Source organism: Candidatus Microthrix parvicella Bio17-1, assembly GCF_000299415.1.
GTDB lineage: Bacteria > Actinomycetota > Acidimicrobiia > Acidimicrobiales > Microtrichaceae > Microthrix > Microthrix parvicella.
Genome location: NZ_AMPG01000002.1, coordinates 1 through 57,524, shown reverse-complemented (window position 1 = coordinate 57,524; position 57,524 = coordinate 1). Strand labels below are relative to the sequence as shown.

The following is a 57,524-nucleotide window of genomic DNA, read 5'->3' as shown; positions in this document are numbered from 1 at the left end:
CATCGAGCGGCCATCAGTCCAGGGGCGGGCGAGAAGGACCTCCACATGAACGAGTCCGAGACCACCGGCGCCAACACGGGGGAACGGCCCGAATCACTGCCCGACCCCACGTCGGAGCCAATGGCGAAGACCTCTCCAGCCCCCGAGACGGAACGCGTGTTAATCGGCACCGGGGTCTTCTGGGGGCTCGTCGTCGGTCTGTTGTTGGCGGCCGTCTTGATCATTCTTGCCGCCCAAAACACCGACAAGGTGACGATCAACTTCCTGGCCTGGGAGTATTCGACGCCCCTGATCGCGGTCATCCTGGTGGTGCTGCTGGCCGGCGTGGTCCTCGACGAACTCGCTGGATTGGTCTACCGGGCACGACGGCGCCACACGCTGACCGATCGCAGAGAACTCAAGCGACTTCAGAAGAAGCGCAACTCCTGACCGAGGCCGCGCATGCCTTGCAGGGTGCCAAACAAGGGCGCTCCTGTCTTCGCTTGGGTCATTTGGTGGGGGTTCTGCCAGGGATGAGTATCTCCAGTCTGGAGCGGGGTCCTTGCTGCGGCGGGCGCTGACCTTTGCTCAGCCCATCGCGGACCCCGAGAAGCCGGTCAGCCGGTGAACGCCGGGGCAAGTGGTGTGGCGACAGGTGCGGCATCGTTGCAGACGACGAGTCGCCAAGGTTGCTTGCTGGTCGTCGGGAGTTGGCAACTGCACTGGCGCAGCGACGCGCCCCCACAATTTCGACGACGTCACCCCTGACCGCTACTACGACACCCCCGTCGCCTGGCTCACAGGGCAATTCTTCATCAGCGGCACCGGACCGGGCACCTACTCGCCCAACAGGTCGATCACCCGAAACGAGACAGCCGTGTTGCTGTGGCTAGTCGAGGGCCACCCCACGCCGTAGGAACCCGGGAGCCCAAAGGTGGACAACGGGCGGCAACGAGAACACACCCTGGTCCGAACGGCATTTGCGGTCAGCCCAGCTGTTTCTGGGTTCGCCCAGTGTTGATGTCGGCGCTTTGACCGCCGGCACACGGCCGCGGTGGTGGGCGATCCGGCTTAACGCGGTGCGCATGTTCGCCAAACACCGGCAGGCGACCGACCCTGCCACGGAGGTCCCTCCCGCCGATCAGTTCCCGGGGTCGTCGCGGCGGGTCGAACCGTTCATCTACACCGATACCCAGATCAGAGCGTTGGTCGCTGCCGCCAGGCGGATTCCCACACCGTACAGCGCCCAGGACGCATGCCTGAAGGACGGTGCGTACATGCTCTGCTTCCTTGTTCCACGATCCGCAAACGCCGCTCTTGACAGGCGCAGAAGGATTGGCCCTGCGCGTGACATGGTGGGTGTGGCAGAACGTCTGTGTAGTTGGCGGGACCTGATGGTTCGGTTGAGGATCGGCGCAAATGACGCTGTGTTCTCATAGACGATCCGCTATAGGCTTGCACTATGCTATGTCGAGCAGACGCGGTAATTCGGGAGGCAAGGCGTCGCTCTGGTCTGTCGCAGGCTGAGTTGGCTCGGCGTGCGCATGTGTCGCAGCCAGTGATCAGCGCCTATGAGAGCGGTCGCCGCGAGCCCGGCCTGTCGATGCTGACCAGGCTGGTCGAGGCATCGGGACACTCGGTGAGTCTCGACCTCGTCTCCGACCCCGACAGGCCCCGTGGACTACCGGATACACCTACCGGTCGAAAGCTGCGTCGCCGACGTCGGGCGATCATCGAGGCTGCCGAACGATGCGGAGCGACGAACATCTGCGTGTTCGGCAGCGTCGCCAGAGGCACCGACACCGAGTCGAGCGATGTCGACCTTCTTGTTGACCTCTCACCGGCTGTCGGCATCCTCGGCCTGATCGGACTCGAGCGAAAAATCGCGGAGATCCTCGGGCGCGAGGTCGACGTGGTTCCTGCAGCGAGCTTGAAGCCCGGCATCGCGTCTCAGGCACTCGCCGAGGCGATCCCGCTGTGAGAGCCGATACGCAACGGCTGGATGACGTGCTGGCGGCCTCAGCAGCGATCGAGTCGCACCTCACACGCGGGACTTTGGCGGACGGTCTCGTCTTCGATGCTGTTCGGGTGCGACTCAGCGAGATCGGCGAAGCGGTCAAGGACATCGATCCCACACTTCTGGCAAACGAGCCCGATATCCCCTGGATCGACGTCGCCCGGATGCGGGACCACTTGGCGCACCGCTACTTCGACACCGACCATGCGATTGTGTCGGCAACGGTGGAGTACGACCTGCCTCCGCTGATCGCAGCGGTCCAACGCCTGAAGACGAGCGGGCAGAACTGAGTTCGACAGCCGGTGCTGTGGTGATGCAGGCGGGGTCACAGCCGGCCGCAGCCGACGGTCCACCGCAAATGCTCGACCCGCTCGCCTACGGACTGAACGCTCAAGAGAACCAGGCCCCGGTCGCCGAGTTTGCATGGTCGTAGCCGCCCGGTTCTACGACCGATGTGAGCTTTTTCAACTCGTCCTACGACCCGGAGGGGGATCCGGTGACGTACTACTGGCACTTCGTTGACCCCGACAAGACGTCGACAGCCAAGAATCCGTTCCATCGCTTTCAGGGCCCAGGCGCTTATCAGGTCTCGCTGGTCGTGACCGACCAGCAGGGACGGACCGGCGCCACGACCAAGACCGTCGAGGTGCACAACGTCCAGTTGGTGGTGAACTCCACCGGCGACGGCAGGACCCGATCTCCGGAAGAGGGTTGCGATACCGGGCGCGCCATTGGCGACCCGGCCGTACCGGAATGCACGTTGCGGGCGGCCATCGAGGTAGCCAACGTCCAGCATGGGGGTGACGGTGACATCTCGTTCGCGATCGACATCGAGGTTCAGGGTTGATTATTCGCCCGGAACACCCGTCTTGGCGTGCAAAGCGACGTCGATCGTGGTCTGTGGGGACACCTCAGGTCCGGGAATGAGCGGAGACGCTTGTTGTGACCGGTGGCCCCAGGGCATGGCGCTCTGCGCTCCATGCTGGCGAGTAGAGTACGTGCAACCGAGTTGGACCCCTCCGGCAACACCGTTGTGCTCAGCGTGTTGTGCCGGTCTCGACCCCCGAGGTACAAGAGAGTGACCAGGACGAGCGTTGAGGAGAGCCCATCCCAGCTGGGACGATCCGATAACCGCCCCCTGCTTGCAATCAAAGTGGCGCTTGTCGGCGTCATCGTGGTGACGCTGAGCGCCGCGGGATGGCGGGGCGTCACTCAGTCGGACACTCGCACTGAAGTGGCCAGCGGTCCGGAGCCGGTGCTGACCTCCTTGGCGTCGGTGACGTCTCCGGCGGTGCTCGGCGAGCTCCCCGAAGCGACGTCGCAGGCCCTCGTCGGCGGCCCGGTTGCACAAGCGCTCGTCCTTCGGGCCGAGAAGCTGGCACGGGAGGCCGAGGAAAAACGTTTGGCTGAGGAGAAGAAGCGGGCGATCGAGGCGGCCATCCTGCCGGAACGTGGCATCTGGAACGGAACGGCCCCGCTGCCCGGTTCCGAGGTACATGACCTTATGACGATGCCGATGCTCCAAGCGGAGCAGGCTCCGGTGGTGGCCCTGACGTTCGACGACGGGCCCTCGAAGTACACCGCCGAGATCCTGGCGATCCTGAAAAAGGAGCAGGTACCTGCCACCTTCTTCTTCCTGGGAATGAACGTCCAAGAGCGTCCCGCCGATGCCCGGATGGTCGCCGATGCCGGCTTCCCGATCGGCAGTCACACGATGGACCACAAAGACTTGAAGACGTTGACTCCCGCTGCGGCGGAGGCACAGCTGGCCAACTCGACCAAGGTGATCGACGATCTGCTTGGTGCAGGCACGGTGCAGTGCGCCAGGGCGCCGTACGGCTCGTTCAATGACGACACGCTGCGGGCGGCCAAGAAGCAGGGCCTTGGCCTGGTGGGGTGGGACGTCGACACCGAGGACTGGAAGGTTCGCGACAGCGGCAGGATCCTTGCCAGGGCAACCGTACCTGGGAAGCGGCAGCTGATTCTTGCCCATGACGGGGGTGGGGAGCGCAGAGCGACCGTCGAGGCGCTTCCCGCAATCATCGCCCACTACAAGGCACAGGGTGCCCGCTTCGTGGAGCTGTGTACCGGGAAAGCTCCTGGGAAGAGCTGAGCCACCTGGGTCCACCCGGCGCCGCGGCGCCGTGGGACCTTGACCGGATTGTTCAGCGCCGGTCCTGGACGTCGAACCAACGGCTGACGAGCGGCAGGTAGGCATGACGCCACGACGACAGGGGCACGTTGCGGTGTTTCAGTTCGGCCAGCGCCGGCGGCGGGGCCTGGCCGGTCAGCACCTCGCCCAGCCGGTGACCAAGCCAGGTGTTCATCGCCACGCCGCTTCCGTTGCAGCCGGTGGCGTACCAGGCTCCGTCAATACGTCCGACGTGGGGGAGCCGGTCCAGCGTGATCGCCACGTTGCCGCCCCACGCGTACTCCACCGCTGTGCCCGCAAGCTGCGGGTGGATTCGGAGCATCGCGTCGTAGAGGAAGTCACGGGCCTCGGGTACGTCCACGGGATCGAGGCTGCGACGTCCGCCGAAGGCCAGGCGCCGATCCGGTGTGAGGCGCCAGTAAAACAGGAAATTCTTGGTGTCCACCATCATCCTCCCGGTGGGGCTGATGCTGTGGGCCAGTTCTTCGGGGAGCACCTCGGTGGCGATGATGTAGCTGCCCACGGGTAGCACTTTGCGCTTCAGGGCGGGCGTGGCGCCGTCGGCGTAGGCGTTGGTGGCCACGATCACGTCGGCGGCCTCGACGGTGCCACGGGTGGTCTCCACCCGGTGGCTGACCCCGCGCCGTGAAAGGCCGGTGACACCGGTGCGGTCGATCACCTGGGCGCCGGCCGTCATGGCCCGGGAGGCCAACCCGGCGTGGAACCTGGCTGGATGGAGGCCGCCGGTCCGCTCGAACACGACGCCGCCGAAGAACGCCTCACTGCCGATCTCCTCCGAGAGTCGACTGGCGGGCACGAACCGAACGGGCTCGCCCAGTGCCGCATGCTCAGCAGCCTGCTCGCGCAATTCGCCAACGTGGGAGCGAGTATGGGCCAGGTACAACTGGCCACTGCGCTGATAGTTGCACTCGATGCCCCCTCGACCGTCGTCGCCGGCGATGGTCGCCTCGATGAAGTCGAAGGCGTCGTTGGCCTCGGCATACATGCGCTGCGCCAGCTCGCCATAGTGCTGCTCAAGCGATGCCGGACCTGCCTTGAGTTCGGGGATCACCATGCCGCCGTTGCGGCTGGAAGCACCCCAGCAAAGCGGCTCGCGGTCGAAGACCACCACCGATCGCCCGGCAACCGCCAGCGTGTCGGCGGCCGCCAGGCCGCACAGCCCGGCGCCGACGATGGCCACGTCCACCTTGGTGGGAAGCGCCTCACGGGAACCTGGGGGCGGCGTCATCTGGGCCTGCCACAATCCGGTTTCGGAGTAGGTCGGCGCAAGCAGGGCGGGCACGCAGCGAAATCTAGTGCTGCAACTCTCCGAAACGAAGGAAAAACGGCTTCGGCCCGGGCGCGGCAAACGAACTGCGTGGCAGGATGACTGATACATCAGAACCATCGATGGGGGACAAGATCGTGAGTGAAACCAACCAACCCGCCGGCGATACCACCGGTGACGTGGCGCTTCCGGTGATCGACCATTGGTTGGGCGACACACGGTGGCCCGGTACCGGCGAACGATGTGGCGACGTGTTCGACCCCGCACGCGGTGTCGTGGCGGCACGGGTTCGGCTGGCCTCGACGGCGGACGTCGACACGGCGGTGGCGTCCGCTCGGCGGGCGCATGGTGCCTGGAGTCGAACTTCGTTGTCCAAGCGCAGCACCGTCCTGTTTGCGTTTCGCGAGGCACTGAAGCGCAGGGCCGACGACCTGGCGATGGTCATCAGCGACCAGCACGGCAAGGTTCGCTCCGACGCGGCGGGGGAACTGCAGCGGGGCATCGAAGTTGTGGAGTTTGCATGTGGCATCCCGTCGATGTTGGCGGGCGCCCACACCGAGGGGGCATCCACCGACATCGACGTCACCACCATCCGACAAAGCGTTGGGGTGACCGTCGGAATAACGCCCTTTAATTTTCCGGCGATGGTTCCGCTGTGGATGTGCCCGGTGGCCATTGCCTGCGGCAACGCGTTCATCCTCAAGCCATCGGAGCGCGACCCCGGGGCGTCGATGATCCTGGCGGAATGCTGGGCGGAGGCCGGGCTGCCCGAGGGCGTCTTCACCGTGTTGCACGGCGCTGCCGACGTGGTCAACGCGCTGCTTCACCATCCGGGGGTGGACGCAGTCTCGTTCGTGGGTTCCACCCCGATTGCCCGACACGTGTACGAGACCGCTTCGGTGACCGGCATGCGGGTGCAGGCCCTGGGCGGTGCGAAGAACCACATGATCGTGTTGCCTGACGCAGACATGGATGCGGCCGCTGACGCAGCGGTCAACGCCGGCTACGGCTCGGCCGGCGAGCGTTGCATGGCCATCTCGGTGGTGGTGGCTGTCGATCCGGTTGGCGACGACCTGGTGGAGGCGATCGCCGAACGCACGCGCGGCATCGTCATCGGGCCTGGCTCGGACGAGGCCTCCGAGATGGGTCCGTTGGTCACCGCCATGCATCGCGACCGGGTTCGGGGCTACATCGATGCGGCGGAGGCCGATGGGGCGACGCTGGTGGTCGACGGTCGGAGCTGCGAGGTGTCGGGCAGTCCCGACGGCTACTGGCTGGGCCCGACGCTGATCGACGACGTGGCCGCCCATATGTCGGTGTACACCGACGAGGTGTTTGGTCCGGTGCTGTGCATCGTGCGGGCACCCAGCTACGAGGCGGCCATCGAGTTGGTGAACACCAACCGCTATGGCAACGGAGTGGCCATCTTCACCCGCGATGGCGGGGCCGCCCGCCGCTTCACCGCCGAGGTGGAGGCCGGCATGGTCGGCGTGAACGTGGCCATCCCCGTGCCGGTGGCCTATCACTCCTTCGGTGGTTGGGGGGAGTCGCTGTTTGGTGACACCCACATCTATGGGCCTGAAGGGGTGGCCTTCTATACCCGCAACAAGGTGGTCACCACCCGCTGGGCCGACCCCTCCACCCGAGGTACCGACCTGGGCTTCCCAACCAACAGCTGAGCGGGCCATCGTCGACGCGGCTCGACTCGATCCACTTCGGCGGGTAGACCAGGTTCGAGATCGGGTATCACCAACTCACCATCACAGACCGACAATCGCCCGGATTCGACGAGAGCAACCTTCCGTCAGCCGGTAGAGGGAGCACACCATGAGCACCAACGTGACACCGATGAGGATCGACGGCGCCGCCGTGGAAGCCGATGATCACACCTCGGTCTTCTCTCCCTACGACGGGCGAGAGTTGGGACGGGTACCCAAAGGCACGGAGGCCGACGTCAACAACGCCGTGGCCGTGGCGCTTGATCGGCACCGGGGCGGCGCTCCTGCGGCGCATGAACGGGCCGAGATCCTCGACCGGGCGGCAGTTGCGCTGACCGAGCGGCACGAAGAGTTTGCGCAGTCGATCAGTGCTGAGGCGGCCAAGCCCATCGCAACCGCACGCGTGGAGGCCGCCCGGGCTGTGGACACATTTCGCTTCTCGGCGGCCGCCGCCCGCGGCCTCACCGGCGAGATGGTGCCGATGGATGCATCGTCGGCGGGCCTCGGCAAGCTGGGCTTTACGCTACGGATGCCCGTCGGTGTGGTCGGTGCGATCTCACCGTTCAACTTCCCGCTCAACCTGGTGTGTCACAAGGTGGCACCGGCGATCGCCGCCGGCTGCCCGGTGGTGCTCAAGCCGGCGTCGTCCACGCCGTTGACCGCGCTGTTGCTGGCGTCCATGCTCGAGGATGACGCCGGGCTGCCGCCGGGGTGGCTCAACGTGGTGACCGTGCCGGGCCGTGTCGCCAACGCCTTGGTGACACACGATGATGTGGCGGCCATCACCTTCACCGGTTCACCAGAGGTCGGCTGGGGCATTCGGGCCGATGCGCCCCGCAAGCGGGTTGGGCTTGAGCTGGGCAACAACGCCCCGGTCATCGTGCACCGGGACGCGGACGTGGCGCTGGCCGCGAAGCGGATCACCGCGGGTGGCTACGGCTACTCCGGCCAGACCTGCATCTCGGTGCAACGGGTCTACGTCCACCAGGACGTCGCCGACGAGTTTCTGGATGCATTCCAAGCGCAGGTGTCCGAGCTGGTGGTGGGCGACCCGGCAGACGATGCCACCAACGTGAGTGCCCTGATCGACAGCGATGAGACCAACCGCGTGGCCGGTGCGGTCACCGAAGCGATCGCAGAAGGTGCCACAGCGGTCATCGGCGGCGACGATGTTTCGGACGGCCTGCTGAAGCCCACCGTGCTCACGGATGTCAACGTGGAGATGGCGGTCAGCCGCACCGAGGTGTTTGGTCCGGTGGTGGGTGTGGCCCGCTACAGCGACGTGAACGACGCGTTCGCCTGGGCCAATGACACCCGGTATGGGCTGCAGGCGGGCATTTTCACCAACGACCTGTCGCTCGGCATCGAGGCCGCCCACCGCTTGGACTACGGGGGGGTGTGCGTCAACGAAGTGCCCACCTATCGCACCGACCAAATGCCCTACGGCGGCGTCCGCGACTCCGGCAACACCAAAGAGGGTCCTGCCTGGGCGGTCCGGGAAATGACCGAGGAACGCATGGTGGTCATCGCCAGGTAGCCCCCACCCTGAGTGGAGCCCGCCGGCTCGCTCGGCCGGCTACTCGCCGCCAAGCTCCTGGCGGATCAGGTTGAGTGCCGACCCGGCCTTGAACCAGGCGATGTGCTCGGGAGACATCGTCTGATTGGTGAGGAACTCCTCGGTTGAGCCATCCGGGTGGTTGAGCACGCAACGCACCTTGCTGCCGGGCGTCAGGTCGGCCAGACCGGTGATCGAGATCGTGTCGTCCTCGCCGATGGCGTCGTAGGTGGCAGGGTCGTCGAAGGTGAGCGCCAACACACCCTGCTTCTTCAGGTTGGTCTCGTGGATGCGTGCGAAGCTGCGCACCAGGATGGCGGCGGCACCCCGAAATCGAGGCTCCATGGCGGCGTGCTCGCGCGACGAGCCCTCGCCCCAGTTCTCATCGCCGACGGCTACCCAGCGCACCCCGGACTCGCCCAGGTGCTTGGCGATGTCGGGGTAGGTCTTGGTCTCGCCGTCAAGCGGATCCTTGCCGGTGCCCGCCTCGCCGGTGAAGGCGTTGATGATGCCGTTGAACAGGTTGCCGGAGATGTTCTCAAGGTGTCCCCGGTACTTCAGCCATTTGCCCGCCATGGAAATGTGGTCGGTGGTGGCCTTTCCCTGAGCCTTCAGCAGCACGGGCAGCTTGGCGAAGTCCTGGCCGTCCCACGGTTCGAAAGGCGTCAGCAACTGCAGGCGGTCGGAGTCGGGGCTGACAACGATCTCGATGTCGGATGCGTTCTCGGGAGGTGCGATGAAACCGGCCTCGCCGGGGTCGAACCCCCGGGCCGGCAGTTCCTCGCCGACAGGCACGGCCAGCGTGATCTCCTCACCCTGGTCGTTGGTGAGGGTGTCGGTCAACGGGTTGAAGTCCAACGTGCCGGCAAGAGCCAGCGCCACGGTGGTCTCGGGGCTGGTGACGAATGCATGGGTGGTGGAGATGCCGTCGTTACGCTTCGGGAAGTTGCGGTTGTAACTGTTGACGATGGTGTTCTTCTCGCCTTCGGACACCGCGGTTCGGTTCCACTGACCGATGCAGGGGCCGCACGCGTTGGCCAACACGGTGGCTCCGGCGGCCTCGAAGGTCTCAAGCAGGCCGTCGCGTTCGATCGTGGCACGCACCTGCTCGGAGCCCGGCGTGATCATCAGTTCGGTCTTGACCCTCAAGCCGTTTTCAGCAGCGTGCCGCAGGATCGACGCCGCCCGGGTGATGTCCTCGTACGAGGAGTTGGTGCACGAGCCAACCAAGGCGGAGGAAACCTCGAGTGGCCAACCGTTTTCGCGCGCCTCGGCGCCCAACTCGCCCACCTCGCGGGCCAGGTCGGGGGTGAAGGGCCCGTTGATGTGGGGCTGCAACGTGCTGAGGTCGATCTCGACCACCTCGTCAAAGTGATCGGCAGGGTTGGCGAGCACCTCGTCGTCGGAGCGCAGGTGATGCGCGACGGCGTTGGCGGCATCGGCGATGGCCTCGCGTCCGGTGGCCTTCAGGTAACGGGCCATGGCGTCGTCGTAGCCGAACAAGGAGGTGGTGGCGCCAATCTCTGCGCCCATGTTGCAGATCGTGCCCTTGCCGGTGGCGGAGATGCTGGCGGCGCCAGGACCGAAATACTCCACGATGGCGCCGGTGCCGCCCTTGACGGTGAGGATGTCTGCCACCTTCAAGATGATGTCCTTGGGGGAGGCCCAGCCGTTGAGCTCTCCGGTGAGGTGCACACCGATCAGGCGGGGCCAGCGCACGTTGAAGGGGAAGCCGGTCATGACGTCCACGGCGTCGGCGCCGCCGACGCCGATGGCCACCATGCCCAGGCCGCCGGCGTTGGGAGTGTGGCTGTCGGTGCCGATCATCATGCCGCCGGGAAAGGCGTAGTTCTCGAGCACCACCTGGTGGATGATGCCGGCGCCCGGCTTCCAAAAGCCCAGGCCGTACTTGGCGGACACCGACTCGAGGAAGTCGTAGACCTCGGCGTTGGTCTCCTCAGCGGCGAGCAGGTCGACGTGGGCGTTCTCCTTGGCCTGGATCAGGTGGTCACAGTGCACGGTGGAGGGCACTGCCACCTGGGGGAGGCCCGCGGTGACGAACTGGAGGAGCGCCATCTGGGCGGTGGCGTCCTGCATCGCCACCCGGTCGGGATTCAGGTCGTTGTAGGTGCCCCCGCGTTCGATCTCCGCGTCGGGGTCTGCCAGGTGCGCGATCAGGATCTTCTCGGCCAGTGTCAGCGGGTGGCCGAGCCGGGTGCGGGCGGCATCGATCCGCTCGTCGAAACGGGCGTAGGCGGCGTTGACAAGTTCGATCGGCGTGCTGGCGGTGACGGCCATGTGATCCCCTCAGGTGAAGTGTTTCGGCAGGTGCGTCGCACGGGGGCGACGGGATCATCCTACGCCGTCGAGCCGAATGGCAGCTCCCAGGTGGTGGGGCGCCCGGGCCGCTGTTGGTCTGCAACAACCCGCTGCTGGTGGAACCCATGGCACGACGACGCACCTGGTGCCCGTGGAGCTGCGGGTAGAGGCGTCATTGCTGAGTTTGCTAATTCAACGTCACGATGCCCAACCGCATGGCGGCGAGCACGGCCTGCGTGCGATCCCGGGCGCCAAGCTTCTGGTAGATGGAGGCGAGGTGGTTCTTCACCGTCTTTTGAGAGATGTACATCTTGGCGGCCACCTCGGGGGTGGAGCCTCCATCTGTGATCAATTGGAGCACCTCCTCCTCACGCTCGCTGACGATGCGCTCCTCGGAAACCGGGTGTTGGGGCTCGTTCAGCCTGCGAACCTCGGCCAAGAGCGACTCTGCCAGCTGCGGAGACAACACGGTGTCGCCGTTGGCGGCCAGACGCACGGCTTCGGCGACCTCATCGGTGGTGCAGTCCTTGACGAGATATCCAACGGCTCCGGCGCGCAGCGCGGCGCTGAGCGTCTCCGGATCCGTGTGCATCGTCAGCATGACCACGCGGGTGTTGGGCACGATCGAGCGCATCTGCCGGCATGCCTCCACCCCGTCGGTTGTCGACATCGACACGTCCATCAACACCACATCGGGCGCATAACGTTCCGCCAGGCGAACCGCTTCGGCCCCATCGCCGGCCTGGGCGACGACATCGAAACCTGCGTCGACCATCGAATGGGTCAGTCCTTCTCGAAGCATTCGATGGTCGTCCGCCAGTATGAGTCGGATGGTCATGTGGGCCTACCTTTTGGTGTTGGTGCCCCCGAGCCCGTCTCGGGGGATAGGACCGGCAACGAGCACCGCACCAGGGTTCCCTGGCCCGATCCTTGCTCGACTGAAAGCGTTGCTCCGATGACTGAAGCGCGTTCCCTCATGCCGAGCAGGCCGTACGTGTTCCTTCGGCCGGATTGCCCGGGAGTGAAGCCCCGGCCGTCATCGAGCACGCGTAGTTCCGCACAACCGTCCCGCTTCACCCACGAAACCTTCACGGAGGTGGCTCGAGCGTGGCGCTCCACATTGGTCATGGCCTCCTGGGCGATGCGACACACCTCGCGTTCCTGCTGGGCAGGCAGGCGTAGCCGGGCATCCAGTTCGAGGTCGAAGCGCAGGCCTGTCCGTTCGGTCATCCGTTCGGCATACTGGGCCACGGCCGCGGCCGGTCCATCCCCGGCGGAGGTTTCGGCTCGCGCGTCGTGCAAGATGTTGCGCAGTTCCTGCACCACCTCGCGCTGGCGGCCGCGCAACCGTCTGAGGTCGTCAGCAAGTGTGCCAGGCGCATCGCTGTCTGGTGACGCCTGAGCCAGCACGAGGTCCATCTCGAAGCCCAGCAGTGCCAGTGCCTCGCCCATGCGGTCGTGCAGGTCTCGGGCGATGCGGCTGCGCTCTTCGTCAGCGCCCTCGTTTCGCAGCAGCCTGCAGAGGCGTGCGTTGTCGATCTCCCCTGCAGCTGAGACTAGGGGGTTGGAGCGCAGGCGGACGTTGGCGGGCTCAGGCAAGACTGCGGCTTGGCGCTCCAGCGAATTGAGCGCTGCCAGCACCAGATGATCAGGTACCGCCACGGGGCACTCCTGGTAAGGCGGTTCGGGGTCGGCTGTGGACCAGTTGGTTCCCATGGGCCTCGTTTGGGAGATGCCGTCGACCACGACGGAGGTGGCGAGATGCAGGCCGGACAACCTGCCCGGGAGTCCATCGGCAGGGGAGCGCCACATCTGAGGTCAACAGTGGTGTGGCTGCTACCGTCGCCCGCCATGTTGTTGGTTGGATTGACGGGCGGAATCGGGTCGGGCAAGTCGACGGTGGCGGGGCTGCTGGTGGAGCGGGGGGCGGTGCTGGTCGATGCTGACGCTGTGGTGCACGAGTTGCAGGCCCCAGGGCAGCCGGTACTGGTTGCCATGGTGGAGCGCTTCGGTGAGGAGATCCTCAACGAGGACGGCAGCCTCGACCGTGCGGCGGTGGCCAACGAGGTGTTCGGTGATGAGGCGGCGCTTGCCGACCTGAACGCCATCGTCCATCCTGCCGTGCGCACCGAACTGGCAAACCGCGTGCTGGCGCAGGCCGAAACCGACCACGTGGTGATCATGGACGTGCCGCTGCTCACCGAGTCGGGCCTCGCCGGTTTGGCCGGGGTTGTCGTGGTGGACGTCGACCCCGAGGCGGCCGTCGATCGTCTGGTTCGTCATCGCGACTTTGACGAGACCGACGCTCGCAAACGCGTCGCGGCTCAGGCCTCCCGCGAGGAGCGGCGCAAGCTGGCCGACTGGGTGATCGACAACTCGGGGGATCACTCGGCGCTCGTCGAGGCCGTCGACGAACTTTGGGCCGACCTCAAGGCTCGGCGCGACGGTGGCGAGCGTTCCGACGCCACCTTGCGCTACGGCTCGAAGTAGCTGCGGCGGACTTCGTTCGTCCGGTCAGTCGGTGGCCTCGTGGCTTGGCGGTCGATCGAGTTCGAGGCGTGGAAGGAGCCGGTCGAGCCACTTGGGCAACCACCAGTTGGCGTCGCCCACCAGCGTCATCGTGGCAGGCACGAGCACCATGCGAACGATCGTGGCGTCGACCGCAACGGCGGTTGCGAGCCCGACGCCCATCATCTTGACCACCGGATCGTCGCCGGCGACGAACCCGAGGAACACGCTGATCATGATCAAGGCGGCGGCGCTGATCACCTTGGCAGTGGCGCCGAGGCCCTCGACCACGCTGTCGATGTTGCTGTGCCCCCCGTGGTACTCCTCCCGGATGCGGGACAGGATGAAGACCTCGTAGTCCATCGACAGCCCGAACAGGATGGCGAACATCATCATCGGCACGAACGAGGCGATCGGCACCGCCTCATCCAACCCGATCAGCGACCTGCCCCAGCCCCACTGGAACACGGCGACCACCACGCCGTAGGCGGCGCCGATTGACAGCAGGTTCAGCAGCGCCGCCTTCAACGGCACCAACACCGACCTGAACACCGCCATCAGCAGCAGAAACGACAGCGAGACGACGGCGAGGATGAACCAAGGGAGCCGTGCCGAGATCTTGTCGGACTGGTCGATGAAACCTGCGGTCGGACCCCCGACCAGGGCCTTGGCGTCGGTGCCGGCGGTCGCCGTGGGCAACGTGGTGCGCCGGAGGCGGTGCACCAGGCCGCTGGTTGCCTGATCCTGGGGTTTGGTCGTGGGGATGGCGGTGATCAGGGCTGTGTCGCCTGCTTCGTTGACCGATGCCGGCGAGGCCACCCGAACGCCGGAATCGTTTCTGATGGCGGTGGCGATGCGGTCGAGCACCAACGCGTCGGCCGACGCGTCGGCCGAGGTGCCGAGGTCGACCACCACCAAGAGCGGTCCGTTGAACCCGGCGCCGAATCCGTTGGCGAGCAGATCGTACGCCCGCCGGTGCGTGGTGCTGACAGGATCGGTGCCGGCGTCGGCCTGGCCGAGCCGCATATCGAGCATCGGCACCGCCAGGAGCAGTAACACGAAGGTGGCGGTGATCGCCGATCGCCAGGGGTGATAGGCCACCCAGTGGGCCCATCGCACCCAACCGCTGTGTGTTCCGTCGGTCCCGGTCGTGTCGACCGGCTTGGTGCCGACGGGCCGACGAACCTCGACCTGGCGGTGCGACCTTGGCAGCACCCGCCGGCCGACCACGCCGAGCACTGCCGGCAGCAACGTAATGGCCACCGCCACGGCTACGGCCACCACCAGGGACGCCGAGTAGCCGAGTGCAGCCACAAAGGGGATTCCGGCGAGCTGCAGTCCGAGAATGGCCACCACGACGGTGCCTCCTGCCACGACGACCGCCTCGCCGGCGGTGGCGTTGGTCTGCCCAATCGATTCCGAATTGGAAAGGCCGGCGTCAAGGTTGTCGCGATGGCGGCTCAGGATGAACAACGCGTAGTCGATCCCGACCCCGAGGCCGATCATCGTGCCCAGCCGCGGCGCCACCGATGGAATATTGATCCAGGCGCCGAGCAATCCGACCAGCGACAACCCGACGACCAGGCCTGCGACGGCTGCACCGAGGGGCATGACCGAGGCAATGACGCTGCGGAAGGTCACAAACAGAATGATCAGGGCGGCGATCATGCCGATCATCTCGGCAGGTCCGGTCGTCCGCTCCTTCAGCACCGTCGGCAGTTCGCCTCCAAACTCCACCTGGACTCCGGCCGTTGTGGCCGGAGTGGCGGTCTTGGTCAGCGCCTCCACGGCCGGATGACCCAAGTCGGCGGTCGAGCGGTCGTATTGGACCGCCGCAAACGCGGTGGCGCCGTCGGGCGACTTCGACATCGGTCCGGCCAGCGGATCGGTCGCTGTCAGCACGTGGTCCAGGGAGCGAACCTCGGCCATGGTCTGCTCGATCCCGGCAGCATTCTTCGGGTCGGTGACCACCCCGTCGGATACATGAAACACCAACATGGCGGTGGCCCCGGCCCGCTCGGGGAAACGCGCCTTCAGCAGGTCGATCGCCGCCTGGGATTCGACGCCCGGAACCTCGAAGTTGTCGACGGTTCCGCCGCCTCCGACCCGATTGATGCCCACTGCGGTCACGGCGAGGATCAGCCACGCACCGATGACCCAGAACCTCCGCCGATCAGCGAACCGCCCAATTCGGTACAGCCAGGTTGACATGGTGACTCCTCTTGAAGTGGCGAGCGAGCGAGCGAGCGTCAATAAAAGTGCAGTGACTGCAGTATTGCGGGAGCTGCGTCGAAATGTCAAGATCGGAGGGTGCAAGGTGAACTGGGATTGCGAGAACGCAAGAAGCGGGAACGGCGACAACGCATCGAGGCGGTGGCAATCGACCGATTCGAAGCCAACGGGTTTGATGCCACCACCATCGACGACATCGCCGCTGCGGCCGACATTGCGCCGCGCACGTTCTTTGCCTATTTCCCGACCAAGGAGGACGTGGTGCTGGCCGATTACGCCGATCGGCTTGAACGCACCACGAACGAACTCGCCCGCCGCCCGCCGGCCGAACCTCCCTGGCTGGCGCTGAGCACCTCGTTCGCAACGGTCGCCGCCGATTACGAGGCCGAACGCGTTCAGCTCATCCGCCGCTTCGCGATTATGGCCGTCAACCCGTCGGTCCAGGCCCGCAGCCTCCAACTTCAAGCAGGGTGGGAAAGCGCCGTGGCCGATGTCCTGTCCCGACGAAGCGGCGCCGGCGCCGACGACGTCACGCCCCGGCTCATGGCCGCGACCGCGTTGGCCTGCATGCGATCGTCAATCAGCCACTGGATCCTGACCGGCCACCAGGAACCGCTGCCCGATCTGGTCAAAGCCTCCTTCGACCGTCTGGCAGGCGGACTTGCAGCGGTACCGTTTACACCAACAGCTGGATGATGTCGTAGGTGAAAGGGGGGCCAGCACGATGATGGAGATGCTTCCGCCTGTGGGTTCGGCTGACGTCGCCACCAAGCGGGATCTTGATCAACTTCGCGAGCTGCTGGAGCACAAGATCGAGAATTCCGGCCTTCGAGTCCGGGCTGATTTCGAGTCGGCCATGCGGCGACCGCTCGCCGTGCTGCTCAGCGCCCTGTTCTCGGTGGCAGGCATCCTGATCGCGCTGTCGATCTTCGGTCCTCACTAACGGGCCGCTGCCGTTGGATCCAGGCGCCTGACACGCCGGCCACGCTCCCGGCGGGTGATCACCCGGTACACGGTGGCGAACACCACCGCCACCACCGCAGCGATCGTGGTGGCGAGGAACAACGGGTTGGCGGCGTCGGTGCCGGCCAGTACGCCGTGCAGGCTCGTCAACATGAACGCGGCGTAGCTGAACAGGTGGACGGCGTGCCACGCCCGACGGGGCAGGTGCTTCTTGGCCAGCGATGTCAGCTCGACGATGAGCAGAAGCCACATGGCGAGGATGCCGAGCGCCACCGCCCACGTCCGGTACTCGGACTGGCCGGGCACCAACAGCCCGGTGAGGCTGAAGTGCAGGTAGCTGTCGGCGACCAGCGATCCCAGGTGGACTGCGAGAAACCCGATGGTGAGGCCGGCCATCCAGCGGTGGAGGTCCAGGATCCAGGCCGGACGCTGCTTGGGAAACATCTTTGCGGGCAGCAGGATGCCCCACAGCACGGTTGCGGTCAGCAGCACCCAGGCGACCATTCCCGACGCCCGGGTGACGAACCACCACACCTGACTGTTCATGACCGAACCTTCTCGCGCAACGATGGGATGGGACGGCTCAGGGTCGGACGGGTCAGGGTGGGCTCAAGACCGTCGGTGGTCAATACCCGGCCCTCCACATCGACGGCCAGTGCTTCCAGGCGGTGCTCCCTGGCGTACTCCAGCACCTGGCCGCGCCCGCCGAGCAACGCACCGGTGGCGTGGGCCTCGGCCAGCCAGGCCCGGGGCGCAACGACGGTGACCGCAACCAGGTCGGTGGTCGAGGCGACGCCGGTGCGAGGGTCGATCACATGGTGGGTGATCGTGCCGTCCACGCACCAGCGTCGGCTGATCGTGGACGAGGTGGCCACGCCGCCGGCGGGCACTGCCAGGTGCGCCAGCGCATCGACGGGCCTGTGGGGATCCTCCACCTCCACCTCCCATCCGTGCCCCTGGGGTGACTCGCCGGCGACCGCCAGGTCCCCGCCGATGCTGACGAGTGCCCCGGCCGCTCCGTCGAGCACCAGTTGCTCGGCGACCAGGTCGGCGGCGAGGCCCTTCCCGATGCCTCCGGGGTCGATGGCCACGTCCGGTGGAAGCGTCACCGTGCTCGCATCGCCATCGATGTGCACCTCGCTCATCCCGACGCAGCTTCGATGGGGCCCCGACGGCAGCGTGGTGATGCGGTCGGCGTCGTCGATGCTGGCCCGGTAGCCGGCCTCGAGCAGCGCAGGCAGCACCGTGGGGTCGTAGCGGCCTCCCGTCGCGTTGGCCGCCGCAACCATCGTCTGCAGCAACGTGATCGTCGAGCGGCTGACCGGAACTGGTGAGCCCGCCGCCGTGTTGAGCCGGTCGATGTCGCTGCCCGGAGCGAAGCGGCTCCAGAGCGCCTCCAACTCGATTAGCCGGAGGCGAGCGTCCCGGCCCGCCGATGCCGGACCGTCGAGCGTGATGATCACGACCGAGCTGGCCATGGCACGGAACGTGGTCTCAGTTGCTGCCACTGGTCCGGACCGGTGCTGGAGCGGGACGTGGCATGGCAGCACCAACAGGGGTGGGCCTGTAGGAGCTTGGGTCGTACGCAGACGACGAGCTCGAGGGGCTGAGCGTTCCGGCGTCCCCGGCCGGCGGGACGGTCACCCGGATGGGGGGAGCGGTGACCACCGTGGCGTTTGCCAGCTCGGCGTCGATGGCGGCCTCGGCCGACCGGTCGGTGAGCGTCGCCGCGGCATTGCCGGCCGGCACCGTCGCAGCCTGGGCGCTTGGCGTGCCGGTGGTGGCGACCGTCTGGCTGTTGGCATCGACGCCCAGCTTGGCCACGATGCCAAACATTGCGGTGGTGCTCAGGCCGAGCACTGCGATGCGGCTGGCACGGGCGGGGTGGCGTCGCTTGGCCTTCGGCCGTCGGGCCTGTAGCTCGGCAAGGCGTCGCTGTTGAGCTGTCGGGTTTCCGGGGTCAGTCATCGTCGTCTTTCCCGTCGTGGTCGTCGTTCTTGCTGTCGTGGCCGGACTTGTCGTGGTCACTCTTGGAATGATCGTCGTCGTGGTCGGCCTGGTCGTGGTCGGAGTCGGCGTGATCGTCATCGTGGCCTTGGGCCGTCGGGGCTGCGGTGGCCTGGGGGATTGGCTCGGATGTTTGCCCCGGGCGCTTCGCCGCGCCGGTGATGGTGCCATCGCCGGCCAACGTGGCGGTGAACACCAGCTGGTCGGCCCCCGAGGTGAAGGTCACGTCGACCGAGTTGGAGGTGACGGTCCCGGGCCGGGCCTGCCATCCAGCCGACGGCACCACCTCGCCCAGCGTCAGCTTGGACCCGTTGCGCAGCACCTCGACCTGCCCGGCGTTTTCTACCGCAAATCGCTGCGGGGCGTCGGCCGACGTGGCGGTGGAGGTGCTGGGCGGTGACGTAGGCGCCACACCGGCCATGTCGGCCTGAGCGGACAGGGTGCCGATCGGGGTGTCGTCGGCGGCGCTGAGGATGCCGACGTTGGCGGCGACCGCTGCGCCGCCTGCGAGGACGATGGCGGCGATCGATAACGAGGTGACGACGGTGCGCTTCTTCAACACAGCAGGTCCTTTCGGGAGCCACAACCGGAGCGGCGGTCGTGCCGTCCCGGGTTCGGGCATCAACGTAGAGATCGGATCGACAGCGTCGGCCCAGGCGAAGGTAAAGGTTTGACAAAGATCGCCAGGGCGGCCGCCGTGCGTGGCAGGGTGACGGGGTGAACCTGCTGGTCGTCGAGGACGACCCTGCCATCGGCGAGCCGCTGCGGTCCGGCTTGGAGCGCGAGGGCTTCGACGTGCGCCTGGTGACCAACGGCGCCGACGCCCTGGCTGCTCCCGCCGCCGACCTGGTGCTGTTGGACCTGGGGTTGCCCGACCTGGATGGGCGGGAGGTTTGTCGTCGCCTTCGGGCCGAGTCGGCCGTGCCGATCATCGTGGTGTCGGCCCGCGGTGAGGAGATCGACCGGGTGCTGCTTCTGGAGCTCGGCGCCGACGACTACGTGGTCAAGCCGTTCGGCTTTCGCGAGCTGGTGGCCCGTATTCGCGCGGTGCTTCGCCGCACCGGCGGCGAGGCGGAGGTACGGACCGACAGTCGGGTGCTGCTGGGCCCCCTGACGCTCGATCAGCGCACCCGGGAGGTCACCTATGGAGGCGCCAACGTGTCGCTCACCCCCAAGGAGTACGAACTGCTGGTCGAATTGGCCTCCGACCCCGGGGCGGTGCTCACCCGCGAACACCTCATCGACTCGGTGTGGGACGAGCACTGGTGGGGTTCGACCAAAACCCTGGACGTGCACATGGCGTCGCTGCGCAAAAAGTTGGCGCCGGAGCTGATCGAGACGGTCCGGGGCGTGGGGTTTCGGTTGGTCGACCTGGGCGACGACCGTTGACCCGCCGGTTGCTGCTGGGCTATCTCGCCGTGACGGTGGTGGTGCTGTTGGCGTTGGAGCTTCCGCTCGCGTTCTTCTATTCCCAACGTGAGGAGGATCGCTTCACCGCCGCTGCCGAGGGCGACGCCGTCGTGCTCGCCTCGTACTACGAGGACGTTCTGGACGGCGGCGCACCCATCGACCCCTCCCAGGCCGAGCGGTTCGCCGAGCGCACCGGGGCACGGGTGGTGGTCACCGACAGCAACGGCATTTCGGTGTTGGACACCGCCGCGGCGGTCGATCGCGACTTCTCCACCCGCCCGGAGGTCGCACAGGCGCTGCGCGGCGAGCGGGCCTCGGGCATCCGACACTCCAAGACGCTCAACACCGACCTGCTCTACGTGGCGGTGCCCATCGCTTCGGGCGGCAGCGTGCACGGCATGCTGCGCCTGACGTTGGATGCCCACGAGGTGGCCGAGCGCGTCCACCGGTTCTGGCTGTCGTTGGCGGCGGTTGCCGCCGTGGTGCTGGGCGCGGTGGGGGTGATCGGTTGGGCGGTGGCCCGCTCGGTCACCAGGCCGCTTCGTGAGCTGCAGGCCTCGGCCCGCCGGTTCGCCGATGGCGATCTGAGCGTGGAGCCCATTCCCGCCGATTCACCGGAGGAGATCGTTGCGCTGGCCGACGCGATGGGGGTGATGGCCACCCGTCTCGACGAACTGCTGAGCGCCCAGCGGGCCTTCGTCGGCGATGCGTCCCACCAGCTGCGCAGCCCGTTGACAGCGCTACGGCTGCGGTTGGAGAACCTGGCCGCCGAGCTGGGGGAGAGCGGCCAGGGCGCCGAGGTGGAGGCGGCGATCGACGAGACCCGGCGCCTCTCCGACCTGGTGAGCGATCTGCTGAAGCTGGCCCGTGCCGATCAGCCGCCTCCCGCCGAACGCACCGACGTGGGCGTCATCGCCACCGACCGCATCGACACCTGGTCGGCGATGGCCGACGGCGCCGATGTGGCGTTGCGCCTCGATCGCCCCGATGGGGCCGTGTGGGCCTCGGCGGTGCCCGGTTCGGTCGAGCAGATCCTCGACAACTTGTTGGACAATGCGCTGGCGGTCAGCCCGGCCGGCGGCGAGGTGACCGTGACGTTGGGGCGGGCCGAGGGTCGGGTTCGGTTGACGGTGGCCGACCGGGGCCCCGGCCTGGACGACGAACACAAGGTTCGGGCCCTCGAACGGTTCTGGCGGGGTGGCCAGGCCACGCCGGGCACCGGCCTGGGACTGCCGATTGCGCTCGGGTTGGCCGAGGCCTCTGGTGGCGGACTCAGCCTGGCCGACCGACCCGGCGGCGGGCTGCTGGTGGAGGTCTACCTTCCCCGTATCAACCAAAGCGTCACTCTGACCGGTCAAGCGGCGAGTCGAACGAAGTGACAAGGCGATGGACAAAACAGGGGGCAGGTTGGGTAGGGCGGGTTGATGCCGAGGCCCTATGAGCAGTCCCATCCGTGGCTTACCTTCAACTTGAAACAGATCAACGACATGGGCCCGAGGTCCTGGCTACTGATGGGGGAGGCGAGGTCCAAGTGCCAGCACCTCGCTGGAGTACCGCTCCAACCAGCTCTGGCTGAAGAGCTCAACCGTGTGACGCTGATCAGGGGGGCCCAGGCCACTACGGCAATCGAGGGGGCGATCGATGCTGAGGTGCAGGGAGGGAAGTACCCGAGGCTCACCGTCGACCTGATCCGCGACTACAACAGCAAGGTTCTGCACGGCCTCGACGACCAGCTCAATGACGGTGCCGTGCCCGGCGAACTCCGCGAGCATTCCGTTGTCGTCGGGCCGTACCGGGGTGCACCGGCGGACGACTGCGAGTTTCTCCTCCAACGGCTCTGCGAGTGGCTGGAAGGCCCGGACTTCAAGAACGAGGACGCATCGATCGACTTCTCGCTGATGTTGGTGCGGGCGATGATGGCCCACCCCTACCTGGCGTGGATTCACCCGTTCGGCGACGGCAACGGCCGCACCGCCCGCCTGGTTGAGTTCCTGATCCTCGCCAGGTCGGGCAAAGTGCCGCTGCCCGCAGCCCACCTGCTTTCCAATCACTACAACCTGACTTGCGACCAGTACTACCGAGAACTCGATCGGGCCAGTAAGACCAGCAGCATCGTCGACTTCGTGGCCTACGCAACCGAGGGGTTTGTCGACGGAATCCGTGATGAGATCGACACTGTTCGCCAACAGCAGTTGGGTGTTGCCTGGATCAACTACGTCAACGAGGTGATGAGCCGCTATCCGTCAGGCAAGGCTGCCGACCGTCAACGGGAGGTGGTGCTTGCGATGACCACCCTGGGATGGCTGACCCAGGACGAGATCAAGCTGATCACGCCCGCGGTGGCCCAAACATACGCTCGGGCGGGGGATCGGATGGTGCCGCGGGACCTCAACCGGCTGATCGAGGCAGGCCTCGTCCGGAAGCGGCGCGGTGCGAAAGCGACCCACCAGGCATGTGTGGACCGGATGGCTGCGTTTATGGCAACGATGCATCGGCCTCAGAATCGGATGGCGACCGATGACGCCTCTCCAATACGACGACCATGATCGAAAAGGCCAGGGAGCACCTCCATCAGTAACTCGATGGAGCCGTGGGCGAGAAGGGGTCACCGTCATGATGGAACTGCTGCGATGGTGCTACTCGCTGGTCTGGCGAACGGCTTGTCGGTCTTCGGCGCGGGCTGGCGCACCACCCGCTCTCCTTGGATGTCACAGCCCCGGCGTACGTTGGGAAACGTGAGACGCGGACCGCCCGCTGATGGATGGTCGCTCGGTCAGAGGACCCGACGTCCTCCTTGTTCGGATGCCACCTCGATCAAGGAGCCATGTCATGACCGTCACCGAAGAATCCCGATATCATCTCCACCAGCAACTCGACGATGCCGTTGGCGAGAAGGGGGCCACCACCATGATGGAGCTACTCCCTCCCGTGGGCTGGGCCGATGTCGCCACCAAGCGGGACCTCGACCATCAGACGGAGAAGCTCGAGTTCATGGTGCGCGCCGAGGTCGCTGAGGTGAGCGCCAAGGTCGATCGAGTCAGAGGCGAACTTGAGAAGGCCATGCGGCACCAACTCACCGTTTTGCTCAGCGCGATGGTGTCGATCGCGGGCCTGATGATTGCCTTGTCGGTCTACGGGCCGAGCTGACGCGTACCTCGGGTCTCGCGATCTGTCGTTGCTTCAGAGGCCTGAACCCGATCCGGCTCGGTTCGGGTCGACCTCGTAGGGTTGCCATCGATGGTTCCCGCCGAACTGGACGACTACATCGCCCCCGAGAACAAGGCACGCGCCCGCATCGACGAGATGCTGCAGCGCGCCGGCTGGGTGGTGCAGGACTACAAGAGCGTCAACCTGTACGCAGGCGTCGGGGTGGCGGTACGGGAACTGGTCACCAACGCCGGCCCAGCCGACTACGTGTTGTTCATCAATCGCCAGGCCGTGGGCGTGATCGAGGCCAAGAAGCAGGGCACGACACTGGCTGGCGTCGAGTGGCAGACGGTCAAGTATCAGTCGAGCATCCCCGAGGAGTTGCAGACGCACCTGATCAACGGGCACCTCCCGTTCGGATATGAGTCGACGGGCGACGAGACGTGGTTCACCTGTCGCTTCGATCCTGAACCCACCGCACGCCGGGTGTTCTGGTTCCATCGGCCCGAATCGCTCGACGACATGGTCGAGAACGACCGTTACCACCGCCACGGATCGTTGCGTGCAGGTGTGCACGACATCGAGCCGCTGCCTCCCAAGGAGCAGACCCCGTGGCTGCGCGATGCCCAGCACGAGGCGATCACCAACCTCGAGACCTCGCTCCAGAACAACCGCCCGCGGGCTCTCATCCAGATGGCAACCGGTTCTGGCAAGACGTTCGCTGCGGCCAACATCGCCGAGCGGTTGATCACCCAGGGCGGAGCGAAGCGCATCCTGTTCCTGGTCGACCGCGGCAACCTGGGCAAGCAGACGCTCAAGGAGTTCCACGGCTTCGACGTCCCCGGCACGGGTCGCAAGTTCAACGAGCTCTACAACGTGCAACATCTGACGTCGAACGTCGTCGACCCGGTGTCGAAGGTGTGCATCAGCACCATCCAGCGGGTGTATTCGATCCTGCGCGGCGACGACACCTTCGACGAGGACCTCGACGAACACTCCACCTTCGACCACGAGCCCCAGCGCACCGTGGAGGTCGACTACAACGAGCATCTCCCGATCGAAGCCTTCGATGTGATCATCGTCGACGAGTGCCATCGCTCGATCTACGGCGTGTGGCGCCAGGTGCTCGAGTACTTCGACGCCTTCCTCATCGGCCTCACCGCCACCCCCGGCAAGCAGACATTCGGGTTCTTCAATCAGAACCTGGTGATGGAGTACGGATTTCCCCAGGCTGTCGCCGACGGGGTCAACGTCGACTTCGACGTGTTTCGGCTGTCGACGGCGATCACCGAGAGCGGGTCGACCATCGAAGGTGGCCAGGGGTACGTCACGTCCTTCCGCAACCGGGAGACCCGTCAGGAGAGGTTGGAGGCGGTCGACGAGGATCTCACCTACGACCAGCGGGCACTCGATCGCAAGGTGGTCTCGAAGGATCAGATCCGCACCGTCGTGAAGGCGTTCCGGGACAACCTGCCGGCGATGTTCCCTAACCGGGACATCGACGACCACGGTCGCCTCGCCAACATCCCCAAGACGCTGATCTTCGCCAAGGACGACTCCCACGCCGAAGACATCGTGCGCATCGCCCGGGAGGAGTTCGGCAAGGGCAACGACGTGATCGCCAAGATCACCTACAAGTCGTCCGACGGCAACAAGCCCGAAGACTTACTCCAGTCGTTCCGCACCAGCTACAACCCGCGCATCGCTGTCACGGTCGACATGATCGCCACCGGCACCGATGTGAAGCCGATCGAGGCCGTGCTGTTTATGCGCATGGTGCGGTCACGCAACTTCTTCGAGCAGATGAAAGGGCGCGGGGTCCGGACGATCGATCCCGATGCACTCCAGGCGGTCACCCCCGACGCGGTCACGAAGGACCGGTTCGTCCTGATCGATGCCGTCGGCGTCACCGAAACGAAGCTCAGCGACTCGACGCCGTTGGAACGCAAGCGGGGTGTACCTCTGGCCAAGCTTCTGCATCAGGCTCGTCTGGGGCATGTCAGCGAAGACCTCGTGTCTTCGCTGGCCTCACGCTTGGCCCGGCTGGACGGCCGAATCGCCGCCGATGATCGGGAGCGCCTGGAAGTGATTGCAGAGACATCGCTCAGCGATCTGGCTCACCAGATGGTCGACGCTATCGATCCCGACCGCCAACTGGCAGCGGCGCAGATGGACAGCGGCGATACCGAACCGGACGAGGCGGCGGTGGAAGCCACCAAGAACAGGATGTTCGAGCAGGCGCTTCTGCCGATCGCCTCCAACCCGGAACTGTGCGAAGAGCTGGAGAATGTTCAGCGCAGCGTCGAGCAGCTGATTGACGAAATCAGCAAGGACACGATCGTCCGAGCCGATTTCGTCGTCGATGCCGAGTCTCGGGCAAAGGAGACCGTCGAGTCGTTTCGCCAGTACCTCGAGGACAATCAGGATGAGATCACCGGGTTCCAGGCGTACTTCTCGAAGCCCTACACCCAACGGCCCACCTACGCCGATATCAAGGCGTTGGCGGACGCCATCGGCAAGCCGCCTCGTCGCTGGACCCCCGAAAAGTTGTGGGAGGCCTACGGGACGCTCGACGAGTCGAAAGTCCGTGGGTCCGCCGGCACCGTGCTGACCAACCTGGTGTCGTTGGTCAGGTTTGCTCTCGGAGTCGATGACCAACTAGAGCCGTGGCCCCAGCGGGTACGCGAGCGGTTCGATGGGTGGATGGCCCAACAGCAGCAGGCTGGGCGCACCTTCACTGCCGACCAAGCCGAATGGCTCGCCCTCATCCGTGACCACTTGGCCGCCAGCCTCAGTATCGAGTTGGTCGAATTGCAGGACCCGCCGTTCAGCCAACACGGCGGCCTCTTCAAGGCCAGAGAGCTGTTCGGCCACGACCTCGACGACATCCTCGCCGACCTCACCGAAACCCTCGCCGCATGAGCGACGTACCTCACGGCTGGGTCGTGGCGCCCCTCGACGCCCTGCTGGCTCCGCAGGCAGATGGACGTACCATCCACCAAGGGTGGAGCCCGCAGTGCGAGAAGTCTCCGGCCGGCGATTCAGAGTGGGGAGCGCTCAAGACCACAGCGATACAGCCTGGGCACTTCCTTCCGGAGCACAACAAGCGCCTACCGGTCGACAAGCAGCCGAAGCCAGGTCTTGAGGTGAAGCCCGACGACGTCTTGCTCACTTGTGCCGGGCCTCGGTCCAGGTGCGGCGTCGCCTGCCTCGTAAGCGAAACGCGACCAAAGTTGATGATCTCGGGGAAGATGTACCGATTTCGTTTCGATAATCGGTACCTCGAACCGCAGTTCATGGAGTACTACCTGCTGAGCGGCGAGGCATGGTCAGCCATTGATGAGATGAAGACGGGTGTGAGCGATAGCGGTCTCAATTTGACACAGGGCAGGATACGAACTCTCCCGATCCCTGTCCCGCCGCTCCCCGAACAACAACGGATCGTGGCAGCGATCGAAGAGCACTTCTCCCGCCTCGACGCCGCCGAGGCCTGTTTGGGGAGTGCGGCGAAAAGGGCTGCGCGTCTCCCGGACGCTGCATGCTCAGCGCTGACCAACGACGGGTCCTGGCGGGTCGTTGAGCTGACCGACCTACTGACCTCATTGAGGAATGGTGCTTTCGTCTCTCGACCCTCAGCTGACCCACCTGGCATGCCAATTCTCCGAATTAGTGCGGTGCGACAGCGAAGGCTCGATCAGACGGACGTTCGGTACGCAACACCGGCGCCAGCTGGAGCAGATCGTTACCAGGTGGACCCCGGTGATCTGCTGTTCACTAGGTACAGCGGCAATCCAAAGTACGTGGGTGCATGTGCAGTTGTTCCGCCCGACGCTGCCGGACTGTTGCACCCCGACAAGCTGATCAGGGGTGTCGTGGACGAAGCGCAGGCCGACCCCCGCTGGATCAGTTCCTATGTCTCGGTGGGAGCGGGTAGGGCTTCGATTGAATCGCGCCTCAAGACGACAGCTGGCCAGGTTGGCATCTCCGGCCGTCAACTCAAGTCGGTAGAAATCGCGGTGCCACCTATCGAGGAGCAGATTCGACGGTGCAATGAGATCGATCGTTTTTCGGATCTAGCGGACAGCGTCGGCGCTGCGATTGATGTAGCAGCGAGGCGTTCATCTGGTCTTCGCCGGGCGGTTCTTGCCGCCGCGTTCTCAGGGCAGCTTGTCCCGCAGGACCCTGCTGACGAACCGGCGTCGGTGCTGCTCGAACGGATCGCTGCGGAACGAGCGGCGGCCAAACCACCTCGTCGCAAGCGGGTGACAGCGTGATCATGGCCGAGGGCCCTGTAGCTGTTGGCAGATTTGTGCCATGGCGGCGACACATGAGCACCTCGGCCAGATTGTCACTGGTCCTCCATACCATCGAGTTCCAGCCCGGAATCGGCTGATGGCCCCGAGGAGCGCTGATGAGGGCGTGGAAGTCGCATTCGTACGAGAAGCTCTCGATCCTGACGGACTACCTGGAGGTGTTCGCCAAGGCAAGCAGCAGCGCCGCGAACCGCGTGTACCTCGACGCGTTCGCAGGCGAGACGCTCAACCGGATAGCGGGCACGGATCGCACGTTCCCTGGTTCGGCGGAGACGGCGCTGGAGGTCAAGCCGCCGTTCACCCATGTTCGGCTCTTCGAGTTGGCCCGGAAGCGGGTGGGGGAGCTGTCGGAATTGGTGGCCGACCGACCGAATGCTCGCGTCGTGCATGGAGACTGCAACGTAACGATTCCGGCAGCTTTGACGTCCCTTCCCATGAAGGCCCCAACGTTTGCGTTCCTCGATCCCGACGGGATGGAGTTGGACTGGGCGACGGTCAGGGCGCTGGCGGACCACAAGCGTGCCTATGCCGAAGAATTCGACAAGTCCAAGGTAGAGATGTGGATCTTGTTCTCCACCTCGGGCATGGTCCGAATGCTTGGCAAGAACCGTGAAGCCGTCGGTGAGAATCGGCTGCTCGACAAGGCGGCCCGACTCTACGGCGCGAGCGGGCCGTTGGAGCGCGTGTGGGAGGCCAAACTCGCAGGCGAGATCACCGGAGGCGAGGCTCAGAAGGCCTACCTCTTTCTCTACATGGACCGTTTGGCCGACCTCGGCTACCAGCATTTACTCGTGCGCCCTATCCACGGTTCGCGAGGCGAGCTGTACGCCATGGTGTTCGCATCGGACCACCCGGCCGGAGCCAACATCATGCAGTGGGCACAGGAACGGGACCGCGTGCGCCCACGAGCCGACACGCTTTTCGATGTTCCCGAACCGCGGCCAGCCTATGAAGATCTGCACACTGGGTGGCGGAACGAGTTTCCAATCGAACTGCCAACTTGGACCGAGTTGGCATGACGCGGGGAAGGGCTGATGGCTGAATCAACTATCGAATGGACTGATGCAACATGGAACCCGACGACCGGGTGCGACCAAACCTCACCGGGTTGCGACAACTGCTATGCGCTCACCATGGCGGCGCGCCTCAAAGCAATGGGGCAGGAGAAGTACCAAGCTGATGGCGACCCTCGCACCAGCGGGCCCGGGTTCGCTCTGACCGTCCATCCCTACACGCTGTCGATCCCTCGCCGATGGTCCAAACCGAGAATGATCTTTGTGAACTCGATGAGCGACCTCTTCCACCACGACGTGCCTGTCGAGTTCATCCGAGACGTCTTCGCAGTCATGGCGGATACGCCTCGCCACACGTACCAGCTCCTGACCAAGCGGTCGAAGCGTCTGAGTCGTCTTGCCGAGGTCCTCGACTGGCCGCCAAACCTGTGGGTCGGCGTGTCTGTCGAGACCCAGACCTACGGATTTCGAGTCGACCACCTTCGGACCGTGCCGTCCTCGGTGCGCTTCCTGTCGATCGAACCGCTGCTCGGTCCTGTATCCGTAGATCTCGACGGCATCGATTGGGTGATCGTGGGTGGCGAGAGCGGTCCTTCGTGTCGGCCCGTCGACCCAGTGCACGTTCGGCACATCCGAGATGCCTGCGTAGAGAGCGGTACGCCGTTCTTCTTCAAGCAGTGGGGTGGGCGGACGCCCAAGACGCATGGCCGTTTGCTTGATGGGCGCACGTGGGATGAGTACCCGGCCGCCACCGTCGGTGCTGGCGTATGACGACGAAGTGGGAGACGACGTGACCGACTCGAAGGCACTGGTCGACAAGCTGTGGAACTACTGCAACGTCCTGCGCGACGACGGCTTGTCCTACGGCGACTACGTCGAGCAGCTCACCTACCTGCTTTTCCTCAAGATGTCCGAGGAGCAGCGCGAGCTCGGGCTGCCCGACATCGTCCCGGACGGGTTGGACTGGCCGTCACTGCTGAAGCTCTCCGGCGAAAAACTGGAAGCGCACTACATCAACATCCTCAGCCAGCTCGGTACCACCGACGACATGCTCGGAGTCGTCTTCCGCAAAGCGCAGAATCGCATCCAAGACCCGGCCAAGCTTCAGCGGCTGATTCACGACCTGATCAACGGCGAGACATGGATGGGCCTGGACGTCGACGTGAAGGGCGACGCCTACGAAGGCCTGCTGGAGCGGAACGCAGCCGACACCAAGTCGGGCGCAGGCCAGTACTTCACGCCGAGGCCACTGATCTCGGCGATGGTCGACGTGATGCAGCCGACGCCGGACATGCGTATTTGCGATCCGGCGTGTGGGACCGGGGGATTCTTCCTGGCTGCCTACGACTACATCGTCAAGCACAACCCGCACCTGGACCGCGCCCAGAAGCAGCACCTGCGATCCGGGGCCTTCACGGGGTGGGAGATCGTCGAGAACACCGCCCGTTTGTGCGCCATGAACATGTTGCTGCACGGCATCGAGACACCGGAGAGCGATAGTCCGGTCCACCTCGATGACGCGTTGCGGGCGGACCCGGGTCAGCGGTTCGACCTGGTGCTCGCCAACCCGCCGTTTGGAAAGAAGTCGTCGGTGACCATCGTCAACGCCGAAGGCAAGATCGACAAGCAGGACATGACGGTGGTGCGCGAGGACTTCTGGGCCTCGACATCGAACAAGCAGCTCAACTTTGTGCAGCACATGCGCACGCTGTTGAAGATCGGCGGCAATTGCGCCGTCGTGGTGCCGGACAACGTGTTGTTCGAGGGCGGCGCCGGGGAGACGGTGCGCCGCAAGCTGCTGCACGAGTGCAACGTGCACACCCTGCTGCGCCTGCCCACCGGCATCTTCTACGCCCAAGGGGTGAAGGCCAATGTGTTGTTCTTCGAGCGGAAGCCAGGCTCGGAGACCCCGTGGACCAAAGATCTCTGGATTTACGACCTGCGCACGAACCAGCACTTCACTCTGAAGCAGAACCCGCTTGCGAGGGCCGACCTCGACGACTTCGTTGAGAGCTACCGGCCCGGCGAACTCGGTAAGCGGGAGGAGAGCGACCGGTTCAAGCGCTTCTCCTACGACGACTTGGTGGCCCGGGACAAGGCCAGCCTGGACATTTTCTGGCTACGTGACGAGAGCCTTGAGGACACCGACAACCTCCCGCCGCCGGGCATTATCGCCGCCGAGATCGTGGAGGATCTCCAGTCGGCGCTGGAGGAGTTCAGGGCGCTGGCCGAGAGCCTCGAAGGAATCGGAATCAACATCGAGGACACCGAATGAAGGTGGGAAGTGTGCCTATGACACCCAAGCCCCTTGGCACGTCGATCCGGATCTTCCTGGCCGACGGAGGCGCAGACGGCGTCTGGGTCGTAGAGAAGAGCAACTGGACTGGCAAGGCCTTAATGGCGCCTCGCACCCGGTTTGGTGACCTACGAGCCCGGTCTGACCTCGATGGGCCGGGGGTCTACTTGCTGATCGGCCCGACAGAGTCAGGACTGCTGGCCAATCGGGTGTATATCGGCGAAACGGACGATCTTCCCGGCCGACTCGATAGCCACAACAAGAACAAGGAGTTCTGGAATCGGGCAATCGTCTTCACCAGCAAGGACGCCAACCTCAACAAAGCCCACATTAGATATCTAGAAGCAAGGCTGATCGGTCTGGCGACTGTGGCCAAACGCGCCGAGTTGGACAACGGGAACCTCGGTTCGTCGCCGCCATTGTCCGAGCCTGACACTGCGGAAGCGGAGGCGTTCCTTGCGGAGATGCTCCTGATCTACCCGGTCCTTGGGGTGCAGGTGTTCCAGAAGGCCGAGGAGCAACCCTCCAGTTCCGAGCGCCTCAAGCTGGTTGGGAGGGACACGAAGGCCGAGGGCACGGAGACCGCTGACGGGTTTGTCGTTCACGCAGGTTCGCTTGCACGCCCCATCGAGGTTCCCTCCATCCACGCATATGGGACACAACTCCGAGCTGCGCTTCGGGATAAAGGGCTGCTGGTCGAAGACGGAAAGTACCTACGACTGACCGAGGACTATGTCTTCAGCTCCCCGTCAACCGCGGCGATGGTGATGCTGGGCCGGACGTCCAACGGCCGGGTTGAGTGGAAGGCGGCAGGGGGCAAGACCCTGAAGGATCTCCAGGATGCCCAGTCCGGAGGACAGTCGAATGGCCGGCCAGGGAGCGAACAGTGATCCACGAACGCGAGACCGAGTTTCGTCGACGAAAGTTCGCCCAGATACGCGAGGCGATGGTTGCTGCCGCACCGGTCAGTCAAGCTGACGGCGCCGCTGCGCCGCATCGGCAGGCCCTCGTTGACGCGCTGGACGAGTTTCGTTCCACCCTCGACCTCGAAGCGTTCCGACAGAAGTTGGATGCGAACTCGCGAGGGGCTGGCTTCAGCGAGTTATTCTACGGATTCAACTTCGGCGTAGCGATGTTCCTCAACTCGCTGGTCAAGAAGTCGGGCGAGCCGTCCGACCTGGCTGCGCTGTTGATCGAGACCATCGCGGTGCCAGCAAACGATCAGCAGGCAGACGAGAAGTTGGCCTCGTTGCTACGGCAGGTTGAACTAGTTCGAGAGGGTGGGCACCCTGCCCCAAAGAGCGCTGCCATCTTCTGTTCGTTCTTTTGGTGGTTCCAGGCCCCAGAGACCTGGCCCTTCCTGGGGCCCGCAAGCGAGGAGGCGGTTGAGGCTCTGGGCTGGCTGCCGAAGGACCTTGACCCGGTCGATCGCTATCGTCGATACCGGACGCTGATTCGTTCACTCAGCAGCGACATCGCCGTCGGACGGCCCCTCTCGGAAGTCATGGTGCCAGCCAGTACCGAAACGATCACCTTGGCCAATGTGGATGCAGCTCTCACCTGGTTTAGGGACAACCAGTGGATTGGCCTTGATAGCGCGTTGGGCGACCGGCTCCAATGGGCTCACGAACTCTACGAACAGCGAGTCGATGGGGAGTACCCAGACGACTCGTTTGAGGTGGCCCGCACCAACATTGCGGCGGTGCTCGCTGAGATGAGGACCCTTGGTGATCACAGCGAGACCGCGGTCGGCAATGCGCTGGGTCGCGACCTACGCCGCCACGTGGCTAACGAATATTGGATGAAGAATCCCCCAATCATCCGAGCTAACGCCTGGGTGAAGTGGAAGCCAAAGAACGTCACCGGCTGGAACGAAGTGTGCTCGATGATCGTGTCGGCGACGTCCGATGGGATCGCTATTGGCGTGACCCCGGGCCGCCGCCAGTCTGGCTGGTCCCTTTCGATCCGGGACGAACTGGTGGCGCTGTTGCCAGCTGGCCTACAGGTCGTCGAAAACTACGGCGACCCGTTTGCGGTGTACGCGGTGGAGGGCGCCGGACAGGCCAGAAGAGACTTTCTCGTCGGCACGCTGATTCCGATGGACCAAGCCGTAGGTTCCCCGGACGTTGCCCACGAGATCGAACGGGTCGCAGCCGCGCTGCAACCGGTGTTCGACCGAATCATGGCCTTGGCAGGCAGCGCCGACGAGGCGACTGCCCAATCCGACGCGACCGGCGAGAAGCCGAGTGATCTCGGCATGACGGACGAAGACGCCGAACCCGCGGACGAAGGGGCCGAGTTGGAGGAGCGTCTCGATTCGGTCGTCGAGGAATGCCATCTCGATGGCCGGTCGTTTGTCGATGATCTGGTGGCGTTGCTGCGCGACAAGCGCCAGATCGTGCTCTACGGACCGCCGGGCACCGGCAAGACCTACATCGCCCGCAAGCTGGCCGAGGCGCTGGCGCCGTCAGTTGATCGCCGTCGGTTCGTGCAGTTCCACCCGTCGACCTCATACGAAGACTTCTTCGAGGGTTATCGGCCGTCGACCGACTCCGGTGGCAATCTCAGCTACACGCTGGAGCAGGGGCCGTTCGCCTCGCTGGTTGAACATGCAACAGAAGACGGTGAGCGTCGCCATCTGCTGACCATCGACGAACTCAACCGGGCCAACGTCCCCAAGGTGTTCGGCGAGCTGTTGTTTCTACTGGAGTACCGCAACGAGTCGGTGGTTCCGTTGTATCGGCCGGACGGGTTCTCGGTGCCCGAGAACGTCTGGGTGATCGCCACCATGAACACGGCCGACCGCTCGATCGCCATGCTGGACGCGGCGCTGCGGCGCCGTTTCCACTTCGTGCCAGTGTTCCCCGACACCGAGCCCATCTCGGGCGTCTTGGGGCGCTACTTGAAGCGTGAGGGCGGAGAGGTTGCCTGGGCCAGCCTGCTGGAGATGGTCAACACCGACCTGCGGGACCGCATGGGTAATGGTGACCAGCTGATCGGACCCAGCCACTTCATGCGAAGCGACCTCGACGAGGCTCATATGAAGCGCATCTGGGAGTACAACGTCGAGCCGCTGATCGACGACCTGTTCTATGGCGATAGCGATGCCATCCGCTCGTTCAAGTGGGCTCAGGTGCTCAACCGATTCCAGAAGAGCCCAGCGGGTGGCGCCGAGGCGGCGGCCACGGTGTGAACCTAACCGCCACTTCTGTGCTCGGCCATTCGGTGGTCGAGTTGGCCGAGTACGAGAAGCGCACCGTCGCACTTTCTGGCGCCGACGCTTCCGCCATCCAACAGGCAGCGGGCAACCGGCTGTCGGTTGGGGTCTCAAGCAAGGAGGGCCACTACGAGCTGACGGCCACCCAGCACGTGGGCGCCATCGTGACCGGCAACGTCTCGGTGGCGATCCGGCCGAAGGTGCCACTGCACAACCTGTTCCTGCTGTTGGGAGTGAAGCCGCCAGAGTTCGACGAAACGTTGTTTGGCTTCGACCAGGACGCCGACCTGCTGTCGGTGATGGCGGCCGTGTTCACCACAGCCGTTGACCGGGCGACAGCCAGGGGAGTGCACCGGGGGTACCGTCCCACCGAGGAGCGGCTGGGGTCGCCCCGGGGACGAATCGACCTGGTTCGGCAGGTCCGTCGTCCGGCGCTGGTGAGCCCGATGGCATGCCGGTTCGACGAGTACACCGCCGATCATTTCCCAAACCGAGCGTTGGTGGCGGCCCTCGACCGCCTGGGACGTGTGCCCGGCCTGGACCTGGGCCTGCGCATCGGCCTCAACCGACTCGCGCCCCGCTTTGCGGAGGTCGCCCGGGTCGTTGTTGACCCAGCGGCCGTCGACCGTTGGACGCCCAGCCGAGTTGATGCCCACTACGAGGTGGCCATGCGCCTGGCTGGATTGATCCTGCGCAACCTCACGCTGACCCACCGCACAGCTGCGACCGCGGCGGCTTCGTTCACCGTCGACATGAACGATCTGTTCGAAGCGTTCGTGGCTGATCGCCTCTCTAAGCACTTGCGGCATCTGCTGGTGGTCACCGAGCCCAATGTGCCCCTGGCCACGACCTCGGGGCAGACCATGCGCCCAGACCTCGTGTTCCGCCAGGCTGACCAAAACCTTTACGTGGGGGATACCAAGTACAAGATGTCGACCGGTCCGGCCAGGCTGCGGGACTATTACCAGTTGCTGGCTTACGCAACTGCCATGAACCTCCACGAGGGCGTACTCATCTACGCACAGGATCCAGATGACCCAGCAGCTGGCTCAGGCTCGCACGTCCACTCGATCGCAGTCCGCAATTCTGGCAAGGTCATCCACACCTACCGACTGCCGCTGAGCGGCTCCAACACCAGCGTCGAGTCTGCGCTCAAGAATCTGGCTGATTGGATCGACCTGCGGCCTGACTCGTCCGTCATCGAGTCCGTGTCACGGACTCTCGACAGGGGGTGGGGAGGGTCAACCACCTCCGACGTCAGGGAGGAGAGAATGGTTCAGTGAACGCACCAGGGGTCGGATCGCCCAACCCGTCACTGAAGACTAAAGATGGGTCTCCTTCACCCAAGTTGCCAGAAGGGCTGTCGGCATTCGTCGCCAGGGTGCTAGATCAACTCAGCATCAGCGCGTGGTTGCCTGCGGCGTTAGCGATTGCTGGGATCTTCTTCGCGATTCGGATGAGCATCGCTGACGGCGACGTGAAGGATGCGCTGGAAGCCGTTGGTGGAACAAGCATCGAGCAGCTGCTGGTTCTACTTGGAGCGGTCGTGCTCCTTACAACCGTGACTCAGGCCTTCGAGTTTGGCTCGATCCGGTTCCTGGAGGGGTACTGGGGCACAGCAAGGCTGCCTCAGTGGGTGGCTGATCTTTTCGCTGGACGATGGGAGCGGTGGGAGAAGGAGGCACGCGGACGTCGCGAGGAACTCCAGCTCGAAGCGTTCCGGTCGGCTGAGCGAAGGTATGCAAATGCAATAGACGACATCGACGTGGTCAGGCACGTGCACGCCGACCTCCTGGATGTCGCCAGCGTTCCGAAACTCAGCTCAGACCAGGAGGAGCTCCTTAACGAGCTCGATTGGCGGGATTACGCATCTGCAAGAACGATGCGCCGGCTAGAGGCGCATGAGAAGCGTATGAATCGGTTTCCACGGTCCAGTCGGATCATGCCGACTCGCTTGGGCAACCTCCTTCGGGCTAGTGAGGATCGAGCAAACGAGGAAATACCCGGTTCGGTCCAAGGGATGGTCCACCGCACCTACCACCTGGTACCGGGACACTTGCAGGTCGAGATCGACCAGTTTCGCAATCGTCTGGGGCTCTACGCGTCGCTAGTGGTCACGGAGTTTGTGGTGGCTGTCGCATCCGCGGTTTTGCTGTTCAACACCGGGTTGGCGTCTGCCGCATTCATTTCGGCGAGTCATCTACTCCTCATGGCGCTCTTCTACCGGGCTACCTTCGGTAGCGCCGAAGCCTACGGCGACCTGCTGGAAACCGTCGCAGAGTTGGTTAGCACCACCGTTTGGGATGACGGAGAAGCGGTTTAGGCCTTATGCATCAAACGATCGCACTGTTTGCAGGTGGGAGCAATGGAGTCGCGCTTGGTCCTCTCGCATCCAGGGCACTTCCAATCGCGCATTGCGTCGCGCCCAGTTCCCGGCGGTCTACGATCCACCATGAAGCCAGTTTGACATACATCCTTGGTTGGCGAAAGGCGTGATTTCACCTCCTGCCCCGCTGGGGCGATGTTCGGACTTGGGCTCGGCGGGTTCCCAGCCGTTGGAACCGGTCCAACAAGCCGCGCGTGAAGTCGCTCATGAACGTCTCGACCGTTGCTCGGTCAACGATGCCGCCGAGCGCTTGAACTGCCAGAAGTACGCCGGGGCTTCTCGGGGTGGCAAACAGTCGTCGAAGGTACGTCAGGGCCAGTTCGGTAGTTGCTTGCGACCGTTCGTCCTCCATCAAAGTGGCCGAGCGTTGTCGCCAGGTCGGTGACCGAGTAGGCGTCGAAGAGCCGGTACACGTCGCCGGCGTCTTTGCCCAGGAGCCGCTGAGGGGTCGCGAGGCGCTCACCCAACTTGTGGGCCTTCGCAACCAGGAGCGCAGCCGGCCCTGCCACGTTCACACCGATCTGGCGGTCGTCGGCTGGATCGAGGGCGGCAATCTCGATCTGGCCATAGTCGACCAATGCCCCCTCGACGCCGTCGCTCTTGCGGGCGGCTGACTTGCCGTGGTCGCCGGGAAGACGAGCTCCCCGACGTCCGGCCTTTGGAGCTACCGCCGCTGGGACGATCAGGTCGACTGGAACCGTGATGTCGCCCTCGAAACCAGGACGCACCACCGTCCGCTCCCAGATACCTGGCTCACCCGTGTAGGCGAATCCGGCGCTGGTCATCGCGTCGCCAAGTAGGGGAGTGTCGGCGAGACGGGCTGGGTCGACGACGAGGTCCGCATCGGTCGTGAACGGCTGGTACGTGGGCAGCCGGGAAGCGGTTCGCAAATAGACCGCTTGGGCGCCGATGAGCACGATTGCGTCGAGATGCGGCTGGAGCGCCGTCAGCGCATCCAGCAGGACGCCGCGCGCTTCGAGGTACTCGACGCGCGGCTGAATGTTCATGGCAGGCCTGGCTGCTCAGTCAGCGAGTCGGCCTGCCAAGTCGGAGCGTTCGTCCGAAGCCACTCGACCATGGCCTCGCCCTGGGCGGGTAGACGCCCGGGGCCGGTCAGGCAGTCGACGGCAACCTGTGCCGGGGAGGCGAAGGTCATGCCGTTCCGGGTCCAGGTGCGATCGAACACGAGATCATCGTACGGGCGAGCTGTGACAACGTTCCCCCCATTTCTTGCCGGACGCAGGTTGGTGAGCGATGCCAGCAGTTCGGGGTCCTCGACGAAAACGACCGCAATCTCGGGCGGCGCCACCGAGGTCAGTTCCGCAGCGGCAAACGATCCCGTGATCGCGAAACTTGCCTCCGACTGGGTTGCGACGTCTTTCAAGAACTGCTCGGGTCCGGCGGACGCGATCCAGCCGGTCGTCGCGTTGCTGTTGAGCAGTGAATACGTCGACGTCATCTGGCGGAGCAGTGGTTCCCAATCGACCTTGTCGATTGGACCTCGTCCGACGCGGCCGATGAGCAGCTCGTCACTCAAGGCGCCCACCAGGCGCGAGACGTACCCGGCATCGGCTTTGATGGCCGCAGCGAGTTCGGTCACCCCATAGGGAGGGAGAACCTCGGCCAACGTCCGCTGAAGTGCCCAGGCACGGGGTCCGCGTAGGTTGGGGCCCTGTACGGGTTCCGGGGACGGGTTGCGTTGAGCGCCTTGGGCTCGAATCGCCAAACCCGGTCGGTCGATGGACAGGTACACGTTGCCGCTCAGGTCGACATATCCGATCTGGCGGACGGCCAAGAGCTCTCGGGTGCGGGGGCTCAGCCACGTCGCAGCGACAACGGTTGGCCGGGTGGGGTCGGGAAGACCGACGACGTCTCGGGGGCGCAGCCCATCGCAAGGGATGACGTCGATGGACCGCGTCTCGGAGTCGGGCGAGGTCACCCGGACCGCCCCGTTGCGTGCAGGCTGTTCGGCAGCGACTAGCCACCCTGCCGGGGCGAGCGAGTTGAGCAGAGCCGATGCTTGGGCTTTGAGTTGCTTGTCTGCGTATGAGTCGTTCCCGGAAGTCACCCTTGAACCGCCAATCTGGGCAGCTTGGAATGCCCGTCGGCCATTCTACCTGAGGTGCCTGGATAGGCAAGTTGCTTGACATAGGCAAGTTGGCCTGAGGGGCATGTACGCAGGTTGCTCGGAATCCGACCCGGACGGCCACCCGTTTCACCATCCGTGAAACAGAAGGGTTTTTGGAACACGTTGGAGGTCAGCCAGCAGCGACCCGGGCGACCAAGATGCCGGACGGCAGCGCGTGTGTGAACGTGCCGGTATCAGCGTCGTGTGACGGTGACCGGCAGCTTCGTGTAGCCGTGCACGAATGACGACAGGGTGCGCTCCGGCTCCGCCTGGATCTCGATGCGCTCAAAGCGAGCGAGCACCTCCTCCCACAGGATCCGCAGTTGCAGCTCCGCAAGCCGGCTGCCCATGCAGAAGTGGATTCCGTAGCCGAACGCCAGCTGCCGGTCGGCGTTGGAGCGATCGAGATCGATGCGCTCGGCGTCGACGAAGACGTCCTCATCGCGGTTGGCCGAGATGTACCACATCAGCACCTGGTCGCCTTCGAGGATCTGCTTGTCGCGAATCGTGCAGTCCTTCGTGGCGGTGCGTCGCATGTAGGACAGCGGCGTCTGCCAGCGGATGATCTCCGGAACGAACGTGGAGATCAGCCCGGGGTCGGCGGTCAGCTTGTCGTACTGGTCGGGGTACTTGTTGAGCCCGTAGACGCTGCCGGTCATCGTGTTGCGGGTGGTGTCGTTGCCGCCGACGATCAGCAGCAACAGGTTGCCGAGGTGCGAGATGGTGGGCATGTCCTTGGTGGCCTCGCCGTTGGCCAGCATCGAAACCAGATCGGTGCCGTCACCGCCGCGGCGCTCCTCCCACAGCCCCTCGAAGTAGGTCACGCACTCCATCAGCTCCTCGATCTTCTGCTGCTGGGTCTCGACGACGCCGCCGGAGCCCGGAACGGCGAACACGATGTCGGACCAGCGGGTCAGCTTGCGCCGGTCCTCCAGTGGAAAATCGAAGAGCGTCGCCAGCAGCAGGGTGGTGAGTTCGATCGAGACCGTGTCGACCCAGTCGAGCGTCTCACCCTCCGGGAGCGAATCGAGTACGGCGACGGTGCGTTCGCGGATGAGGGGTTCGAGGTTGCGGAGGTTGCTGGGCGCCGACACCGACCGCACTGTTTTGCGCTGGGCGGTGTGCTCGGGCGGATCCATGGCGATGAACGGGGTGATCTGGACCAGCGGGTTGGGGCGGTCTGGGTCGGGGCGGAGACCAAGGGTCATGCCCTGCGCCGAGGAGAAGGTTTGCCAGTCACCGTCCACCGCCCGAACGTCGTCGTATTTCGTGATTGACCAGTAACGCCCGGCCGTCTCGATCTCGTTGAGGTGCACCGGGTCCTCGGCGCGGAGGCGGGCGAAATGGTCGTGCCAACGGTCCTCCTTGAACAGGTGCGGGTTGGCCGGGTTGATGTCGGTCAGCTTGAGGTCGGCGGCGTCGGGCACCCCGGCCCCCACCTCGGCCATCTCCATCTCCGGAGTTCGGATGCTCGGATCGAAGTCGATCCTCGGCTTGGTGTCGTCGGTCATGGTGTCTCCCCTCGGTCGAACTTCCGGCGGCGCCGTGTCAGGCCTGCCACTCGCTGGATCATGGCACGCGGCGACCCTTGGCGGATACCGTCCTCGAATGACTGGGTTGAGGCAGCAGCGACGGTTGTCTCACCCCGGCGTCGGGATACCAGATTGGTGCATGGTGGTATCATTGCGATGTGGCCATGACACTGCGACTTTCGGACGAACTGCTCGCTGAGCTGCGAATGGTGGCCGAGGAGGACCGGCGGAGCGTTCATCAGGCGGTGATCGTGGCGATCGAGACCTACCTCGCCGACCGAGAGACCGACGAGATCATGGCCGACGCCGAAACCCTGCGGGCGTTGGCCGATGCGCGCGACGCGGTCGCATCGGGTGACGTCGAATACGGCACGGACGCGGTCCACGCTCTGGTTCAGCGGCGACAGGCTTCGTGAGCCTTGTGCCCTACGAGCTGGGCACGTCGCCGCAGGCTCGGCGGGCGTTGAGTGACCGGCTTCCGCACGACGTTGCCCTTGCTGCCGCCGAGTTCATCACAGGGCCGCTTCTCGACAATCCACAGCGGGTCGGTAAACGGCTACGAGACGACATGGCCGGCATCTACAGCGCTCGGCTGGGACGAGATTGGCGGGTTCTGTATGAGATCAACGACGACAGAAGATCGGTCATCGTGCTCGACATCGGCCATCGTGCCGTTGCCTACCGTCGTCGCTGATCCCGCCGAGGTGCAGCCGCCTCATCCCGGTTCGACATGGCCTACTGTCGGCCCGGTGAGCGAGACGATCCTGGTCGGTGAGGCCGACGATGCCCGGTTATCGGACTTTCGTCGGCTCAACGATCAGGCCGCTCGTCGGAAGTTGGAAGGCGACGAGTTCTTTCTGTCGGAGGGGTGGGTGTCGATCGACCGGCTGCTCGACTCGGGCCACGTCTTTCGGTCGGTGCTGTTGTCGCCGTCCCGGGTGAACCGGTTCCGGCCGTTCATGGAGCGTCCCGAGCTGGCGCGCGTGCCGGTGTACGTGGCCGAACGGGACGTGATGGGAGACATCGTCGGGTTCGACCTGCCGCGGGCGGTTCTGGTGTCGGCGTTTCGCAAGCCGTTGTGGTCGGTCGAGCAGCTCGCAGCGACGTCGAAACGTTTGATCGTGCTCGAGGCCTTGAACGATGACGAGAACGTCGGGGCGATCGCACGAGCGGCACGGGCGTTCGACATCGATGGCATGGTGCTCAGCCCAACCTGCACCGACCCGTACCATCGCCGCACCGTGCGGGTTTCCATGGGGGAGATCCTGCACATGCGGGTTGCCCGAGCCTCCGCCGATGGCTGGCCAGGAGCGCTCGACACGTTGCACTCGCACGAGTTCGAGACGTGGGCGATGACGCCTGACCCCAAGGCCGAGGACCTGTGGGGTGCCGATGTGCCGCAGCGCGTTGCGATCATGCTCGGAGCAGAGGGCCCGGGACTGACCCCCGAGGTTCTGAGCGCCGCCACCAAGAGGGTGAGGATCCCCATCAGCGCTGCGGTCGACTCGCTCAACGTCGGCCATGCAGCAGCGATCGCGTTCGCTGCGATTTCCCGGGTCGGGTCGTAGCGCCCTACTGCTGGCTTCGCCGCAGGCGGACGCAGCACAGGTTGGAATCCGGCTCCAGCCGCACGTCGAAGCCGCTGTCGTCGACCTGGGCGACCGCCGCCTTGATGAGGCCGTGGTTCAACCCGCACACCAACTCGGTGTGGGTCGTTGCCAGGACGTGGAACGGGCAGTTGCGCAGCACGACGGTTCCGTCGGGCTGCTCGAGGGGCTCGTAGCCCTGCTCCTGCAACACGTCCAGGGTTGCGGCCCGGGCTGAGGCGGCCGAACGCGCTCGGCCCCGGCGGGCACGCATCGCCTCACCGAGTTGCCGTCCGGCGAATCCTGCGGCACGGTCGACCGCCTCGGAGATGTCGCCACCGCTCGATTGGGCGTCGACGACCGCATCGGCGAGCAGCCGCCCGGCCAACTCGTAGTCGCGAGGCGGCAGGGCGATGTCGAACTCGAGCGCCGAACGGCGGTACACCTTGGCGGGTCGGCCGGCGCCCGGGCCGGTGCGGCCGCTGAGACGCTGGTAGTCGACATCGAGGAGGCCGTCCTCGGCCAACCGGTCGAGGTGGTGGGCGGCGACGCCGCGCTGGATGCCCGCAGCGTCGGCGGCCTCGTCCCGCCCGACCCAGTCACCCGCCAACACGATGTAGTCGTAGAGCGCGCGTCGGCTGGGCTCACCCAAAACGCTGAGGGCAGCGATCTGGTCGATCGTGGGCGGCTGCTTCGCAGTCATGACTGCCAGCGTACCTCTATGTGCAAGATTCGATTGCGATAGAACCAACGACGGCCTACTATCAATAACGCAGGTTGACGATAGAGGTGCAGCGATGACCACAGCGTTCGTCCTTTCGGGAGGCGGAAGCCTCGGAGCGGTTCAGGCGGGCATGCTTGCCGCCATCGAGGAGCAAGGCCTGCGGCCCGACCTGCTGATCGGAACCTCGGCGGGGGCACTCAACGCCGCCTATCTGGGCGCCCACGGTTACTCCGCCGAGTCGATCGCCGACCTGGCGGAGCTGTGGCGGGGCCTGCGCCGCCAGGATGTCTTTCCGCTCGACCCGCTGCGATCGATGCTGGCGTTTGCGGGGAAGCGGGCCTCGCTGTGTTCGATGCGACCGCTTCGGCGGTTGGTCGAGACGCATTTGCCCATCGACGACCTGCGAGATGCGCAGCTGCCCCTGCACATCATCGCCACCGACGCGCTCAGCGGGGAGGAGGTGGCGCTCTCCAGCGGCGATGCCGCCACCGCCGTTTTGGCGAGTGCCGCCATCCCTGCGGTGTTTCGACCGGTCGACCACGAGGGCCGGCTGCTGATCGACGGGGGCGTCTCCAACAACACCGCCGTCGGGCAGGCGGTGGCGCTGGGTGCCGATCGGGTGGTGGTGGTGCCCGCCGGCTTTGCCTGCGACCTGTCCGAACCGCCCTCGACGCCGTTGGACGCAGCGGCACATGCGATCACCCTGCTGCTCGAACAGCGCCTGGTGATCGAGGTTGCCCACTTCGCCGACGAGGTCGAGATCATCGTTGCGCCCCCGCTCTGCCCCCTCAGCGTGAACGCGGTCGACTTCGGTCACGCAGGCGAGCTGATCGACCGCGCCCACGCCAACACTCACGCTTGGCTCGAGGCTGGCAACGACCGTCTGCCCCACCAGGCACGTTTCCTCGCTCTCCATCATCACGGGCATCACCATGGCACCGGTCAGGCCGGGTTGTCGGGGCGGCCGGATATGGTCGGGCGACCCGCCAAGACCGAGGAATGAGGACACGATGGGTGAGTACCGAGACGTCGCCGCCAAGCTGCGCGAGCCATCCAAATCGCTGCGCGCCGCCATGCCCGAGGCGTACAGCGCGTTTGGGGCGCTTCATCAGGCGACGACGGGCGACGGCGCCATCTCTGCGAAGACCAAGGAGTTGATAGCCCTGGCCATCTCGGTGGTGAAGCAGTGCGACGGTTGCATCGCCACCCACGCCAAGGCGGTTGCCGCCCAGGGCGCCACCGCCGAGGAGGTGGCGGACGCACTCGGGGTCGCCCTGCTGATGGACGGCGGGCCGGCGACGGTGTACGGCCCCCGGGCCTGGGCTGCGTTCCACGAGTTTGCCGGCATCGACCTGTAGTCGGGCGCATCGATGAACGACCAGGATCCGACCGATGTCCCCACCGCCGACCCGCGCCCGGCCAAGCTGACCAGAGCCACCTCGCTGGTGCTGGTGAACACCGGACCGGGCAAGGGCAAGACCAGCGCTGCGATCGGGGTGGTGATCCGGGGCGTGGCCCGCGGCTGGCGGGTGGCGGTGGTGCAGTTCCTCAAGTCGGACACGTGGCACAGCGGGGAGGAGAAGGTCTGTCGGCAGCTGGGCGTCGACTGGTTGACCGAGGGGGAGGGGTTCACCTGGGACTCCACCGACCTGACGGTCGACCGGGCACGGGCGGTCAGCGCCTGGGGCCAGGCCAAGGCGCTGATCTCGGCCGGGGACCACTCGCTGGTGGTGCTCGACGAAGTGACCTATCCGGTCAACTGGGAGTGGATCGACGTCGGCGACGTGGTCGAGACGATCCTGACACGCCCCGACCACGTCAACCTGGTGATCACCGGGCGCGACGCCCCGCAGGCGCTGATCGACCTGGCCGACACCGTGACCGAGATGGCCGAGACCAAGCACGCCTATCAGGCGGGCATCTCGGCCAAGAAGGGCATCGACTTCTGAGGCGTCAGCCGAGCTGGTCCAGCCTGGCCGTGCGCTGAACCACGGCGGCTGCGGCCCGGATGATCGGCACGGCGAGCAGTGCGCCCGAGCCCTCGCCGAGCCGCAGCTGAAGGTCGATGATCGGCACGAGCCCCAGGTGGGCCAGAGCGATCGGACCTGCCGGTTCGGCCGGGGCATGCGAAGCGATCAGGTGCTCGCTCAGCGACGGTGCCAGGGCGACGGCGACGAGGGCGGCCGACAAGGTGATCGCACCATCGAGCACGACCGGGACGCGCTTGGCGGCGGCGGAGAGCACGGCCCCGACCAGAGCGGCGTGCTCCAGCCCGCCCAGCTGGCAGAGCAGCACAAACGGGTCGGTCTCGGAACCGACGCGCCGGACCGCCGTTGCCACGGCGTTGCGTTTGCGCTCAAGGGTTGGGTCGTCGGCTCCGGCACCCCGGCCGGTGGCCTCGGCAGCGGAGCGACCGGTGAACGCGGCGGTGAGGGCGGCGGTCGAGGTGGTGTTGGCGATGCCGATGTCGCCCACCGCCAGCAGGTCGGCGCCGCCGGCGATCAGGTTGCGGGCCGCGTCGGCCCCGGCTCCGACGGCGGCCAGCGCCTGGTCGGAGGTCATCGCCGGTCCGGTGGTGAGGTCGGCCGTGCCGGGCGCCACTTGTGCTCGCAGCAGCCGGGGATGAGCGACCGTCGGCTCGATGATCCCGACGTCGAGCACGACCAACTCGGCGCCCGCGCCGGCGGCCAGCACCGCCGAGGCGGCGTCGCCGCGGACGGCAGCGTCGGCGATCGCTGCGGTCACGCTTTGGGGCCACATGGTGACGCCCTGCCGGTGCACCCCGTGGTCGGCAGCGGCGATCAACAGCGTCGGCCGAACGGGTGCGACGGGCGGGCACACGCCGGTGGCGGCGGCGAGCGCAATCGCCAGGTCGGCCAGCCGGCCGAGGGCCCCTGGGGGAGTGGCCAGCGCATCCACCCGGGCGCTGGCGGAGCGGCCGGCATCGGAGTCGGGCGGGGGAACCGACCGTGCCAGCTCGGCGAGATCTGCTGCGGAAAAGCTCAAGTCGGTCCTTTGGCGGGGTTGGGGTGTTCCTCCCGATCGTCGGTGCCGGGCAGGCCGATCCGTGCGGTCCATCCGTCCTGCCCATGGTTGAGAACGACGACGCCACCATGGCCGATGGTGGCGGCAAACACCTGGTCGGGGCCCCAGCCGCAGGTGGCGCTGAGGGCTGCGCGAATCGGCCCGGCGTGGGTGATGATCAGATGGCGGCCGGCCGCTAATGCATCGAGAGCGCCGCTCACCCTCACAGCGACCGCGTCGTACCGCTCAGCTCCGGGCGGGTCGAAGCCGAGGTAGGCCTCAGCGCTGTCGAGCGCTGCGGCGGGAACGTCGGCCCAGCACGCGTCCCAGCGGCGACCCTCCCACTCGCCGAAGTCGCGCTCGGCCCAGGCGGCGTCCTCCGTCCAGGGGCCGCCGTCGATCAGCGCTGCGGTCGCTCGTGCCCGGGTGGCCGGCGAGGTGCGGCGAAGGGCGACTTGGGCCAGTGCACTCAGCTGCGGCGCCGGGGGAGCGGCGTCGTCGGCCAGGCCCGGGTCCAGCCGCTGGCCGTAGCAGCGGCCCTCCACCTCGGACGAGACGGCGAGATGCCGCACGAGCGTCACTGTCGTGGGGCCCATGGGCGGCCTCACCAGCCGTGGCGCCACAGCGCGACGAGCACGGTCATCACCGCCAGCATCGTCGCCTGGGTGACTGCGCCCAGCACGTCGCCGGTCAGCCCGCCGAGCTTGGCTCGGGCCAGCGCACGGGTGGCGACGATGACGACGGCCCCGGCGACGAGCGGCGCCCAGAACCACCACCCTGCGGCGAGCACGGCGGCGGCGACGGCTGCGCTCGAGCACAGCACGGCGGTTGCGGTGCCGCCACGTCCGGCGACCTTGGCGCCCAGCCCCTGATCGGACACCGGCGCCAGCGACGCTGCCAGCGCCACGCCCGCCGCCCGGCCGATGACGTGGCCGGCCAGCATCACCGTCGCAAACGTCGCCAGGGGGAGTTGCGCCAGCAGCATCACCTGGTAGAGCAGCGAGGCGATCAGCGTGACGGCGCCGTAGGTCCCCACCCGGCTGTCGCGCATGATCTCGATCCGGCGCTCCGGGGTCCAGCCGCCCCACAGGCCGTCGGCGGTGTCGGCCAGTCCGTCCTCGTGAAACGCCCCGGTGACGACGACGGCCGCAGCGACCGCGGTCACCGTGGCGGGTGCTGCGCCCACCAGGGGTTGAAGCCCGGCCCGGACGGCGATGCCGACCGCCGCAACGACCGCCCCGACGAGCGGGAAGAAGGCCTGCGAGCCGCGTAGGTCATCGTCGCTCACCGAGGTGAGCCGAACCGGGATGCGGGTGAGGAACTGCATCGCCACCGCAGCGAGGTGCGCCCAGCGCCGGGGGCCGGTGGGGCTCACCGTCGGGCTCGCTGCGGGAGGCATCATCGACACGAGAAGGTGCCACATCCGCCCGTCGGTCCGGCAATCGCTCGCCGCTTGAATGTCCCAGTGCCGTCGTAGTCTGTCGCCGTGCCCAAATCCAGTGCCCCGCCAACCCCGCCACCGCTGCGCCAGGCGATGGCTGCGCCCAAGATGGTGCGGCCGTTCAAAGTGCACGCAGCGTTTGAACCGGCGGGGGATCAGCCAGAAGCCATCGCTGCTCTGGCAAAGGGCATCAACGCGGGGGAGCGCTACCAGACGCTGCTGGGCATCACCGGCTCGGGCAAGTCGGCCACGGTGGCGTGGATGATCGAGCAGGTGCAGCGGCCAACGCTGGTGTTGGCGCCAAACAAGAGCCTCGCCGCCCAGCTCGCCAATGAGTATCGCGAGTTCTTCCCCGACAACCGGGTTGAGTACTTCGTCAGCTACTACGACTATTACCAACCCGAGGCCTATATCGCCTCCAGCGATACCTTCATCGAGAAGGATTCATCGGTCAACGACGACATCGATCGGTTGCGCCACTCGGCCACCTCGGCCCTGCTGACCCGCCGCGATGTGATCGTGGTGGCCTCCGTCAGCTGCATCTACGGGCTGGGTTCGCCCGAGGACTACGCGCGGCAGCTGCTGGCGCTGCGGGTGGGGGAGTCGGTCGACCAGCGCGAGCTGCTGGGTCGCCTGGTGGACATGCAGTACGAGCGCAACGACCTCAACCTGGTGCGGGGCAAGTTTCGGGTGCGGGGCGATGTGATCGAGATCCACCCGGCCTACGAGGAGACGGCGGTGCGTATCGAGCTGTTTGGCGACGAGATCGAGACGATCTCGATCGTCGACCCGCTGACCGGCGAACGCGTGCGCACCCAGGAGGAGCTGGAGATCTTCCCGGCCACTCACTACGCCACACCGGAAGACAAGATGCGGGCGGCGATCGGGCGCATCGAAACCGAACTGGCGTCACAACTGCAACTGTTCGAGCGGGAGCAGAAGTTGTTGGAGGCGCAGCGGCTGCGCATGCGCACCGAGTACGACCTGGAGATGCTCGCCGAAATGGGCTTCTGCAACGGCATCGAGAACTACTCGGCGCCCATGGAGGGACGGGCGGCGGGGATGCCGCCCAACACACTGCTCGACTTCTTTCCCGACGACTTTCTGATGGTCATCGACGAGAGTCACGTCACCATTCCCCAGATCCACGGGCAGTACGCCGGCGACCGGTCTCGCAAGGCGAACCTGATCGAGCACGGGTTTCGGCTGCCATCGGCCGCCGACAACCGGCCCCTCCGGTTCGAGGAGTGGGAGCAACGCGTCAACCAGTGCGTGCTGCTGTCGGCGACGCCGTCGAAGTGGGAGATCGAGCACTCCGACAGCGTGGTCGAGCAGATTGTGCGCCCCACCGGCCTGATCGACCCCGAGGTGGAGGTGCGCCCCACCAAGGGGCAGATCGACGACCTGATGGCCCGCATCGACGAGCGGGTGACCAAGGGCGAGCGTGTGCTGGTCACGACGCTCACCAAGAAGATGGCCGAGGACCTCACCGACTATCTCTTGGAAATGGGGGTGAGGGTGCGTTACCTGCACTCGGAGGTGGACACGCTGCAACGCATCGAGTTGGTCCGCGACCTGCGCCTGGGCGAGTTCGACGTGCTCGTCGGCATCAACCTGCTGCGGGAGGGCCTCGATATCCCCGAGGTGTCGCTGATGGCCATCCTGGATGCCGATAAGGAAGGCTTCCTGCGCTCGGAGACGTCGTTGATCCAAATGATCGGCCGCGCTGCCCGCAACGTCGAGGGCCGGGTGGTGATGTACGCCGACAACATCACCGACTCGATGCAGCGGGCGCTGTCCGAGACCAACCGGCGCCGTGGTTTGCAGCAGGCCCACAACCTGAAGCACGGCATCGACCCCACCTCGGTGCGCAAGGCCGTCACCGACATTCTTGCCGATCTGCGCGGCGCCGGCGGTGGCACACCCATCCCCGGCGGCGGCCGCCGCAGGCAGCGGCCGGGCGAAAAAGCCCGCGCCGAGGCCTATGCCGATCTTCCACCCGAGGACCTTGGCCGCCTGATCCAGGCGCTGCGCATCGAGATGGAGGAGGCCTCCGCAGACCTGCGCTTTGAGGAGGCCGCCCGCCTGCGGGACGAGGTGAAGGAACTCGAGCGGGAGGCCCGCTCGGCCGGACTGTCGAAGTAGTCGGGTGATGGTGATGGTGCCCGAGCGCAGCACGCAACGGCCCCGCTGGTTTTGGGGCAAGTGGCCCGGTGCCGGCGTGGCGGTCAGGCTAGGGAACTGATGAGCGCACCCGAGACGATTCCCCAGACTCCGTCCACGGCTGTCACTCCGCGTCCACGGATGGACCATCTGCCCGCCCTCGACGGACTGCGTGGCATCGCGGTGGCCGCAGTGATCGCCTACCACCTCGACTTTGGCTGGGCGAAGGGCGGCTACCTGGGGGTGTCCCTGTTCTTCACACTGTCGGGCTACCTGATCAGTCGATTGATGGTCGCCGAGGTGGAGGCGACCGGTGGGGTGGATACGCCGGCCTTCTGGCGCCGTCGCATCAAGCGTCTTGCGCCGGCCTCCCTGGTCACCCTGACTGCGATTGCGGTGCTGGAGCACCTCGACCCCACGATCTGGTCCACCAACGGGTTTCGAGGGTCGATGTTGGGGGCGCTGTTCAACGTCGCCAACTGGCAGTCGCTGATCTCGGGCGCCGGGTACTTCGATCTGCTGGGCGTGGCCTCGCCGGTGCGCCACTACTGGTCGCTCGCCATCGAGGAGCAGTTCTATTTGGTGTTCCCGCTGGTGGTGTTGGTGCTGATTGGGCGGCAGCGCAAACGCATCGACCGGCTGATTCCGGTAGCGGCGGCGGGCATTGCAGTTTCAGTGGTGATGACACTGCTGCTGTCAGCGGACCCCGAGCGGGTCTACCTCGGCACCGACACCCGGATGGCCGAGATCCTCTTCGGCGTGCTGTTTGGGGCGCTGCACCAACGGTTTGGAGCGCGGCTTGGGAAGTGGGCTGCGAGCCTGTCGCTGCCTGCGTTGATCACCTTTGTCGTCGCGGTCGTCACCCTGCCGCCGGAGAGCCCGTTGGTGTCCCACGGGATCCTGATCGTCGGCGGTGCGGTGTGGGCCGTGCTGATCGTGGGGGTGGCGCACGTCGGACCGAAGGCCCGCATCGGGCTGGCCGGCACCCTTGCCGCTGAACCGCTGCCCTACCTGGGGCGCATCAGCTACTCGCTCTACCTGGTGCACTGGCCCATCCTGCAGGTGCTCTCTCAGCCACGTCTGGGAACGGGCAGGCTCGCCACCGTGATCATTCAGGTCGGCGTCTCGGTGGGGGTCGCCTCGGCGATCACGTTCTGGATTGAGCAACCGATTCGCAAATGGCGCCCCAAAGTGCCCGCCGTGGTGCCGCTGGCATGGCTGGCCGGTACGGCCGTGGTGGCCGGCCTGGTGATGATCCCGTTGCCGTCGGCCGAGGCCACGGTGGAGGACCTGGGTGCACCAATCGTCACGTTGCCCAGCGGCGAGAAGGTGCAGGACCCGGCGGACGTCAACTTCGGCGCGAAGGTGTTGGGCTTTGGCGACTCGGTGGGGTTCACCACGGCGTTCAACACCGACCTGTGGTTGCAGAACAACACCAACGCCGACTTCACCGGCCATGCCGCTCTTGGCTGTGGCACGGTTACCGAGGTGGCGCTGCAAGTCGCCCCGGGTCAGTCAAGGATGGCGTTCCCGCCCGGCTGCCTCACCGCCGAGGACATGGCGGGGCTCGTCAAGGAGGCCAAGCCCGACGTGGTGATCTACATGTCGGAGGGCATCGATCTGTACGACCACGAGATCGACGGCGAGTGGACCTCGATCCTCGATCCCGGGTTTCGCGACCTGTACACCAAGACGCTGGCCGCCAAGCTGGACGCCGTCGGCTCGGAGGGTGCCACCGTCCTGGTGGGCAACGTGCCACCGACCGCACCGGTTGACGCCAACGGTGTTCGGATCGGGACCGACTTCCCGCAGCGTGTGGAGGTAACCGACGAGATCATCACCGAGCTGGCCAACGAGCGCGTGGGCACCGTGGTGCTGGACTACGCCGGCGCCGTGCAACTGGCCGAGCAACAATTGAATCTGCGCCCGGACGGAGTGCACCCCAACATGGATCTGGGCGTCGGCTGGATCGACGCCTACTTCGGGCCGGTGCTGACCGACGCCCAAAGCCGGGCGCTGGACGAACAGAGCACCGATAACCCGTCCTTGTGAGCGGGGCGGCTCCCCCGCGCCGCGTTACAGAACGTCGACGGCGCGCTGGGCCAGCCAGGCATCGGCCAGACACAGCAGCATGGCGGCCTCGACCAGGGGCACGGCGCGGGGCAGCACGCACGGGTCGTGGCGACCCTTGGCCGCCAGCTTCACCGCCTCGTTGCCCCGATTGACGGTGTCCTGCTCGCTTCCGATGGTGGCAGTGGGCTTGAATGCCACTCGGCAGATGACCGGGGCACCGTTGGAGATGCCACCCTGGATACCGCCCGAGCGGTTGGCGGTGACGTCGGGCCGGCCATGGGCCCCTGGAACGAACGGATCGTTATGGCTGCTGCCGGTCATCGCGGTGCCCCCGAAGCCCGAACCCACCTCGAACCCCTTGGCTGCCGGTAGCGACATGCACGCGGTCGCCAGCGTGGCATCCAACTTGTCGAACACCGGATCTCCCAACCCGGCCGGTACGCGGCGGGCGACGCAGGTGACCACGCCGCCCAGGCTGTCGCCGGCGCGGCGGGCCTGATCGATCGCCGTCTCGATGCGTCGTGCGGCGTCGGGGTCGGGACAGCGGGTTGGACCGGCCTCGACCGAGGCGAGCGTCACCGACTCCGGATCGACAACGGCTTCGATGTCGCCCACGCTGCTGACCCAGCCCAGTACCTCGATATCGGCCGCCTGCGCCAACAGTTGGCGGGCGAGTGCGGCGGCGGCCACCCTGCCGACCGTCTCGCGAGCCGAGGCCCGACCGCCGCCGGAGGCCGCCTGAACCCCGTACTTGGCGTCGTAGGTGTAGTCGGCGTGGCTGGGCCGGTACACGTCGGAAAGGTGTCCGTATGCGCCGGGCCGCTGGTCGGCGTTGCGCACCAGCATGGCGATCGGTGTGCCCAGCGTGACGGGAGGTCGGTCGGCACCGTCCTCGGGCCCGGGCATCGCCACGCCCGACAGGATCTCAACCTCGTCGGCCTCCTGGCGTTGGGTCACCAGGCGGCTCTGCCCCGGCCGGCGCCGGTCGAGGTCGGCCTGGATCGCCGCCAGGTCCAACTCCAGCCGCGGCGGGCACCCGTCGACGATGCAGCCGACACCCACGCCGTGTGACTCGCCGAAGGTGGTGACGCGGAACAACCGGCCGGTGGTGCTGGACATGGCACCAGTATCGCCGAGGACCGGTTAGGAGTACTTGCCCAGCTCGAGGCGGGCCACCATGGCGCGGTGCACCTCGTCGGGACCGTCGGCCAGGCGGAGCGCCCGGGCCATACCCATCAGGTAGCTGAGTTCGGGGTCTGCCACGCCCTCGCCGCCATGGATCTGGATGGCCGCATCGACCACCTGTTGCAGGACGTTGGGGGCCACCACCTTGATGGCCGAAATGCTCACCAGGGCGCCGAAGGTGCCCTGGGTGTCCAGCTCCCAGGCGGCCTTCATGGTCAGCAGCCGAGCCTGGTCGATGGCCATTCGGCAGTTGGCGATGATGTCCCGGTTGCCCCCCAGGTTCATCAGGGGCTTGCCAAAGGCCACGCGGGCAACGGCCCGCTCGCAGAGCCGCTCGAGCGCTCGTTCCGCCGCTCCGATCGCCCTCATGCAGTGATGGATGCGGCCTGGACCCAACCGACCCTGGGCAATCTCGAAACCACGCCCCGGACCGGCGATGATCGCCTCGGCCGGCAGCCGGACGTTGTCGAAGAGGATCTCGGCGTGGCCGTGCGGCTCGCCCAGTTGGCCAAACACCGGCAGCATCCGAAGGATTTTCACCCCTGGGGCGTCCATGGGCACCAGCACCATCGAGTGTCGACGATGTCGGTCGGCCGACCGGTCGGTGACCCCCATGAAGATCAGGAATGCGCACCGGGGGTCGCCGGCGCCGCTCGTCCACCACTTTTGGCCGTTGAGCACCACCTCGTCGCCCTCCACCTCGGCGGTCGCCGCCATGTTGGTGGCGTCGCTGGAGGCGACCGCCGGCTCGGTCATGGAGAAGCCCGAGCGGATCTCGCCGTCCAGCAGCGGCAGCAGCCACTGTTCTTTCTGAAGCTCCGATCCATACTGCACCAGCACCTCCGCGTTGCCGGTGTCGGGTGCGGCGCAGTTGAACACCTCCGGAGCGAGAAAGCTGCGGCCGGTCAACTCGGCGACGGGGGCGTAGTCACGGTTGTTCAGCCCGGCACCGTGGGTCTCGTCTGGGAGGAACAGGTTCCACAGTCCCAACTCCTTTGCCTGCCCCTTGAGTTGTTCGACGATCGGTGGCACGCGCCACCGGGTCCAGTCGGGACTTCCCGTCAGTTGTTCCTGATAGGTGGCCTCGTTGGGGACCACGCGTTCGCGGATGAAGCGCTCCACCTGCTCCATGACGATGTGGGCACGTTCGGAATGGTCGAAGTCCATGTGGGCCATGGTAGGGCTGAGAAGTAGGGGCGGGTGGTGCCATCGCGCCGGATGGAACCCCAACCGGTTGCGAACAGGTGTTCCCCGACTGGGTGGCGGTAGTAGTGTGCAGCCTCGTGGCAGACACCATTCGCATTCGAGGCGCCCGGGAACACAACCTGCACAATGTCGACCTGGAGTTGCCCCGCGACAAGCTGGTGGTCTTCACCGGACTGTCGGGCTCGGGCAAGTCGTCTTTGGCATTCGACACGATCTACGCCGAGGGTCAGCGCCGCTACGTCGAGTCGCTGTCGGCCTACGCCCGCCAGTTCCTCGGCCAGATGGACAAGCCCGACGTCGACTTCATCGAGGGCCTGTCGCCGGCGATCTCGATCGATCAGAAGTCGGCGTCACGCAACCCGCGCTCCACCGTGGGCACGGTCACCGAGGTCTACGACTACCTGCGGCTGCTGTTTGCCCGCGTGGGCGTGCCGCACGACCCTGAGACCGGCGAGGAACTGGTGCGCCAGACGCCCCAGCAGATCGTCGACCGGGTCCTGACCTTGGAGGAGGGAGCCCGATTCCAGGTGCTTGCGCCGGTGGTTCGGGGACGCAAGGGCACCTACGAACAGCTCTTCGCCGATCTGTCCAAGGAGGGCTTCGTCCGGGTGCGGGTGGACGGCGAGGTCAAGGAACTGGCCGACCTGGTGGCGTTGGGCGTTGACAACGGCCTGGCTCGCTACGAGATCCACCACATCGACGTCGTTGTCGACCGTCTGGTGTTGCGCGACGGCATCGAGCGTCGCCTCACCGACTCGATGGAGACCGCGTTGCGGCTTGCCGAGGGCCTGGCCATGGTCGAACTGGTGCCCAAGGACGGCAAACCGGAAACGCTGACGTTCTCCGAGAAGCTGTCGCGTCCCTCCGACGGCAAGAGCTTCGAGGAACTCTCGCCGCGCAACTTCTCGTTCAACTCGCCCTACGGCGCGTGCGAGCACTGTGACGGGTTGGGCACGGTGTTTGAGGTGGATGCCGACCTGGTGGTGCCCGACCCCGAGCTGACGGTGGCCCAGGGAGCGATCTCCCCGTGGGCATCCGGACACGCCAAGTTCTTCCACCGGTTGTTGGAAGCGGTGGGCGAGGAGCGCGACATCGACCTGAACACGCCGTGGGAGGATCTGCCCGCCAAGGCTCGCAAAACGCTGTTGCACGGCACCACCAAGAAGGTGCAGGTGCAGTTCAAGAACCGTTATGGGCGCACTCGCAGCTACCAGGCGAACTTCGAAGGGGCCATCCCGTATTTGCGGCGGCGACACGGCGAGGCGGACAGCGACTGGGCGCGGGAGCAGGCCGAGAGTTACATGCGCCAGGTTGCCTGCCCGCACTGTGACGGTGCCCGGCTGAACCCGCTGGCGCTGGCGGTCACGCTGGACGGCCTGAACGTGCACGACCTGTCGTCGATGTCGATCTCGGACGCAGCCGATCGCCTGTCGGTGATGAAGCTGGACGACCGGCAACTGCTGATCGCCGAACGTGTGCTCAAGGAGATCAACGCGCGCCTTCGCTTCCTGGTGGACGTCGGCCTCGACTACCTCAACCTGCACCGGGGGGCGGCCACGCTGTCCGGGGGCGAGGCCCAGCGCATCCGCCTCGCCAGCCAAATCGGTTCCGGCCTGGTCGGTGTGCTGTACGTGCTGGACGAACCGTCGATCGGCTTGCATCAGCGCGACAACCATCGGTTGATCGAGACGCTGGAACGGCTTCGGGGCCTGGGCAACTCGGTGATCGTGGTCGAGCACGACGAGGACACGATCCGAGCGGCCGACTACGTGGTCGATGTGGGCCCGGGCGCTGGGGAGCACGGCGGCGAAGTGGTGTACGCCGGTGCCGTCAAGGGCCTCCTCAAGTCCAAGAAGAGTCTCACCGGCCAGTACCTGTCCGGCAACATGATGATCGAGGTGCCGGATCGGCGCCGAGCCCCCGGCGACCGTTGGCTGCGCATCGTCGGCGCCCGCGAGCACAACCTGAAGAACCTCACCATCGGCATTCCCCTGAGCTCGTTCGTGTGCATCACCGGGGTGTCCGGCTCAGGTAAATCCAGCCTGATCAACGACATCCTCATGCGTTCGTTGATGCAACACGTCTACGGCTCCAAGGTGGCGCCGGGGCACCACCGAAAGGTGGAGGGCCTGCAACACGTCGACAAGGTGATTGACATCGATCAGTCGCCCATCGGGCGCACCCCCCGGTCCAACCCGGCCACCTATTCGGGGGTGTTCGACCACATCCGTAAGCTTTTCGCCCGAACCCCCGAGGCGAAGGTGCGCGGCTACCTGCCGGGTCGCTTCAGCTTCAACGTCAAGGGTGGCCGCTGCGAGGCCTGTTCGGGCGACGGCACCTTGAAGATCGAGATGCACTTCCTCCCCGACGTCTACGTGCCGTGCGAGGTGTGCGGCGGTGCCCGTTACAACCGCGACACCCTCGAGGTGCGTTACAAGGGCAAGAACATCGCCGAGGTGCTGAACCTGCCCATCGACGAGGCGCTGGAGTTCTTCAAGGCCCAGCCGGTGATCGCCCGCCATCTGGAGACGCTGGTGGACGTCGGCCTGGGTTACGTTCGCCTTGGGCAGCCCGCCACCACACTGTCTGGTGGTGAGGCCCAGCGGGTGAAGCTGGCCTCGGAGTTGGCCAAACGCTCCACCGGCAACACGGTGTACCTGCTGGACGAACCAACCACCGGGTTGCACTTCGAGGACACCCGCCGCCTGCTGATCGTGCTGAAGCGCCTCGTTGAATCCGGAAACTCGGTCGTCGTGATCGAGCACAACCTGGATGTGATCAAGTCGGCCGACTGGCTGATCGACCTGGGTCCCGAGGGTGGTGACGGCGGCGGCACGCTGGTGGCCGAGGGCACTCCCGAACAGGTGGCCAAGGTGCCCGGGAGCTACACCGGCGCATTCCTGGCCCCGATGCTGGGCCTCGAACCCGCTTAACCCTGCTGGTTCAAGAGTCCGGCGCCCCTCATGATGGCGGCGACCGTCTCTGGAGGTATCTGGTGGCTGAGCGTCGGGTCGATTGTGCATTCCTGAATGTTCAGTACGCCGCAGACATCCTGTGTGTTGCCGACCACCCGGCCTCGCGCGTCCTGGCGCCGCGGGTCGGGGCCGGTGGTTGCGTCGGCCGTGACGAACGGGTGCCCGGCGTCGACATCGGCGGTGGCGGTGGCGGGCAACACCCAGTCGTTGCCTCCGGCGATCACCCGGAGTCGTCCGCCGAGCCCGGTCGGTGGGTTCCAGGAGATGCCGGCCAGCTGGGAGCCTCCGTTGATCAGCAGTGCGACCGTTGGAAGCTGGCCGACCGTGCCTGCAGCCAACGCATTCAGCGTGATCAACGAGCCGCAGCTGGACCCGATCAGGCTGTAGTCGGCGTCGGTTTGGGAGACGGCGTTGAGGAGGGTCGCCAGGCTGAGCGCTGAGGTTCGTAACGCCGGCGCCACTCCAGGAACCGAATCGTTCATGGTGCCGGGGATGAACACGCCGCCCGGCGGTTCGTAGAAGTTCCGAAGGGCGTAATACGCAATGACGACCGTGCGGCCCTCGGCGAGCAGGTTCTCGATCGGGGCTCGCATGTCCTCCGGGTTGTTGTTCAGACAGAATCCGGGGGCCACGATGACCACTGGCGGCGCGCTGATCGGATCGGGCGGAACCAGCCGAATGAGACCGATGGCGTTGGTCATGCCGTCGTCGGCGGTGGAGCAGCCAACGAGCTGTGGTTCGACCTGGATCCCAGGAACGTCCTCCGGCCGGACGACGACGTTGCCCTGGTAGTCCGACAGCGCCTCGGCAAGGGTCAGGCCGGGGGCGCAGTTCGCCATCGAGTAGGTGGAGTCGGCGGCCGGAGGCGCGGTGGTGGTTGTTGTGGGGCGTGTGGTTGTGGGGCGTGTGGTGGTGGGGCGTGTGGTGGTGGGGCGTGTGGTGGTGGGGCGTGTGGTGGTGGGGCGTG

Annotated in this window: 52 protein-coding genes; 33 read left to right on the top strand and 19 right to left on the bottom strand. The window is 65.9% G+C overall.

Annotated elements, in window-relative coordinates; genetic code table 11:
* Positions 1-45: 45 nt before the first annotated feature.
* From MPARV_RS21120 to MPARV_RS22505, 6 genes are all read left to right on the top strand, one after another.
* On the top strand, positions 46-429 hold the full coding sequence (locus MPARV_RS21120) for a lipopolysaccharide assembly protein LapA domain-containing protein (RefSeq protein ID WP_020377931.1): 384 nt from the start codon (positions 46-48) through the stop codon (positions 427-429).
* 190 nt (positions 430-619) lie between these two features.
* Complete coding sequence (locus MPARV_RS26035) at positions 620-895, top strand: S-layer homology domain-containing protein (protein ID WP_020377930.1); 276 nt, start codon at positions 620-622, stop codon at positions 893-895.
* Positions 896-1,441: 546 nt separating this feature from the next.
* Complete coding sequence (locus MPARV_RS0108425) at positions 1,442-1,960, top strand: helix-turn-helix domain-containing protein (RefSeq protein WP_081582185.1); 519 nt, start codon at positions 1,442-1,444, stop codon at positions 1,958-1,960.
* Positions 1,957-2,286, top strand: a complete 330-nt coding sequence (locus MPARV_RS0108420; protein WP_020377927.1) for a HepT-like ribonuclease domain-containing protein — start codon at positions 1,957-1,959, stop codon at positions 2,284-2,286. Before MPARV_RS0108425 ends, MPARV_RS0108420 begins: the two co-directional genes overlap by 4 nt.
* A gap of 164 nt (positions 2,287-2,450) precedes the next feature.
* On the top strand, positions 2,451-2,843 hold the full coding sequence (locus MPARV_RS0108410) for a PKD domain-containing protein (protein ID WP_020377925.1): 393 nt from the start codon (positions 2,451-2,453) through the stop codon (positions 2,841-2,843).
* Between the two features lie 231 nt (positions 2,844-3,074).
* The gene (locus tag MPARV_RS22505) at positions 3,075-4,109 is read left to right on the top strand and encodes a polysaccharide deacetylase family protein (RefSeq protein ID WP_157789524.1); all 1,035 of its coding nucleotides are present in this window, start codon (positions 3,075-3,077) and stop codon (positions 4,107-4,109) included.
* 52 nt (positions 4,110-4,161) lie between these two features.
* Here the strand turns inward: MPARV_RS22505 and MPARV_RS0108400 are convergent, their stop codons facing one another.
* Entirely contained in the window at positions 4,162-5,451 is a 1,290-nt protein-coding gene (locus MPARV_RS0108400; RefSeq protein WP_020377923.1) for an NAD(P)/FAD-dependent oxidoreductase, read from the bottom strand.
* A 107-nt stretch (positions 5,452-5,558) separates the two neighbouring features.
* On the opposite strand from MPARV_RS0108400, the gene MPARV_RS0108395 reads away from it, so the two are divergent.
* Together MPARV_RS0108395 and MPARV_RS0108390 are read left to right on the top strand one after the other, a co-directional pair.
* On the top strand, positions 5,559-7,115 hold the full coding sequence (locus MPARV_RS0108395; RefSeq protein WP_012228827.1) for a CoA-acylating methylmalonate-semialdehyde dehydrogenase: 1,557 nt from the start codon (positions 5,559-5,561) through the stop codon (positions 7,113-7,115).
* Positions 7,116-7,263: 148 nt separating this feature from the next.
* Positions 7,264-8,691, top strand: coding sequence for an aldehyde dehydrogenase family protein (locus tag MPARV_RS0108390; protein WP_012228826.1), 1,428 nt, complete (start codon positions 7,264-7,266; stop codon positions 8,689-8,691).
* A gap of 39 nt (positions 8,692-8,730) precedes the next feature.
* Here the strand turns inward: MPARV_RS0108390 and MPARV_RS0108385 are convergent, their stop codons facing one another.
* The 3 genes from MPARV_RS0108385 to MPARV_RS22500 form a co-directional block, all read right to left on the bottom strand.
* Positions 8,731-11,007: an aconitate hydratase gene (locus tag MPARV_RS0108385; RefSeq protein ID WP_020377922.1), complete on the bottom strand. Its 2,277-nt coding sequence runs from the start codon at positions 11,005-11,007 to the stop codon at positions 8,731-8,733.
* Between the two features lie 208 nt (positions 11,008-11,215).
* On the bottom strand, positions 11,216-11,866 hold the full coding sequence (locus MPARV_RS0108380; protein WP_012228822.1) for a response regulator transcription factor: 651 nt from the start codon (positions 11,864-11,866) through the stop codon (positions 11,216-11,218).
* Complete coding sequence (locus MPARV_RS22500) at positions 11,863-12,690, bottom strand: sensor histidine kinase (RefSeq protein WP_157789523.1); 828 nt, start codon at positions 12,688-12,690, stop codon at positions 11,863-11,865. The genes MPARV_RS0108380 and MPARV_RS22500 overlap by 4 nt, the downstream gene beginning before the upstream one ends.
* 189 nt (positions 12,691-12,879) lie before the next feature.
* Between MPARV_RS22500 and coaE the strand changes: the two genes are divergently transcribed.
* The gene (coaE, locus tag MPARV_RS0108370) at positions 12,880-13,518 is read left to right on the top strand and encodes a dephospho-CoA kinase (protein WP_031277836.1); all 639 of its coding nucleotides are present in this window, start codon (positions 12,880-12,882) and stop codon (positions 13,516-13,518) included.
* 24 nt (positions 13,519-13,542) lie between these two features.
* Here coaE and MPARV_RS0108365 read toward each other — a convergent pair whose 3' ends face one another.
* Positions 13,543-15,747 carry an MMPL family transporter gene (locus MPARV_RS0108365; protein WP_020377920.1) on the bottom strand — a complete coding sequence of 735 codons (2,205 nt, stop codon included), beginning with the start codon at positions 15,745-15,747 and terminating at the stop codon, positions 13,543-13,545.
* A 99-nt stretch (positions 15,748-15,846) separates the two neighbouring features.
* On the opposite strand from MPARV_RS0108365, the gene MPARV_RS25215 reads away from it, so the two are divergent.
* Positions 15,847-16,464, top strand: coding sequence for an acyl-CoA-like ligand-binding transcription factor (locus tag MPARV_RS25215; RefSeq protein ID WP_012228818.1), 618 nt, complete (start codon positions 15,847-15,849; stop codon positions 16,462-16,464).
* 37 nt (positions 16,465-16,501) lie between these two features.
* Positions 16,502-16,711, top strand: a complete 210-nt coding sequence (locus MPARV_RS0108355; protein WP_238538846.1) for a hypothetical protein — start codon at positions 16,502-16,504, stop codon at positions 16,709-16,711.
* On the opposite strand, the gene MPARV_RS0108350 is transcribed toward MPARV_RS0108355, so the two are convergent.
* From MPARV_RS0108350 to MPARV_RS0108335, 4 genes are read right to left on the bottom strand one after another with little or no spacing between them, the layout of a single operon-like run.
* A complete protein-coding gene (locus tag MPARV_RS0108350) occupies positions 16,708-17,277 on the bottom strand; it encodes a ferric reductase-like transmembrane domain-containing protein (protein ID WP_012228809.1) in 570 nt (189 codons plus the stop codon). The genes MPARV_RS0108355 and MPARV_RS0108350 overlap by 4 nt on opposite strands.
* Positions 17,274-18,209, bottom strand: a complete 936-nt coding sequence (locus MPARV_RS0108345) for an FAD:protein FMN transferase (RefSeq protein WP_157789522.1) — start codon at positions 18,207-18,209, stop codon at positions 17,274-17,276. Before MPARV_RS0108345 ends, MPARV_RS0108350 begins: the two co-directional genes overlap by 4 nt.
* A gap of 16 nt (positions 18,210-18,225) precedes the next feature.
* Positions 18,226-18,699: a hypothetical protein gene (locus MPARV_RS0108340; RefSeq protein ID WP_012228806.1), complete on the bottom strand. Its 474-nt coding sequence runs from the start codon at positions 18,697-18,699 to the stop codon at positions 18,226-18,228.
* Entirely contained in the window at positions 18,692-19,297 is a 606-nt protein-coding gene (locus tag MPARV_RS0108335; protein WP_157789521.1) for a hypothetical protein, read from the bottom strand. Before MPARV_RS0108335 ends, MPARV_RS0108340 begins: the two co-directional genes overlap by 8 nt.
* A gap of 158 nt (positions 19,298-19,455) precedes the next feature.
* Here MPARV_RS0108335 and MPARV_RS0108330 point away from each other — a divergent pair, with 158 nt between their 5' ends.
* The 13 genes from MPARV_RS0108330 (at position 19,456) to MPARV_RS0108270 (ending at position 36,457) form a co-directional block, all read left to right on the top strand.
* Positions 19,456-20,127 carry a response regulator transcription factor gene (locus MPARV_RS0108330; RefSeq protein WP_020377916.1) on the top strand — a complete coding sequence of 224 codons (672 nt, stop codon included), beginning with the start codon at positions 19,456-19,458 and terminating at the stop codon, positions 20,125-20,127.
* Positions 20,124-21,527, top strand: a complete 1,404-nt coding sequence (locus MPARV_RS0108325; RefSeq protein WP_020377915.1) for a sensor histidine kinase — start codon at positions 20,124-20,126, stop codon at positions 21,525-21,527. Before MPARV_RS0108330 ends, MPARV_RS0108325 begins: the two co-directional genes overlap by 4 nt.
* A gap of 210 nt (positions 21,528-21,737) precedes the next feature.
* Positions 21,738-22,694, top strand: a complete 957-nt coding sequence (locus MPARV_RS22495; protein ID WP_051011948.1) for a Fic family protein — start codon at positions 21,738-21,740, stop codon at positions 22,692-22,694.
* A gap of 283 nt (positions 22,695-22,977) precedes the next feature.
* Positions 22,978-23,295 carry a hypothetical protein gene (locus MPARV_RS0108315; RefSeq protein ID WP_020377913.1) on the top strand — a complete coding sequence of 106 codons (318 nt, stop codon included), beginning with the start codon at positions 22,978-22,980 and terminating at the stop codon, positions 23,293-23,295.
* Between the two features lie 90 nt (positions 23,296-23,385).
* Positions 23,386-26,217 (top strand): type I restriction endonuclease subunit R, encoded by a 2,832-nt coding sequence (locus tag MPARV_RS0108310; RefSeq protein WP_020377912.1) that lies wholly within the window; start codon positions 23,386-23,388, stop codon positions 26,215-26,217.
* On the top strand, positions 26,214-27,569 hold the full coding sequence (locus MPARV_RS0108305; protein ID WP_020377911.1) for a restriction endonuclease subunit S: 1,356 nt from the start codon (positions 26,214-26,216) through the stop codon (positions 27,567-27,569). Before MPARV_RS0108310 ends, MPARV_RS0108305 begins: the two co-directional genes overlap by 4 nt.
* Positions 27,570-27,706: 137 nt before the next feature.
* Positions 27,707-28,627, top strand: a complete 921-nt coding sequence (tcmP, locus tag MPARV_RS0108300; RefSeq protein ID WP_020377910.1) for a three-Cys-motif partner protein TcmP — start codon at positions 27,707-27,709, stop codon at positions 28,625-28,627.
* Between the two features lie 15 nt (positions 28,628-28,642).
* Positions 28,643-29,392 (top strand): DUF5131 family protein, encoded by a 750-nt coding sequence (locus MPARV_RS0108295; RefSeq protein ID WP_020377909.1) that lies wholly within the window; start codon positions 28,643-28,645, stop codon positions 29,390-29,392.
* Positions 29,355-30,896 (top strand): class I SAM-dependent DNA methyltransferase, encoded by a 1,542-nt coding sequence (locus MPARV_RS0108290; RefSeq protein ID WP_100221286.1) that lies wholly within the window; start codon positions 29,355-29,357, stop codon positions 30,894-30,896. The genes MPARV_RS0108295 and MPARV_RS0108290 overlap by 38 nt, the downstream gene beginning before the upstream one ends.
* Before the next feature lie 17 nt (positions 30,897-30,913).
* Entirely contained in the window at positions 30,914-31,807 is an 894-nt protein-coding gene (locus MPARV_RS0108285) for a GIY-YIG nuclease family protein (RefSeq protein ID WP_020377907.1), read from the top strand.
* Positions 31,804-34,110 (top strand): McrB family protein, encoded by a 2,307-nt coding sequence (locus MPARV_RS22490; protein WP_020377906.1) that lies wholly within the window; start codon positions 31,804-31,806, stop codon positions 34,108-34,110. The genes MPARV_RS0108285 and MPARV_RS22490 overlap by 4 nt, the downstream gene beginning before the upstream one ends.
* Positions 34,107-35,417 carry an McrC family protein gene (locus MPARV_RS0108275; RefSeq protein ID WP_157789520.1) on the top strand — a complete coding sequence of 437 codons (1,311 nt, stop codon included), beginning with the start codon at positions 34,107-34,109 and terminating at the stop codon, positions 35,415-35,417. The genes MPARV_RS22490 and MPARV_RS0108275 overlap by 4 nt, the downstream gene beginning before the upstream one ends.
* Before the next feature lie 173 nt (positions 35,418-35,590).
* Positions 35,591-36,457 carry a hypothetical protein gene (locus MPARV_RS0108270; protein WP_157789519.1) on the top strand — a complete coding sequence of 289 codons (867 nt, stop codon included), beginning with the start codon at positions 35,591-35,593 and terminating at the stop codon, positions 36,455-36,457.
* Positions 36,458-36,750: 293 nt separating this feature from the next.
* Here MPARV_RS0108270 and MPARV_RS21095 read toward each other — a convergent pair whose 3' ends face one another.
* The 3 genes from MPARV_RS21095 to MPARV_RS0108255 form a co-directional block, all read right to left on the bottom strand.
* The gene (locus MPARV_RS21095) at positions 36,751-37,527 is read right to left on the bottom strand and encodes a hypothetical protein (protein WP_020377903.1); all 777 of its coding nucleotides are present in this window, start codon (positions 37,525-37,527) and stop codon (positions 36,751-36,753) included.
* On the bottom strand, positions 37,524-38,459 hold the full coding sequence (locus MPARV_RS0108260; RefSeq protein WP_031277822.1) for a hypothetical protein: 936 nt from the start codon (positions 38,457-38,459) through the stop codon (positions 37,524-37,526). The genes MPARV_RS21095 and MPARV_RS0108260 overlap by 4 nt, the downstream gene beginning before the upstream one ends.
* 383 nt (positions 38,460-38,842) lie before the next feature.
* The gene (locus MPARV_RS0108255; protein WP_020377901.1) at positions 38,843-40,159 is read right to left on the bottom strand and encodes a cytochrome P450; all 1,317 of its coding nucleotides are present in this window, start codon (positions 40,157-40,159) and stop codon (positions 38,843-38,845) included.
* A 185-nt stretch (positions 40,160-40,344) separates the two neighbouring features.
* Here MPARV_RS0108255 and MPARV_RS0108250 point away from each other — a divergent pair, with 185 nt between their 5' ends.
* Genes MPARV_RS0108250 through MPARV_RS0108240 form a run of 3 tightly spaced genes read left to right on the top strand, consistent with a single transcriptional unit; the run spans position 40,345 to position 41,748 of the window.
* Positions 40,345-40,596, top strand: a complete 252-nt coding sequence (locus MPARV_RS0108250; protein WP_031277817.1) for a hypothetical protein — start codon at positions 40,345-40,347, stop codon at positions 40,594-40,596.
* Positions 40,593-40,874 (top strand): type II toxin-antitoxin system RelE family toxin, encoded by a 282-nt coding sequence (locus MPARV_RS0108245; RefSeq protein WP_020377899.1) that lies wholly within the window; start codon positions 40,593-40,595, stop codon positions 40,872-40,874. The genes MPARV_RS0108250 and MPARV_RS0108245 overlap by 4 nt, the downstream gene beginning before the upstream one ends.
* 55 nt (positions 40,875-40,929) lie before the next feature.
* The gene (locus tag MPARV_RS0108240; protein WP_020377898.1) at positions 40,930-41,748 is read left to right on the top strand and encodes a TrmH family RNA methyltransferase; all 819 of its coding nucleotides are present in this window, start codon (positions 40,930-40,932) and stop codon (positions 41,746-41,748) included.
* A gap of 4 nt (positions 41,749-41,752) precedes the next feature.
* Here the strand turns inward: MPARV_RS0108240 and MPARV_RS0108235 are convergent, their stop codons facing one another.
* The gene (locus tag MPARV_RS0108235; protein ID WP_020377897.1) at positions 41,753-42,469 is read right to left on the bottom strand and encodes a helix-turn-helix transcriptional regulator; all 717 of its coding nucleotides are present in this window, start codon (positions 42,467-42,469) and stop codon (positions 41,753-41,755) included.
* A 94-nt stretch (positions 42,470-42,563) separates the two neighbouring features.
* Here MPARV_RS0108235 and MPARV_RS0108230 point away from each other — a divergent pair, with 94 nt between their 5' ends.
* From MPARV_RS0108230 to cobO, 3 genes are read left to right on the top strand one after another with little or no spacing between them, the layout of a single operon-like run.
* Positions 42,564-43,493: a patatin-like phospholipase family protein gene (locus MPARV_RS0108230; RefSeq protein WP_020377896.1), complete on the top strand. Its 930-nt coding sequence runs from the start codon at positions 42,564-42,566 to the stop codon at positions 43,491-43,493.
* A 7-nt stretch (positions 43,494-43,500) separates the two neighbouring features.
* Positions 43,501-43,848 carry a carboxymuconolactone decarboxylase family protein gene (locus tag MPARV_RS0108225; RefSeq protein ID WP_012228777.1) on the top strand — a complete coding sequence of 116 codons (348 nt, stop codon included), beginning with the start codon at positions 43,501-43,503 and terminating at the stop codon, positions 43,846-43,848.
* Positions 43,849-43,860: 12 nt separating this feature from the next.
* Entirely contained in the window at positions 43,861-44,439 is a 579-nt protein-coding gene (gene cobO, locus MPARV_RS0108220) for a cob(I)yrinic acid a,c-diamide adenosyltransferase (RefSeq protein ID WP_020377895.1), read from the top strand.
* 4 nt (positions 44,440-44,443) lie between these two features.
* Here cobO and cobT read toward each other — a convergent pair whose 3' ends face one another.
* From cobT to cobS, 3 genes are read right to left on the bottom strand one after another with little or no spacing between them, the layout of a single operon-like run.
* Positions 44,444-45,496, bottom strand: a complete 1,053-nt coding sequence (gene cobT, locus MPARV_RS0108215) for a nicotinate-nucleotide--dimethylbenzimidazole phosphoribosyltransferase (protein WP_012228775.1) — start codon at positions 45,494-45,496, stop codon at positions 44,444-44,446.
* Positions 45,493-46,110, bottom strand: coding sequence for a histidine phosphatase family protein (locus MPARV_RS22485; RefSeq protein WP_085951973.1), 618 nt, complete (start codon positions 46,108-46,110; stop codon positions 45,493-45,495). The genes cobT and MPARV_RS22485 overlap by 4 nt, the downstream gene beginning before the upstream one ends.
* Before the next feature lie 8 nt (positions 46,111-46,118).
* Entirely contained in the window at positions 46,119-46,889 is a 771-nt protein-coding gene (gene cobS, locus MPARV_RS0108205) for an adenosylcobinamide-GDP ribazoletransferase (protein ID WP_051011947.1), read from the bottom strand.
* A gap of 174 nt (positions 46,890-47,063) precedes the next feature.
* On the opposite strand from cobS, the gene uvrB reads away from it, so the two are divergent.
* On the top strand, positions 47,064-49,100 hold the full coding sequence (gene uvrB / locus MPARV_RS0108200; RefSeq protein ID WP_020377892.1) for an excinuclease ABC subunit UvrB: 2,037 nt from the start codon (positions 47,064-47,066) through the stop codon (positions 49,098-49,100).
* A 99-nt stretch (positions 49,101-49,199) separates the two neighbouring features.
* The gene (locus tag MPARV_RS0108195) at positions 49,200-51,170 is read left to right on the top strand and encodes an acyltransferase family protein (protein ID WP_081582180.1); all 1,971 of its coding nucleotides are present in this window, start codon (positions 49,200-49,202) and stop codon (positions 51,168-51,170) included.
* 24 nt (positions 51,171-51,194) lie between these two features.
* Here MPARV_RS0108195 and aroC read toward each other — a convergent pair whose 3' ends face one another.
* On the bottom strand, positions 51,195-52,310 hold the full coding sequence (aroC, locus tag MPARV_RS0108190; RefSeq protein WP_020377890.1) for a chorismate synthase: 1,116 nt from the start codon (positions 52,308-52,310) through the stop codon (positions 51,195-51,197).
* A 24-nt stretch (positions 52,311-52,334) separates the two neighbouring features.
* Positions 52,335-53,543, bottom strand: a complete 1,209-nt coding sequence (locus tag MPARV_RS0108185; protein WP_020377889.1) for an acyl-CoA dehydrogenase family protein — start codon at positions 53,541-53,543, stop codon at positions 52,335-52,337.
* A 116-nt stretch (positions 53,544-53,659) separates the two neighbouring features.
* On the opposite strand from MPARV_RS0108185, the gene uvrA reads away from it, so the two are divergent.
* Positions 53,660-56,515 (top strand): excinuclease ABC subunit UvrA, encoded by a 2,856-nt coding sequence (uvrA, locus tag MPARV_RS0108180; RefSeq protein WP_034396302.1) that lies wholly within the window; start codon positions 53,660-53,662, stop codon positions 56,513-56,515.
* On the opposite strand, the gene MPARV_RS21085 is transcribed toward uvrA, so the two are convergent.
* Positions 56,512-57,524 (bottom strand): hypothetical protein (locus tag MPARV_RS21085; protein WP_040055529.1); only part of this gene is annotated, 1,013 nt, incomplete at its 5' end. The genes uvrA and MPARV_RS21085 overlap by 4 nt on opposite strands.

Bases quoted from the DNA above. Each gene is read 5' to 3' on its own strand.
- MPARV_RS0108285 (WP_020377907.1), top strand. From the start codon at position 30,914: ATGACACCCAAGCCCCTTGGCACGTCGATCCGGATCTTCCTGGCCGAC.
- tcmP (WP_020377910.1), top strand. From the start codon at position 27,707: ATGAGGGCGTGGAAGTCGCATTCGTACGAGAAGCTCTCGATCCTGACG.
- MPARV_RS0108185 (WP_020377889.1), bottom strand. From the start codon at position 53,543: ATGGACTTCGACCATTCCGAACGTGCCCACATCGTCATGGAGCAGGTG.
- MPARV_RS0108250 (WP_031277817.1), top strand. From the start codon at position 40,345: ATGACACTGCGACTTTCGGACGAACTGCTCGCTGAGCTGCGAATGGTG.
- aroC (WP_020377890.1), bottom strand. From the start codon at position 52,310: ATGTCCAGCACCACCGGCCGGTTGTTCCGCGTCACCACCTTCGGCGAG.
- coaE (WP_031277836.1), top strand. From the start codon at position 12,880: ATGTTGTTGGTTGGATTGACGGGCGGAATCGGGTCGGGCAAGTCGACG.
- MPARV_RS0108385 (WP_020377922.1), bottom strand. From the start codon at position 11,007: ATGGCCGTCACCGCCAGCACGCCGATCGAACTTGTCAACGCCGCCTAC.
- MPARV_RS0108350 (WP_012228809.1), bottom strand. From the start codon at position 17,277: ATGAACAGTCAGGTGTGGTGGTTCGTCACCCGGGCGTCGGGAATGGTC.
- MPARV_RS0108345 (WP_157789522.1), bottom strand. From the start codon at position 18,209: ATGGCCAGCTCGGTCGTGATCATCACGCTCGACGGTCCGGCATCGGCG.
- MPARV_RS0108355 (WP_238538846.1), top strand. From the start codon at position 16,502: ATGCTTCCGCCTGTGGGTTCGGCTGACGTCGCCACCAAGCGGGATCTT.
- MPARV_RS0108365 (WP_020377920.1), bottom strand. From the start codon at position 15,747: ATGTCAACCTGGCTGTACCGAATTGGGCGGTTCGCTGATCGGCGGAGG.
- MPARV_RS0108395 (WP_012228827.1), top strand. From the start codon at position 5,559: ATGGGGGACAAGATCGTGAGTGAAACCAACCAACCCGCCGGCGATACC.
- MPARV_RS0108270 (WP_157789519.1), top strand. From the start codon at position 35,591: ATGAGCATCGCTGACGGCGACGTGAAGGATGCGCTGGAAGCCGTTGGT.
- MPARV_RS0108230 (WP_020377896.1), top strand. From the start codon at position 42,564: ATGACCACAGCGTTCGTCCTTTCGGGAGGCGGAAGCCTCGGAGCGGTT.
- MPARV_RS0108315 (WP_020377913.1), top strand. From the start codon at position 22,978: ATGACCGTCACCGAAGAATCCCGATATCATCTCCACCAGCAACTCGAC.
- MPARV_RS0108235 (WP_020377897.1), bottom strand. From the start codon at position 42,469: ATGACTGCGAAGCAGCCGCCCACGATCGACCAGATCGCTGCCCTCAGC.
- MPARV_RS0108195 (WP_081582180.1), top strand. From the start codon at position 49,200: ATGAGCGCACCCGAGACGATTCCCCAGACTCCGTCCACGGCTGTCACT.
- cobO (WP_020377895.1), top strand. From the start codon at position 43,861: ATGAACGACCAGGATCCGACCGATGTCCCCACCGCCGACCCGCGCCCG.
- MPARV_RS0108310 (WP_020377912.1), top strand. From the start codon at position 23,386: ATGGTTCCCGCCGAACTGGACGACTACATCGCCCCCGAGAACAAGGCA.
- MPARV_RS22485 (WP_085951973.1), bottom strand. From the start codon at position 46,110: ATGGGCCCCACGACAGTGACGCTCGTGCGGCATCTCGCCGTCTCGTCC.
- MPARV_RS0108290 (WP_100221286.1), top strand. From the start codon at position 29,355: ATGAGTACCCGGCCGCCACCGTCGGTGCTGGCGTATGACGACGAAGTG.
- MPARV_RS0108425 (WP_081582185.1), top strand. From the start codon at position 1,442: ATGCTATGTCGAGCAGACGCGGTAATTCGGGAGGCAAGGCGTCGCTCT.
- MPARV_RS0108295 (WP_020377909.1), top strand. From the start codon at position 28,643: ATGGCTGAATCAACTATCGAATGGACTGATGCAACATGGAACCCGACG.
- MPARV_RS0108305 (WP_020377911.1), top strand. From the start codon at position 26,214: ATGAGCGACGTACCTCACGGCTGGGTCGTGGCGCCCCTCGACGCCCTG.
- MPARV_RS21120 (WP_020377931.1), top strand. From the start codon at position 46: ATGAACGAGTCCGAGACCACCGGCGCCAACACGGGGGAACGGCCCGAA.
- MPARV_RS21095 (WP_020377903.1), bottom strand. From the start codon at position 37,527: ATGAACATTCAGCCGCGCGTCGAGTACCTCGAAGCGCGCGGCGTCCTG.
- MPARV_RS0108390 (WP_012228826.1), top strand. From the start codon at position 7,264: ATGAGCACCAACGTGACACCGATGAGGATCGACGGCGCCGCCGTGGAA.
- MPARV_RS0108380 (WP_012228822.1), bottom strand. From the start codon at position 11,866: ATGACCATCCGACTCATACTGGCGGACGACCATCGAATGCTTCGAGAA.
- MPARV_RS0108255 (WP_020377901.1), bottom strand. From the start codon at position 40,159: ATGACCGACGACACCAAGCCGAGGATCGACTTCGATCCGAGCATCCGA.
- MPARV_RS0108225 (WP_012228777.1), top strand. From the start codon at position 43,501: ATGGGTGAGTACCGAGACGTCGCCGCCAAGCTGCGCGAGCCATCCAAA.
- uvrB (WP_020377892.1), top strand. From the start codon at position 47,064: ATGGTGCGGCCGTTCAAAGTGCACGCAGCGTTTGAACCGGCGGGGGAT.
- MPARV_RS0108340 (WP_012228806.1), bottom strand. From the start codon at position 18,699: ATGACTGACCCCGGAAACCCGACAGCTCAACAGCGACGCCTTGCCGAG.